Origin of the sequence: Pseudomonas sp. GZD-209, assembly GCF_049310485.1 — a bacterium.
Classification (GTDB): Bacteria; Pseudomonadota; Gammaproteobacteria; order Pseudomonadales; family Pseudomonadaceae; genus Aquipseudomonas; species Aquipseudomonas sichuanensis.
Genome location: NZ_JBMOWQ010000230.1, coordinates 1 through 42,929 on the forward strand (window position 1 = coordinate 1; position 42,929 = coordinate 42,929).

The 42,929-nt window shown below is 64.7% G+C and carries 33 protein-coding genes and 4 tRNA genes; 30 read left to right on the top strand and 7 right to left on the bottom strand.

Going from position 1 to position 42,929, the window contains the following annotated elements; translation table 11 throughout:
- Nucleotides 1-80 precede the first annotated feature (80 nt).
- Nucleotides 81-3,377, bottom strand: a complete 3,297-nt coding sequence (locus tag ACO6VM_RS22935) for a PAS domain S-box protein (RefSeq protein WP_401057881.1) — start codon at nucleotides 3,375-3,377, stop codon at nucleotides 81-83.
- A gap of 62 nt (nucleotides 3,378-3,439) precedes the next feature.
- Complete coding sequence (locus tag ACO6VM_RS22940) at nucleotides 3,440-4,318, bottom strand: LysR family transcriptional regulator (RefSeq protein ID WP_153789263.1); 879 nt, start codon at nucleotides 4,316-4,318, stop codon at nucleotides 3,440-3,442.
- Between the two features lie 130 nt (nucleotides 4,319-4,448).
- On the opposite strand from ACO6VM_RS22940, the gene leuC reads away from it, so the two are divergent.
- From leuC to ACO6VM_RS23040, 20 genes are all read left to right on the top strand, one after another.
- A complete protein-coding gene (gene leuC / locus ACO6VM_RS22945) occupies nucleotides 4,449-5,882 on the top strand; it encodes a 3-isopropylmalate dehydratase large subunit (RefSeq protein WP_401057883.1) in 1,434 nt (477 codons plus the stop codon).
- Nucleotides 5,879-6,523, top strand: coding sequence for a 3-isopropylmalate dehydratase small subunit (gene leuD, locus ACO6VM_RS22950; RefSeq protein ID WP_401057885.1), 645 nt, complete (start codon nucleotides 5,879-5,881; stop codon nucleotides 6,521-6,523). The genes leuC and leuD overlap by 4 nt, the downstream gene beginning before the upstream one ends.
- Before the next feature lie 130 nt (nucleotides 6,524-6,653).
- Nucleotides 6,654-7,418, top strand: coding sequence for a class I SAM-dependent methyltransferase (locus ACO6VM_RS22955; protein WP_401057886.1), 765 nt, complete (start codon nucleotides 6,654-6,656; stop codon nucleotides 7,416-7,418).
- Nucleotides 7,419-7,471: 53 nt separating this feature from the next.
- Entirely contained in the window at nucleotides 7,472-8,554 is a 1,083-nt protein-coding gene (gene leuB / locus ACO6VM_RS22960; RefSeq protein ID WP_110996458.1) for a 3-isopropylmalate dehydrogenase, read from the top strand.
- A 60-nt stretch (nucleotides 8,555-8,614) separates the two neighbouring features.
- The gene (gene asd / locus ACO6VM_RS22965; RefSeq protein ID WP_110996459.1) at nucleotides 8,615-9,727 is read left to right on the top strand and encodes an aspartate-semialdehyde dehydrogenase; all 1,113 of its coding nucleotides are present in this window, start codon (nucleotides 8,615-8,617) and stop codon (nucleotides 9,725-9,727) included.
- A gap of 1,053 nt (nucleotides 9,728-10,780) precedes the next feature.
- Entirely contained in the window at nucleotides 10,781-11,785 is a 1,005-nt protein-coding gene (locus tag ACO6VM_RS22970) for an aspartate-semialdehyde dehydrogenase (RefSeq protein WP_422403855.1), read from the top strand.
- Nucleotides 11,786-11,857: 72 nt separating this feature from the next.
- A complete protein-coding gene (locus ACO6VM_RS22975; protein ID WP_401056786.1) occupies nucleotides 11,858-14,500 on the top strand; it encodes a FimV/HubP family polar landmark protein in 2,643 nt (880 codons plus the stop codon).
- A 205-nt stretch (nucleotides 14,501-14,705) separates the two neighbouring features.
- Nucleotides 14,706-15,560 carry a tRNA pseudouridine(38-40) synthase TruA gene (gene truA / locus ACO6VM_RS22980; protein WP_401056787.1) on the top strand — a complete coding sequence of 285 codons (855 nt, stop codon included), beginning with the start codon at nucleotides 14,706-14,708 and terminating at the stop codon, nucleotides 15,558-15,560.
- 60 nt (nucleotides 15,561-15,620) lie between these two features.
- Nucleotides 15,621-16,241 carry a phosphoribosylanthranilate isomerase gene (locus ACO6VM_RS22985; RefSeq protein WP_401056788.1) on the top strand — a complete coding sequence of 207 codons (621 nt, stop codon included), beginning with the start codon at nucleotides 15,621-15,623 and terminating at the stop codon, nucleotides 16,239-16,241.
- A gap of 229 nt (nucleotides 16,242-16,470) precedes the next feature.
- Complete coding sequence (gene accD / locus ACO6VM_RS22990) at nucleotides 16,471-17,364, top strand: acetyl-CoA carboxylase, carboxyltransferase subunit beta (protein WP_110995840.1); 894 nt, start codon at nucleotides 16,471-16,473, stop codon at nucleotides 17,362-17,364.
- On the top strand, nucleotides 17,364-18,671 hold the full coding sequence (gene folC, locus ACO6VM_RS22995; protein WP_422403856.1) for a bifunctional tetrahydrofolate synthase/dihydrofolate synthase: 1,308 nt from the start codon (nucleotides 17,364-17,366) through the stop codon (nucleotides 18,669-18,671). Before accD ends, folC begins: the two co-directional genes overlap by 1 nt.
- Nucleotides 18,655-19,335: an SPOR domain-containing protein gene (locus ACO6VM_RS23000; protein WP_401056790.1), complete on the top strand. Its 681-nt coding sequence runs from the start codon at nucleotides 18,655-18,657 to the stop codon at nucleotides 19,333-19,335. Before folC ends, ACO6VM_RS23000 begins: the two co-directional genes overlap by 17 nt.
- A 336-nt stretch (nucleotides 19,336-19,671) precedes the next feature.
- A complete protein-coding gene (locus ACO6VM_RS23005) occupies nucleotides 19,672-20,226 on the top strand; it encodes a CvpA family protein (RefSeq protein ID WP_125463266.1) in 555 nt (184 codons plus the stop codon).
- A gap of 42 nt (nucleotides 20,227-20,268) precedes the next feature.
- Entirely contained in the window at nucleotides 20,269-21,774 is a 1,506-nt protein-coding gene (gene purF / locus ACO6VM_RS23010; protein ID WP_401056791.1) for an amidophosphoribosyltransferase, read from the top strand.
- A 16-nt stretch (nucleotides 21,775-21,790) separates the two neighbouring features.
- Nucleotides 21,791-23,002: an O-succinylhomoserine sulfhydrylase gene (locus tag ACO6VM_RS23015; RefSeq protein ID WP_422403857.1), complete on the top strand. Its 1,212-nt coding sequence runs from the start codon at nucleotides 21,791-21,793 to the stop codon at nucleotides 23,000-23,002.
- Complete coding sequence (locus ACO6VM_RS23020) at nucleotides 22,999-23,772, top strand: SDR family oxidoreductase (protein ID WP_125857920.1); 774 nt, start codon at nucleotides 22,999-23,001, stop codon at nucleotides 23,770-23,772. Before ACO6VM_RS23015 ends, ACO6VM_RS23020 begins: the two co-directional genes overlap by 4 nt.
- A 238-nt stretch (nucleotides 23,773-24,010) precedes the next feature.
- Nucleotides 24,011-24,086: transfer RNA gene (locus ACO6VM_RS23025), tRNA-Val, on the top strand.
- 80 nt (nucleotides 24,087-24,166) lie between these two features.
- Nucleotides 24,167-24,243 (top strand) — tRNA-Asp (locus ACO6VM_RS23030).
- 100 nt (nucleotides 24,244-24,343) lie between these two features.
- Nucleotides 24,344-24,420 (top strand) — tRNA-Asp (locus tag ACO6VM_RS23035).
- Nucleotides 24,421-24,562: 142 nt separating this feature from the next.
- Nucleotides 24,563-24,639, top strand: a tRNA-Asp gene (locus tag ACO6VM_RS23040).
- 94 nt (nucleotides 24,640-24,733) lie between these two features.
- Here the strand turns inward: ACO6VM_RS23040 and ACO6VM_RS23045 are convergent.
- Nucleotides 24,734-26,284 carry a methyl-accepting chemotaxis protein gene (locus tag ACO6VM_RS23045; protein ID WP_422403858.1) on the bottom strand — a complete coding sequence of 517 codons (1,551 nt, stop codon included), beginning with the start codon at nucleotides 26,282-26,284 and terminating at the stop codon, nucleotides 24,734-24,736.
- 244 nt (nucleotides 26,285-26,528) lie between these two features.
- Between ACO6VM_RS23045 and ACO6VM_RS23050 the strand changes: the two genes are divergently transcribed.
- Entirely contained in the window at nucleotides 26,529-27,398 is an 870-nt protein-coding gene (locus ACO6VM_RS23050; protein WP_401056793.1) for a DUF2242 domain-containing protein, read from the top strand.
- A gap of 204 nt (nucleotides 27,399-27,602) precedes the next feature.
- On the opposite strand, the gene ACO6VM_RS23055 is transcribed toward ACO6VM_RS23050, so the two are convergent.
- The gene (locus ACO6VM_RS23055) at nucleotides 27,603-28,643 is read right to left on the bottom strand and encodes an AraC family transcriptional regulator (protein ID WP_422403859.1); all 1,041 of its coding nucleotides are present in this window, start codon (nucleotides 28,641-28,643) and stop codon (nucleotides 27,603-27,605) included.
- A gap of 4 nt (nucleotides 28,644-28,647) precedes the next feature.
- Entirely contained in the window at nucleotides 28,648-29,766 is a 1,119-nt protein-coding gene (locus ACO6VM_RS23060) for a nitrilase-related carbon-nitrogen hydrolase (protein WP_401056795.1), read from the bottom strand.
- A gap of 187 nt (nucleotides 29,767-29,953) precedes the next feature.
- Between ACO6VM_RS23060 and ACO6VM_RS23065 the strand changes: the two genes are divergently transcribed.
- Complete coding sequence (locus ACO6VM_RS23065) at nucleotides 29,954-31,990, top strand: FAD-dependent oxidoreductase (RefSeq protein WP_422403860.1); 2,037 nt, start codon at nucleotides 29,954-29,956, stop codon at nucleotides 31,988-31,990.
- Between the two features lie 97 nt (nucleotides 31,991-32,087).
- On the top strand, nucleotides 32,088-32,981 hold the full coding sequence (locus ACO6VM_RS23070; protein WP_422403861.1) for a 1-aminocyclopropane-1-carboxylate deaminase/D-cysteine desulfhydrase: 894 nt from the start codon (nucleotides 32,088-32,090) through the stop codon (nucleotides 32,979-32,981).
- On the opposite strand, the gene ACO6VM_RS23075 is transcribed toward ACO6VM_RS23070, so the two are convergent.
- Nucleotides 32,972-33,517 carry a cytochrome b gene (locus ACO6VM_RS23075; RefSeq protein WP_110995853.1) on the bottom strand — a complete coding sequence of 182 codons (546 nt, stop codon included), beginning with the start codon at nucleotides 33,515-33,517 and terminating at the stop codon, nucleotides 32,972-32,974. The two genes, ACO6VM_RS23070 and ACO6VM_RS23075, sit on opposite strands and share 10 nt — an antisense overlap.
- 176 nt (nucleotides 33,518-33,693) lie before the next feature.
- On the opposite strand from ACO6VM_RS23075, the gene ACO6VM_RS23080 reads away from it, so the two are divergent.
- Nucleotides 33,694-35,313: a WG repeat-containing protein gene (locus ACO6VM_RS23080; RefSeq protein ID WP_422403862.1), complete on the top strand. Its 1,620-nt coding sequence runs from the start codon at nucleotides 33,694-33,696 to the stop codon at nucleotides 35,311-35,313.
- A 59-nt stretch (nucleotides 35,314-35,372) separates the two neighbouring features.
- Here ACO6VM_RS23080 and ACO6VM_RS23085 read toward each other — a convergent pair whose 3' ends face one another.
- Nucleotides 35,373-36,353 (bottom strand): DUF1853 family protein, encoded by a 981-nt coding sequence (locus ACO6VM_RS23085; RefSeq protein WP_422403863.1) that lies wholly within the window; start codon nucleotides 36,351-36,353, stop codon nucleotides 35,373-35,375.
- 44 nt (nucleotides 36,354-36,397) lie between these two features.
- Here ACO6VM_RS23085 and ACO6VM_RS23090 point away from each other — a divergent pair, with 44 nt between their 5' ends.
- The 6 genes from ACO6VM_RS23090 to pepN are packed head-to-tail and all read left to right on the top strand — an operon-like array spanning nucleotide 36,398 to nucleotide 42,905.
- Entirely contained in the window at nucleotides 36,398-37,288 is an 891-nt protein-coding gene (locus tag ACO6VM_RS23090) for an NAD(+) kinase (protein ID WP_110995856.1), read from the top strand.
- Entirely contained in the window at nucleotides 37,288-38,259 is a 972-nt protein-coding gene (locus tag ACO6VM_RS23095; RefSeq protein ID WP_125463276.1) for a metallophosphoesterase, read from the top strand. Before ACO6VM_RS23090 ends, ACO6VM_RS23095 begins: the two co-directional genes overlap by 1 nt.
- The gene (locus ACO6VM_RS23100; RefSeq protein WP_322359291.1) at nucleotides 38,256-39,134 is read left to right on the top strand and encodes a rhomboid family intramembrane serine protease; all 879 of its coding nucleotides are present in this window, start codon (nucleotides 38,256-38,258) and stop codon (nucleotides 39,132-39,134) included. Before ACO6VM_RS23095 ends, ACO6VM_RS23100 begins: the two co-directional genes overlap by 4 nt.
- A 13-nt stretch (nucleotides 39,135-39,147) precedes the next feature.
- Complete coding sequence (locus ACO6VM_RS23105) at nucleotides 39,148-39,408, top strand: YeaC family protein (RefSeq protein WP_110995859.1); 261 nt, start codon at nucleotides 39,148-39,150, stop codon at nucleotides 39,406-39,408.
- Nucleotides 39,405-40,235: a DUF2797 domain-containing protein gene (locus tag ACO6VM_RS23110; RefSeq protein WP_110995860.1), complete on the top strand. Its 831-nt coding sequence runs from the start codon at nucleotides 39,405-39,407 to the stop codon at nucleotides 40,233-40,235. The genes ACO6VM_RS23105 and ACO6VM_RS23110 overlap by 4 nt, the downstream gene beginning before the upstream one ends.
- 12 nt (nucleotides 40,236-40,247) lie before the next feature.
- A complete protein-coding gene (pepN, locus tag ACO6VM_RS23115) occupies nucleotides 40,248-42,905 on the top strand; it encodes an aminopeptidase N (protein WP_422403864.1) in 2,658 nt (885 codons plus the stop codon).
- Nucleotides 42,906-42,929 lie beyond the last annotated feature (24 nt).

Here is a 42,929-nt window from a genome sequence, read left to right on the forward strand (position 1 = left end):
CGATTGCGATGTTGGATCTCATACCGCAATCGCGGGGCAAGCCCGCTCCCACGGCGTTAGATGAACCTCGGGAGCACCACTCAATAATCCGCCGGCGCCTCCAGCAGCATCTGCCGGAATTCCGGCAGCGGCAGCGGCCGGCTGTGCAGGTAGCCTTGGTAAAGATGGCAACCGAGCCGTTCCAGAAACTCCAGTTGCTCGGTCAACTCGACACCTTCGGCGATAACCGCCAAGCCCAGGCTGCGCGCCATGGCGACGATGGCGCGTACGATCTCGGCGTCATTCGGGTCAACCGGCGCGTCGCGCACGAAGGTCTGGTCGATCTTCAATGCATCCACCGGCAGGCGCTTGAGGTAGGTGAGTGACGAGTAGCCCGTGCCGAAGTCGTCCATGGCGAAGCTGACGCCAAAGCGTTTGAGCTCGCGCATCTTGCTGATGGTGTCTTCCAGGTTCTGGATGACGATGCCTTCGGTGATCTCCAGCTTGAGCATGTGCCGCGGCAGGCGGTAGTCGTCGAGGCTGCGCAGCACCCGGGCGACAAAGTCGTTCTGGCGGAACTGCCGTGGGCTGATGTTGACGCACAGGCTGAAGTCGTCGGCGTCGATCAGCCCGTCCTCGAGCATGCGCGCGCAGGCGTCGCAGGCCTCGTCGAGGATCCAGCTGCCCACTTCCAGGATCAGCCCGCTTTCCTCAAGCACCTGGATGAACTGTGCCGGCGGTTGCTGGCCCAGTTGCGGATGGTGCCAGCGCAACAGCACTTCAGCGCCGACGATGTGGTTGTCACGGGCATCGACCTGGGGCTGGAAATGCAGTGCCAGCTCGCCGCGGGCCAGCGCCAGGCGCAGGTCGTTCTCCATGCGCAGGCGCTCGCTGGCGGCCTTCTGCATGGTGGTGTGGAACAGCTGGGTGGTATTGCGCCCGGAATCCTTGGCCCGGTACAGGGCGATGTCGGCGCGCTTGAGCAGGTCGGCGGGGGTGGCGCCGTGGTCCGGGATCAGCGCCACGCCGATGCTGGGTGTCACCTGCAGGCGCTGGCCATCCAGCGACATGGGTTCGGCCAGCAGTTCGCGCAGGGTGTCGGCCAGCTCGCGGACCTTGCTTTCCACCAGTTCGCGGCTGCCTTCCAGGCCGCTGATCAATACCACGAACTCATCGCCGCCCAGGCGTGCCACGGTGTCCTCGAGGCGCACACTGGCTTCCAGGCGGGCCGTAATGATCTTCAGCACGGCGTCGCCCACCGGGTGGCCGAGCGAATCGTTGATGTGCTTGAAATGGTCGAGGTCGAGGAACAGCAATGCGCCGCGCAGGTTGTGGCGCTTGAGCAGCGCAATCTGCTGGCTCAGGCGGTCCATCAGCAGGGCGCGGTTGGGCAGGTTGGTCAGCGGGTCGTGGTAGGCCAGGTGGCGAATCTGCGCCTGGGCGTTTTTCAGCAGGCTGACATCCCGTGCAGTGAGCAACAGGCAGTCGACTTCGTTGAGGCTGATCGGCTCCACCGACACTTCCACGGTGAGAATGTCGCCGCGCTTGTTGCGCCCGAGCATCTCGCGGTGATGGACCCGGCCGCGTGCCTTGAGCTCGTTGAGCAAGGCGCTGCGTTGCTTGTCGTCGGCCCAGATGCCCAGCTCATAGACCGTGCGGCCGACCACCTCGCTGGCGCTGTAGCCGGTCAGCCGGCAGAACCCATCGTTTACTTCCAGGTAGCGGCCGCTGCGCCGCTCGGTGATGGTGATGGCGTCGGGGCTGGAATGGAACGCCTTGGCGAATTTCTCCTCGCTGGCCTTGAGCGCCGCCTCGGCGCGCTGCTGCTGGGTGATGTCGCGCAAAGTGGTGACGCTGCAGGCCTGGCCGTCGACGCTGATCAGGCGGCTTGATATGACGCAGGTCAGTGGCCCGCCGTTGCGGTGGTTGACCCCGATCGCCACATTGCTCAGGGCCTGGTCGCGGATCACCCGTTCGATGCGCTGGGCGCGCTCGGCCGACTCGGCCCACAGGCCCAGCTGCTCGGCGGTACGGCCCAGCACCTGCTCGGCGCTCCAGCCGAAGGTCTGGCTGAAGGCCGGGTTGATCTCGATGAACTGGCCGGTGTCCTGGCGGGTCACGCAGATCGGGTCCGGGCTGACCTGGAACAGGCTGGCGAATTTTTCTTCCGAAGCCGTGAGGCGTTGTTCGCGCTCTACCTGGTCGGTGATGTCCAGCAGGGTGCCGGCCATGCGCAGCGGTTTGCCCTGCTCGTCACGGTACAGCCGCGCGCGGCTTTCGATAAAGCGCGTGGCGCCGTTATCCAGCTGCACCTGGTAGGTGATCTGGTAGTTGCCGGCCGGCCCCTCGCGCAGGCTGCGGTAAGCCTGGCGCATGGAGTTGCGTTCGTGTTCGGGCACCCCTTCGAAGAACGCATCGAAGGACTCGTGGAACGGCACCGGGTCGAGCCCGTGCAGTTGGGCGGCGCGGGCCGAGCCATAGAGCATGCCGCTGGGAATGTGCCAGTCCCAGGTGCCCAGCTGGGCCGAGTCCAGCGCCAGGTCGAGGCGCTCCTGGCTGTCCTTGAGCGCCTGCTCGGCGCGTTTGCGCTCGGTGGTGTCGACAAAGGTACTGATTAGGTAGGTGGTGCCTTCCAGTTCGATGCCCTGGGTGCAGAGGATGCCGTCGTGGACCTTGCCGCTGGTGGCGCGGAACTGCACCTCCATGGTCAGTGGGCCGCTGCCGGCGCGGGTGGCCTCCAGCACCTGGTGGCGCTGCTCGGGGTTGACCCACAGGCCCAGCTCGACACTGGTCTTGCCGACCACGTGGGCGCCGGGCCAGCCGAACATGTCTTCGAAGTGCTGGTTGACCTCGATGATCAGGCCGTCATGGCGGCGGGTGAGCAGGATGGCGTTGGGGCTGAGGTGGAAGAGGGTGGCGAAGCGCTTTTCCGAGTTGATCAGTGCGGTTTCCCGCTCGCGCTGGCGGGTGATTTCGCGGATCACCCCGATCATCTGCCGTCGGCCGTGGACGTCGTGGGTCAGGCTGCCGTTGATCTCCAGCCAGTGCACGCTGCCGTCCGGCCAGCGGATGCGGTGGCGCATGGCCTGCTCGATGGGTTCGCCATTGACCACGGCCTGGAACGCCTGGCGCGTGCGGGCACGGTCTTCATCGGGCAGCAGGTCGAGGTAGTCGACATCGTTGGGCAGTGGGCGCAGGGGGTCGAAACCGAACAGCGCCTGGGTGCCCCGTGACCAGCTGACCCGGCCGCTCTCGATATCCCATAGCCAGGCGCCCAGGTTCGCGCCGTTGAGTGCGGCCAGCAGTTGCGGGGCATTCTGCCAGGCCTGCTCCGATTCCTGAGGATCGACCGCAGGGATGCGCGGCAGGCGCGGAAAGCGGTTTGCTGATTTGGGCATCGGTACCAGACCTTTGGCGGATGTCGCGTCCTTGAGAAGTGTACTGCCGTACTGACGACCGGTCAGGCGGGCCCCGCGTGGCTGTCGAGCAGGGCCATGAAGGCCCTGGCCGCGTTCGATAGCGTGCGTTCTGTGTGCAAAATGTAGCCTAGCTGGCGCGACAGCTGTATGCCGGGCAGGGCGATGGACGCCACCTGCTCATCCAGCATAGTACGCGGCAGCACACTCCACGCCAGGCCGATGGAAACCATCATCTTGATGGTTTCCAGGTAGTTGGTGCTCATGGCGATATTCGGCGTCAGGCCCTGGCTTTCGAACAGGCGCTGGACGATGTGATGGGTGAAGGTGTTGCCGCCGGGGAAGACCGCCGGGTGCCGGGCCACGTCGGCCAGGCTGACCTGGCCGCTGCTGGCCAGCGGGTGTTCGGGCGCGGCGACGAAGTCGAGGGCGTCCTCCCAGACCGGGGTTGCCCTGACCAGGTGATGCGGCTCGGGAGCCAAGGTGATCACGGCAATTTCCGCGCGGCCATGGAGGATTTCATCGTAGGCGGCTTCTGAATCCATGAACTGGATATCCAGCGCCACTGCCGGGTGTTGCCGGGTGAACGCCCGCAGCACCGGTGGCAAGCGGTGCAGACCAATATGGTGGCTGGTGGCCAGGGTCAGGCGACCGCTCACCTCCCCGGTCAGGTTGGTCAGCGCGCGGCGAGTATCATCGAGCACGTTGAGGATCTGATAGGCACGGGGCAACAGGGCCCGCCCGGCTTCGGTCAGGCTCACTTCCCGCCCCAGCCGGTCGAACAGGCGTACGTCCAGTTGCTGCTCGAGCCCGGCGATGCGTTTGCTGATGGCCGGCTGGGTCAGGAACAGGCGTTCACCCGCGCCAGAGAAGCTGCCGGTTTCGGCAATCGCGATAAATGCGCTGAGGTTGGCCAGGTCCATGATTCAGATTCCTGATGGTTATGCAAAGCATGAAAATTATGAATTTGAGTTATTCAATCTATCGCCATAGCATCGTCCGTACAAGCCAAGGGGTCTTTGGCATAGAAAGACGCTGATGAGGAACAGTCTGATGGCTGGCAAAACGCTCTACGACAAACTCTGGGAAGCCCATGAGGTCAAGCGCCGCGATGACGGCTCATCCTTGATCTACATCGATCGCCACATCATCCACGAAGTGACGTCGCCCCAGGCCTTCGAAGGCCTGCGCCTGGCCAAGCGCAAGCCGTGGCGCATCGATGCCAACATCGCCACGCCCGACCACAACGTGCCGACCACGCCAGAGCGCAAGGGCGGTATCGAGGCCATCGTCGACCAGGTGTCGCGCCTGCAGGTGCAGACCCTCGATGAGAACTGTGACGAATATGGCATCGTCGAATTCAAGATGAACGACGAGCGCCAGGGCATCGTCCACGTCATCAGCCCCGAGCAGGGCGCGACCTTGCCGGGCATGACCGTGGTCTGCGGCGACTCGCACACCTCCACCCACGGCGCCTTTGGTGCCCTGGCCCACGGCATTGGTACCTCCGAGGTCGAGCACGTGCTCGCCACCCAGTGCCTGGTTGCCAAGAAAATGAAGAACATGCTGGTGCGCGTCGAGGGCCAATTGCCTGCCGGCGTCACCGCCAAGGACATCGTCCTCGCCGTGATCGGCAAGATCGGCACCGCCGGCGGCAACGGCCATGCCATGGAGTTCGCCGGCAGCGCCATCCGCGAGCTGTCGATGGAAGGCCGCATGACCATCTGCAACATGTCCATCGAAGCCGGCGCCCGTGTGGGCCTGGTGGCCACCGATGCGACCACCGTCGCCTATGTCGAAGGCCGCCCGTACGCACCGAAAGGCGAGCAGTGGGAGCGCGCGGTGGAATCGTGGAAGGACCTGGTGTCCGACGCCGACGCCGTGTTCGACACCGTGGTCGAGCTGGATGCCGCGCAGATCAAGCCGCAAGTCAGCTGGGGCACCTCGCCCGAGATGGTCCTGGCCGTCGATCAGCGTGTGCCGGACCCAGCCGCCGAGGCCGACCTGATCAAGCGTGGCTCGATCGAGCGTGCCTTGAAGTACATGGGGCTCAGTGCCAACCAGGCGATCACCGATATCCAGCTGGATCGCGTGTTCATCGGCTCGTGCACCAACTCGCGCATCGAAGACCTGCGCGCCGCGGCCGAAATCGCCAAGGGGCGCAAGGTTGCCTCCAGCGTCAAGCAGGCCATCGTCGTGCCGGGCTCGGGCCTGGTCAAGGCCCAGGCCGAGCGTGAAGGCCTGGACAAGATCTTCCTCGAAGCCGGCTTTGAATGGCGTGAGCCTGGCTGCTCGATGTGCCTGGCGATGAACCCGGACCGCCTGGAGAGCGGCGAGCACTGCGCGTCCACTTCCAACCGCAACTTCGAAGGCCGCCAGGGCGCCGGTGGTCGTACCCACCTGGTCAGCCCGGCCATGGCCGCCGCCGCCGCGGTGACCGGCCACTTCATCGATGTCCGCGAGTTGATCCAAGGGAGCGCAGCATGAAAGCCTTTACCCAGCACACTGGCCTCGTCGCGCCGTTGGACCGTGCCAACGTCGACACCGACCAGATCATCCCCAAGCAGTTCCTGAAGTCGATCAAGCGTACCGGCTTTGGCCCCAACCTGTTCGACGAGTGGCGCTACCTGGACGTGGGCCAGCCCTACCAGGACAACAGCAAGCGCCCGGTCAACCAAGAGTTTGTGCTCAACCACAAGCGCTACCAAGGTGCCAGCGTGCTGCTGGCGCGTGAGAACTTCGGTTGCGGTTCCAGCCGCGAGCACGCGCCATGGGCGCTGGACGAGTACGGCTTCCGCAGCGTGATCGCGCCGAGCTTTGCCGACATCTTCTTCAACAACAGCTTCAAGAACGGCCTGCTGCCGATCATTCTCGATGCCGCTGAAGTCGACGAGCTGTTCAAGCAGGTCGAAGCCAACCCGGGCTACCAGCTGACCATCGACCTCGATCCCCAGGCCGTGACCCGCCCGGATGGCAAGGTGCTGAAGTTCGAGATCGACGCGTTCCGCAAGCACTGCCTGCTCAACGGCCTGGATGACATCGGCCTGACCCTGCAGGACAGCGACGCGATCAAGGCCTTCGAAGGCAAGCACCGCGCCAGCCAGCCTTGGCTGTTCCGTGATGCCTGAAGTTTGTAGCTAGCAGTACTGGCCCTTTCGCGGGTCAAGCCCGCTCCTACAGGGAGAGGTGTCTCCTGTAGGAGCGGGCTTGACCCGCGAAAAGGCCGGAACAAGCAACAAAAAACAAAAGGATTTCGATATGACCAGCACCACCCACACCGACGTAGTCCAGCGCCAGTTCGGCGAACAGGCCAGCGCCTACCTCAGCAGCGCCGTGCACGCCCAGGGCAGTGAATTCGCCCTGCTGCAGGCTGAGCTGGCGGGGCAGGGGAATGCTCGAGTACTGGACCTGGGCTGTGGTGCCGGCCATGTCAGTTTCCACGTCGCACCGCTGGTCGGTGAGGTGGTCGCCTACGACCTCTCGCAGTCGATGCTCGACGTGGTGGCCGCTGCGGCAGCCGAACGCGGCCTGGGCAACATCACCACCGCGCGTGGCGCCGCCGAACGCCTGCCGTTCGCCGATGCCAGCTTCGACCATGTGTTCAGCCGTTATTCGGCGCACCACTGGAGCGACCTTGGCCTGGCCCTGCGCGAAGTGCGTCGGGTGCTGAAACCGGGCGGGGTGGCGGCCTTCATCGATGTCATGTCGCCAGGCAGCCCGCTGCTCGATACCTACCTGCAGACGGTCGAAGTGCTGCGCGACACCAGCCACGTACGCGACTACAGCGCCGCCGAATGGCAGCGCCAGGTCAGCGAGGCCGGCCTGCATGTGCGCAGCCACACTCGCCAGCGCCTGCGCCTGGAATGGCACTCCTGGGTCGAGCGCATGCGCACCCCCGACCCACTGCGCGTGGCTATCCGCCAGTTGCAGCAAGCCATGGGCGAGGAAGTGCGGCAGTATTACCAGATTGAGGCCGATGGCTCGTTCAGCACCGATGTGCTGGTACTCTGGGCCGAACGCTGATTATTCACGACGGGGCCGAGGCGGCCGCGTCGCTTTGATGGATAGAGGAAAGCATGAGCAAGCAGATTCTGATTCTCCCAGGTGATGGCATCGGCCCGGAAATCATGGCCGAGGCGGTCAAGGTGCTGGAGCTGGCCAACGACAAGTTCCAGCTCGGCTTCAGCCTCGCCCACGACGTGATCGGCGGCGCCGCCATCGACAAGCACGGTGTGCCGCTGGCCGACGAGACCCTGGAGCGTGCACGCCAGGCTGACGCCGTGCTGCTGGGCGCCGTGGGTGGCCCGAAGTGGGACAAGATCGAGCGTGACATCCGCCCTGAGCGCGGCTTGCTGAAGATCCGTTCGCAACTGGGCCTGTTCGCCAACCTGCGCCCGGCCATCCTCTACCCACAACTGGCCGATGCCTCGTCGCTCAAGCCGGAAATCGTCTCCGGCCTGGACATCCTCATCGTCCGCGAGCTGACCGGCGGCATCTACTTCGGTGCTCCGCGCGGCCAGCGCGAACTGGAGGGCGGCGAGCGCCAGGCCTACGACACCCTGCCATACAGCGAAAGCGAAGTGCGCCGCATCGCCCGCGTCGGTTTCGACATGGCCCGTGTGCGTGGCAAGAAGCTGTGCTCGGTGGACAAGGCCAACGTCCTGGCTTCCAGCCAGCTGTGGCGTGAAGTGGTCGAGGACGTGGCAAAGGGTTACCCGGACGTCGAACTGAGCCACATGTATGTCGACAACGCCGCCATGCAGCTGGTGCGCGCGCCCAAGCAGTTCGACGTGATGGTCACCGACAACATGTTCGGCGACATCCTGTCGGATGAAGCTTCCATGCTCACCGGTTCTATCGGCATGCTGCCTTCGGCATCGCTGGATGCCAATAACAAGGGCATGTACGAGCCGTGTCACGGTTCGGCGCCGGACATCGCCGGCCAGGGCATCGCCAACCCGCTGGCGACCATCCTCTCGGTGTCGATGATGCTGCGCTACAGCTTCAACCAGCAGGCGGCGGCCGAGGCCATCGAGCAGGCGGTCAGCCTGGTCCTGGACCAAGGCCTGCGCACCGGTGACATCTGGTCTGCCGGTTGCACCAAAGTCGGTACGCAGGAAATGGGCGACGCAGTAGTCGCAGCGCTGCGGAATCTGTAATCTCTCTGGCCCGCCACCAAAACCTGGTGGCGGCCCACTTTTAGCAAAGGTGTAGTTGCGATGAAACGTGTAGGTCTGATCGGTTGGCGTGGAATGGTCGGTTCCGTGCTCATGCAGCGGATGCTCGAAGAGCAGGACTTCGACCTGATCGAGCCAGTGTTCTTCACCACCTCCAATGTGGGTGGCCAGGGTCCTAACGTGGGCAAGGAAACTGCCCCGCTGAAGGACGCCTACAACATTGAAGAGCTCAAGACCCTCGATGTCATCCTGACCTGCCAGGGCGGCGACTACACCAACGAAGTCTTCCCCAAGCTGCGTGAAGCGGGCTGGCAGGGTTACTGGATCGATGCCGCCTCGTCGCTGCGCATGCAGGACGACGCCGTGATCATCCTCGATCCGGTCAACCGCAAGGTCATCGACCAGCAGTTGGATGCCGGTACCAAGAACTACATCGGCGGCAACTGCACCGTCAGCCTGATGCTGATGGGGCTGGGCGGCTTGTTCGAAGCCGGCCTGGTCGAGTGGATGAGCGCCATGACCTACCAGGCGGCCTCGGGTGCCGGCGCGCAGAACATGCGTGAGCTGATCAAGCAGATGGGCGCCACCCATGCGGCCGTGGCCGATGACCTGGCCAACCCGGCCAGCGCCATCCTCGACATCGACCGCAAGGTTGCCGAAGCCATGCGTGGCGAAGGCTACCCGACCGAGAACTTCGGCGTGCCGCTGGCCGGCAGCCTGATCCCGTGGATCGACAAGGAACTGCCGAACGGTCAGAGCCGCGAAGAGTGGAAGGCCCAGGCCGAGACCAACAAGATCCTCGGGCGCTTCAAGAGCCCGATTCCGGTCGACGGTATCTGCGTGCGCATTGGTGCCATGCGTTGCCACAGCCAGGCGCTGACCATCAAGCTGAACAAGGATGTGCCGCTGGCCGATATCGAAGGCATGATCAGCCAGCACAACCCTTGGGTGAAGCTGGTGCCGAACCAGCGTGAGATCAGCATGCAGGAGCTGAGCCCTACCAAGGTGACTGGCACGCTGAATATTCCGGTTGGGCGTCTGCGCAAGCTGAATATGGGGTCGCAGTATCTGGGGGCCTTCACTGTGGGTGACCAGCTGCTGTGGGGCGCGGCCGAGCCGCTGCGTCGCATGCTGCGGATTTTGCTGGAGCGTTGATCGTTCTGGGGTGATTTGTGGTTTGAGAGAACCCGTGCCATGAGAGTGGTGCGGGTTTTTTCATGGGGGCGGGGTTAGTTGTTGGTAAGTTTGTTGGTTTGTTGGTTTGTTGGTTTGTTGGTTTGTTTTGGAAGTTTTATGCGCATTCATTTGTGATGTCGACGCTTAGTCACCTTTCCGCCCTTACGGCGGCCTACTTTGGTCTTGGCCAAAGTAGGCAAAGCCGCTCGCTCCCATCATACGGCCCCTACGCTGCGCTTCGGGGTCCCTTCGCTCCGGCGTCCTCCGGGCCCGCGCGGCCTCCGACTTGCTGCGCAAGTCTACATCTCGCGCCTTCGGCTGCGCCGAAGGGTGCTGCGCACCAGGGCCCTCCAGACGCCTACGCTCAGCCTCCTGAAGTCGCGAAGTTAGGGGCGGCGCCTGGGCTGGCGTTAGCTGTCGCTAGTTGGATTGGGTGGGAACTCAGGATTGCAATCGCTGGCAAGCCAGCTCTCACAGGTTAGTGCGAACTTTCAGCCTTGCGCTGTACCTGTGGGAGCCGGCTTGCCGGCGATAGGGCCCGAACAAACAACACAGAAACAACAGCCAAACCTAGATAGCCGCATTACTGCTCTTGATCTGCTCTTGATCTGTTTTTGCTTTTGCTTCTAAGCGCGCAATAGTTCAGGCAACACAAATTGCGACTTCAGGAGGCCGAGTGGAGGTGACTGTAGGGCCCTGGTGCGCAGCACCCTTCGGCGTAAGCCGAAGGCGCGAGATGTAGACTTGCGCAGCGAGTCGTAGGCCGCGCGGGCCCGGAAGGCACCGGAGCGAGGGGACCCCGAAGCGCAGCGTAGGGGCCGTATGATGGGAGCAAGCGGTTTTGCCTACTTTTTCCAAGAAAAAAGTAGGCCGCCGTAAGGGCGGAAAGGTGACTAAGCGTCGCCATCGCCAACGAATGCGCATACATCTATCAAAACCCACACTCTCAAAGCCAAACCTATCTCCCACCCCACAATCCAAGTAAAGTGCCGCTCCCCGCCGTACCCGCTGAACAAAGAAGGAACCCGAGCCATGACCACCCCTGTAGATATCGCCGTAGTAGGCGCCACCGGCGCAGTCGGTGAAACCCTCGTGCAGATCCTCGAGGAACTGTCCTTCCCGGTGGCCACCCTGCACCTGCTGGCCAGCATGGAATCGGCGGGCAGCAGCGTCATGTTCGCCGGCAAGAAGCTCAAAGTCCGTGAAGTGGACAGCTTCGACTTCAAGCAAGTGAAACTGGTGTTCTTCGCCGCCAGCCCCGCCGTCAGCCGTAGCTTCGCACCTAAAGCCCAGCAAGCCGGCTGCACCGTGATCGACCTGTCTGGCGTGCTGGACGGGGCCGTTGCGCTGGTGCCGGAAGCCAACGCCGAGCGCATCGCCGACTTGCCGCAGCCAGCCCTCATCACCAGCCCCTGCGCAGGCGCGGTGGCACTGGCCGTGGCGCTGGCGCCCCTCAAGGGCTTGCTCGACATCGAGCGCGTTCAGGTCAACGCTTGCCTGGCCGTTTCGGCCCAAGGCAAGGAGGCGGTCAGCGAGCTGGCCCGGCAAACCGCCGAGCTGCTCAACGCCCGCCCGCTGGAGCCGCGCTTCTTCGACCGCCAGGTGGCCTTCAACCTGTTGCCGCAGGTCGGCGCACCCGACGAGCAGGGCCACACCGCCGTGGAGCGGCGCCTGGTCAGCGAGCTGCGCCAACTGCTGGGCCTGCCGCAATTGAAGATTTCCGTGTCCTGCATTCAAGTCCCGGTGTTTTTCGGCGATAGCTTCAGTGTGGCGGTGCAGAGCCGTCGCCCGGTCGATCTGGGCGCTGTGAACACCGCACTCGAAGCGGCCGAGAGCATCGAACTGGTCGAACCAGGCGATTATCCGACGCCGGTAGGTGACGCAGTGGGCCAGGACGTGGTCTATGTTGGTCGTGTACGTCACGGGATAGATGAGGATGAACAGCTCAACCTCTGGCTGACCACCGACAATGTGCGCAAAGGCGCGGCACTCAACGCCGTGCAGGTGGCGCAATTGTTGATTAAACACATGGCGTAAAAGATACTGACCAGCAATTTTGTCCTGCACCACAACAGGGTTTTTGGGACGGTTCTTACAAGGGAAGAGTTCATGCTTCGAATTCGCAAACTGGTACTGGCCATCGCGGCAGCCTCGGCGCTGTCGTCCGGCGTGGCGAATGCCTTGGGGTTGGGGGAGCTGACCCTGAAGTCGGCACAGAACCAGCCACTGGATGCCGAGATCGAGCTGCTCGACGTGCGCGACCTCACCGCAACCGAGATGGCGCCAAGCCTGGCGTCGCCGGAGGAGTTCGCCAAGGCCGGGGTGGCATACCCGACCTACCTCGAAGACCTGACCTTCACCCCCGTGATCAACCCCAATGGCCGCAGCGTGCTGCGCGTCACCTCCAGCAAGGCCTTGCCGGAGCCGGTGGTCAAGTTCCTGGTCCAGGTGATGTGGCCGCAGGGGCGTCTGCTGCGCGACTACAACGTGCTGCTCGACCAGGCCAAGGCCCAGGGCAGCCAGCCGTCCCAGGCCAACATCAACCCAGCGCAAAGCTCCGGCAGCTACACCACCAAACGCCGTGACACGCTGTGGCAGATTGCCGCGCGCAATACCCAGGGCGGCTCGGTCCAGCAGACCATGCTGGCGATCCAGGCGTTGAACCCGGATGCGTTCATCGGCAACAACATCAACCAGCTCAAGACCGGGCAGGTGCTGCGCCTGCCTGATCAGCAGCAGGTACAGAGCATTGCCCAGGGCGAAGCCAACCGTGAAGTGGCCGAGCAGTACGCCGCCTGGCGTGAAGGCCGACGCCTGGGGCCGCGCGCCCGCCAGCTGGACGCCACCCGCCGTGGCCAGGCCGGCGAGGCTCCGGCGCGTATCGCCCAGGGCGACAACCTGCGCCTGGTGGCCCCCGGCGGCAAGGGCGCCGCTGGCCAGGCCAAGGCGCTGAACGACAAGCTTGCCGTGGCCCAGGAAAGCCTGGATACCAGCCGTCGTGACAACGACGAGCTCAAAAGCCGCATGGCCGATCTGCAGAGCCAGCTGGACAAGCTGCAGCGGCTGATCGAACTGAAAAACGACCAGTTGGCGCGCCTTGAAGCTCAAGGCGCGGCACCGCAGGCACAGCCAAGTGAACCTGCACCGGCGCAGCCAGCCCTCAACGCCCAGTTGACGCCCGCTGAACCTGTGGTGGCGCCAGCGCCTGCTGCGGTCGATACCGCGCCGCCAACCACGCCGGCCACCAGCGAAGCACCTGCTGCCCAAGAGCAGGGCGCGCTCGATGAACTGATGGGCAACCCGCTGCTGCTGGGGCTGATCGCCGGCTCGGCGTTCCTCGCCCTGTTGCTGTTGCTGCTGCTTTTGGCGCGCAAGCGCAAAGCCCAGCAGGAAGCTGAAAAACACCTGCGCATGGCTCGCGCCCTGTCTGAAGAGGGTGAGCGTGCCCCGGACCTGGACCTGCCGCCGGACAGCTTCGCCGGCCTGGACGTCTCGGCGCCCAGCGTCACCCTGTCGCCTGCAGTAGTCGCCGCCTCGGCGGCGGCGGCAACGGCTGCCGAGATACCTGCGCCTGCGCCAGCGCCTGCCGCCCCCGCAGTGGACCCGCGCGCCGCGCTGTTCGCCGAGGTTGATGAGAGCCTGGCCCGTGGTCGCCTGAACCATGCCGCCGACCTGCTCGAAGCCGCCGTCGCTTCCGAGCCGCAGCGCAGTGACCTGCGCCTGAAGCTGATGGAAGTGTATGCCCGTCAGGGTGACCAGGATGCCTTTGCTGGCCAGGAGCGCAAGCTGGCGCCAGGCGAGCAGAATCAGGCCGAAGTCGCCTCGCTCAAGGAGCGCTTCCCGGCGATGCTCGGCGTCGCGGCGGTGGCGGCTGGTGCCGCAGCCCTGGCTGCCGAGCTGGACGAACAATACGTCCAGGAGCTGTTGCAGGACCCGGCGCCGGCTGCCGTCGAAGCCGAGCCTGAGCCGGCAGTGGAGCCCGAAGCCGTTGCCGAGGCCTTCCCGGAGCCTGAGCCTGAACCGGCCCCGGTTGCTGAAGACGATCTGGACAGTGCCTTCGACTTGAGCCTGGGTGATGACCTGCCGGAAGAAGACCCTCTCGATCTGACTGCACTGGAAGAGGCGGTGTCGGCTGCTGCGCTGCCACAGGCCGATGCTGCGCCTGCCGTCAGCGAAACCGATGCCGACGATGATTTTGAAGCCCTGTTGGCCCAAGCCCAGGCTCAGGCCCCGGAGCAGCCGCAGGCCCTCGATGATCTCGCCGATTTCGACCTTGATGTGGGTGAGCCAGAGACCTCGGCCAGCAGCGAGGAGCCGGCAGTGGATGTGGCGGCCGAGTTGGCGGCCTTCGAAGCCATGCCCGAGTTCGACCCGATTTCCGAGCTGGAGCTGCCGGACGACTTCGACCTGTCGCTGTCGCTGGATGACGACTCGCCGGCGGCGCAGAAATTTGCTTCCGAACTGGACGACGTCAACGCCGAGCTCGACAAACTGTCGCAAAGCCTCGATGCGCCAGACAATGCGCCAAGCTTCACCGCCGAAGACGCCGCCCAGGAGCCGGAACCGCTGGATGACCTGGACTTCGACTTCTTCTCCGGTACCGACGAAGTGGCCACCAAGCTGGACCTGGCGCGTGCCTACATCGACATGGGTGACCATGACGGCGCTCGCGACATCCTCGACGAAGTGGCCAAGGATGGCGATGAGAACCAGCGCCAGGAAGCCAACGAGATGCTCTCGCGCCTGGTCTGATCGCTGAAACGATCGCGGGGGGGGAGAAGGGGACAAAACAAAAAACAAAAAAAGAAAAAGGGAGGGGGGGGTGGCAAGCCCGCTCCCACGACAGCCCTGCAATGAGGGGCGCGTGGGGGCGGGCTTGCCCCGCGATCGTTTCGGCCATCATGCGGTTTGCCGCTATACTGCCCGCCTTTTCGTTTCATCATCAGGTTTCACGTTCTTGGACATCATCGACAACGCCGCCGCCGAATCAGCGGCCGAAGGTTTCACCCGCATCGCCCTGGGCGTGGAATACAAAGGTTCGCGCTACCGCGGCTGGCAGCGCCAGGCCAGTGGTGTGCCCAGCGTCCAGCAAGCACTCGAGCAGGCGCTGTCGAAGGTGGCCAACGAACCGATCAGCGTGATCTGTGCCGGGCGCACCGACGCCGGGGTGCATGGCTGCGGGCAGATCGTGCATTTCGATACCCAGGCCGTGCGCGATGAGCGCGCCTGGACCCTGGGCACCAACTTCAACCTGCCCCACGACATCAGCGTGGTCTGGTCCAGGCCGATGCCTGCGGATTTCCATGCCCGCTTCAAAGCCAATGCGCGGCGCTACCGCTATGTCATCTACAACGACCCGATCCGTCCGGCCCACCTCGCCGAGGAAGTGACCTGGAACCATCGGCCGCTGGATGTCACGCGCATGGCCGAAGCCGCGCAGTACCTGCTCGGCACCCATGACTTCAGCGCCTTCCGCGCCAGCCAGTGCCAGGCCAAGTCGCCGGTCAAGCACATCCATCACCTGCGCGTTACCCGCCATGGCCAGATGATCGTGATCGATGTGCGTGCCACCGCCTTCCTCCATCACATGGTGCGCAACATCGCCGGCATGCTGATGGCCATCGGAACCGGCGAGCGCCCGGTGGAATGGGCCCGCGAGGTGCTCGAGGGGCGTGATCGCCGCGCGGCGGGGGTGACCGCGCACCCTTATGGGTTGTACCTGGTGAAGGTCGAGTACCCGCCCGAGTACGAGCTGCCGCAGCGTTACATCGGCCCACACTTTCTCACCGGTTTCGAGGCGTTGTCGGACTGACGGAGCAAAGGTCATTTGCTACCATCGGCGCTTTCATCGATCACTCAAGGTTCGCTGTCCATGAGCAAGGTTCGCAGCAAGATCTGCGGGATTACCCGCATCGAGGACGCCCTCGCCGCTGTCGAGGCCGGCGCCGATGCCATCGGCCTGGTGTTCTATGAAAAAAGCCCGCGGGCCGTGGACGTGCGCAAGGCCCGGGCGATCGTCGAGGCCTTGCCGCCCTTCGTGACGACCGTGGGCCTGTTCGTCAATGCCTCGCGTTGCGAGCTGAACGAGATCCTCGAAGTCGTTCAACTGGACCTGCTACAGTTCCACGGCGATGAAAGCCCGGCTGACTGCGAGGGTTACCATCGCCCCTGGATCAAAGCCCTGCGTGTACGCCCCGGCGATGACCTCGAGGCGGCCTGCAAGCTCTACGCCGGCGCCCGCGGCATCCTGCTGGACGCTTATGTGCCCGGCATCCCGGGGGGAACCGGCGAAGCGTTCGACTGGTCTTTGATACCGCAACACCTGAGCAAACCGATCATCCTGGCTGGCGGCCTGTCGGCCGACAATGTCGCCCAGGCCATCCGCCAGGTGCGCCCGTACGCGGTGGATGTCAGTGGTGGCGTGGAGCAGGCCAAGGGCATCAAGGATGCCGTGAAGATCGAGGCCTTCATGCAGGCAGTGCGCCAGGCGTGATGGCGGATGTGACGGCTGGCCGCGCGCCATCGTCCATAGGTTTCGCAGCCCGATGCTGCCAGGCCGCGCCTGCAAGGCAGCGGCTCAGGCCATCGGCGTAATTATTGGAGGTGGGGCGGTACATGGCGCAGTCATGGCCGGCCCATCGTCGTTTCAAAGCAGAATTTGAGCTCAAGGGCAGGGTGGGGCAGGCAACGCCTCCCGCCCGCCATTACTGGAGAAAGAAAGCATGAGCAACTGGTTGGTAGACAAACTGATCCCTTCGATCATGCGTTCCGAGGTGAAGAAGAGCTCGGTGCCCGAAGGGCTGTGGCACAAGTGCCCGTCCTGCGAGGCCGTGCTTTACCGTCCGGAGCTGGAAAAGACCCTCGATGTCTGCCCCAAGTGCAACCACCACATGCGCATCGGCGCACGTGCGCGCATCGACATCTTCCTCGACCAGGACGGCCGTGCCGAACTGGGTGCCGACCTGGAGCCGGTCGACCGTCTGAAGTTCCGTGACGGCAAGAAGTACAAGGACCGCCTGACCGCTGCCCAGAAGCAGACCGGCGAGAAAGACGCACTGATCTCCATGAGCGGCACCCTGATGGGCATGCCGATCGTGGTCAGCGCCTTCGAATTCTCCTTCATGGGTGGTTCGATGGGTGCCATCGTCGGCGAACGCTTCGTGCGCGCTGCCAACTACGCCCTGGAGAACCGCTGCCCGATGGTGTGCTTCTCCGCCTCCGGTGGTGCGCGCATGCAGGAAGCGCTGATCTCGCTGATGCAGATGGCCAAAACCTCGGCGGTGCTGGCGCGCCTGCGTGAAGAAGGCATCCCGTTCATCTCGGTGCTGACCGACCCGGTCTATGGCGGCGTTTCCGCCAGCCTGGCAATGCTCGGTGACGTGATCGTCGGCGAGCCCAAGGCACTGATCGGCTTCGCCGGCCCGCGGGTCATCGAGCAGACCGTGCGCGAGAAACTGCCAGAAGGCTTCCAGCGCAGCGAGTTCCTGCTGGAGCACGGCGCCATCGACCTGATCATCTCCCGTGACGAGCTGCGTCCGCGCCTGGCCCGCCTGCTGGCCCAGATGACCGGCCAGGCTACCCCGGCAGAAGCCCGTGAGGCGGCTGCGGTAGCGTGATGAGCCAGCGCAACCTGGGCGAGTGGCTCGCCTACCTCGAACAGTTGCACCCTACGGCCATCGACATGGGCCTGGAGCGTTCCCGGCAGGTGCTGGCGCGCCTGCAGTTGGGCAAGCTGGCGCCTCGCGTGGTGACGGTCACCGGCACCAACGGCAAAGGCTCCACCTGTGCTTTCGTGGCCTCGCTGCTGCGCGCCCAGGGGCTCAAGGTCGGGGTCTACAGCTCGCCGCACCTGTTGCGTTACAACGAGCGCGTGCTCATCGATGGCGTCGAAGCCAGCGATGAGCAGCTGTGCGAAGCCTTTGTCGCCGTCGAGGCGGCGCGCGGCGCTACCTCGCTGACCTATTTCGAGATGGGTACCCTGGCGGCGTTCTGGCTGTTCAGCCAGTCGCAACTGGATGCCGTGGTGCTCGAGGTGGGCCTGGGCGGCCGGCTGGATACGGTCAATGTGGTGGATGCCGACATTTCGCTGGTCACCAGCATCGGTGTCGATCATGTCGACTACCTGGGGGACACCCGCGAATTGGTGGCCTTCGAGAAGGCCGGGATCTTCCGCCAGGGCAAACCGGCCCTGTGCGGTGACCTGGACCCGCCGCAACCCTTGTTGGACAAGGCGAGCGAGCTGGCTTGCCCGTTGTTCCTGCGCGGGCGCGACTTCGACCTGGCCAGTACCGACAACCACTGGCATTGGCGCGGCAGCAAGGCCGACGGAACGCAGCTTGAATTGCGCGACCTGCCGTTGCTCGACCTGCCCATGGAGAACGCAGCGCTAGCCCTGCAGGCTTTTGCGCTGATGGACCTGCCGTGGGATGAGGCACTGGTGAAGCAGGCGCTGCTGGACACCCGTATCACCGGTCGGCTGGATCGGCGCTCGCTGGTATTCAAGGGCAAGCGCGTTGAGTTGCTGCTGGATGTGGGGCACAACCCGCATGCGGCCGAGTATTTGGCGCGTCGCCTGGCGGCCCGTCCGCCGAAAGGTCGACGCCTGGCTGTTTTCGGGCTGTTGGCCGACAAGGATCTGCAGGGTGTGATCGAGCCTTTGCAGGGGCTGGTCGGGCATTGGGCAGTGGCGCCGCTGGATACGCCGCGCAGCCGCCCGGCTGAGGAACTGGCCAAGGCCTTGACGAACCTCGGTGCGACAGTGAAGTCTCACCCCAGCGTCGATGCTGCCCTGGAAGGGCAGTGCGCCCAGGCGACGGCGGATGACCAGATCCTGCTGTTCGGTTCGTTTTTCTGCGTCGGCGAGGCCCTGGCCTGGCTTGAACGGCAGGCCCCAGAGGATGGAGTAGATGGCAGTGCTGGATAAAGGGATGAAGCAGCGCATGGTCGGTGCGCTGGTACTGGTGGCGCTGGCGGTGATCTTCTTGCCGATGCTGTTCACCCGCGAGGACGAGATGCGCCAGGTGCGCGTCGAGGCGCCCCAGGCGCCTGCCATGCCGAGCCTGCCTCAGGTGCAGGTCGAGCCGGTAGCGGTGCCGGAGCCGCAACCATTGCCGGAGCAGGTTGATCCAGCGCCGGTGGTGATCGATGAATCGACGGCGCCAGTAACCACGCCAAGCCAGCCCATCGCGCCAGTGCCTCAGGCCCAGGTGGCTGTTGCGCCCAAGCCGCAGACGCCGGTGCCGACGCCAAAGGTTGAAGCCCGCCCAGCACCAGCGCCCGCACCTGCCCCGGCAGTCACTGCGGCGGCGAGCAAGCCGGCCGTGCCAGGCAAGATCGACGTCAACGGTCTGCCGGTAAGCTGGTCGATCCAGCTGGCCAGCCTGTCCAACCGCGCCGGTGCCGAAAAACTGCAAAACACCCTGCGTAGCCAGGGCTACAACGCCTACATCCGTTCGGCCGGTGGCATGAACCGGGTGTATGTGGGGCCGTTGATCGAGCGCGCCGAGGCCGAGCGCGTGCGTGACGTGATCAATCGCCAGCAGAATCTCAAGGGGATTCTGGTGCGCTTCCAGCCCGAGCGCGGCTGAAGTCATCGCAGGGCAGGTCGCAGCGGCGCACCGCCGCTCCCACGGGTTTTGAGGGTTGTGCAATCCCTGTGGGAGCAACTGTCTGCTGTTGCCTGTGCTGGCCTTATCGCTGGCAAGCCAGCTCCCACAGGTATGGCATTAGTCCTGAAGGTCATGTGATCCCTGTGGGAGCCGGCTTGCCGGCGATAGGGCCTCGGCAGGCGCTACGGCCCGAACTGCAAGGTGCAAAGCTGTCCCTGGAGTCAGCCTGCAGCCCTTCAAACACCTGACATTCCGCTTACCCCAAGCCCTCCGCTCTGGTAAAATGCGCCGCCTCAAACGTCGGCAGGCAGCACCGTGGCATTTACCTGGGTTGATTGGGCGATCATCGCGATCATCGCCGTTTCCTCACTGATCAGTCTCAAGCGCGGCTTCGTCAAGGAAGCCTTGTCTCTGGTCATCTGGATTGTCGCCGGGGCGCTGGCCTGGATGTTCGGTGGCTCGCTCTCGGTCTATCTCGAAAGCTACATCCAGACGCCCTCGATGCGCACCATCGCCGGCTGCGCCATTCTTTTCGTCGCCACCTTGCTGGTGGGGGCAATGCTCAACTTCCTCATCGGCGAGCTGATCCGCGTGACCGGGCTGTCCGGTACCGATCGCTTCCTCGGCACGGCGTTCGGCGCCGCGCGCGGGGCCTTGCTGGTGGTGGTGGCTGTCGGGCTGCTCAGCCTGGGGCCGGTACAACAGGATCCGTGGTGGCAGGAATCTCGCCTGATACCACAATTTCTATTGGTAGCCGACTGGTCGAAAAACCTGATTCTCGGGTTCACCGGCCAGTGGATGTCCAGTGGGGTCAGCGCACCCGTTGACCTTCCGTTCAAGGAACAGCTGCTCGGGCCTGCAAAGCCCTGAGCGCTATTCACTCAAGTTTCATCAAAGTAGGGGTTGCGTCGCATGTGTGGCATCGTCGGTATCGTCGGTAAGTCGAACGTCAATCAGGCGCTGTATGACGCGCTTACGGTCCTCCAGCACCGCGGCCAGGACGCTGCCGGTATCGTGACCAGCCATGACGGCCGGTTGTTCCTGCGCAAGGATAATGGCCTGGTGCGCGACGTCTTCCAGCAGCGCCACATGCAGCGCCTGGTTGGCACCATCGGTATCGGCCACGTGCGTTACCCGACCGCCGGCAGCTCCACCTCGGCCGAGGCCCAGCCGTTCTATGTCAACTCGCCGTACGGCATCACCCTGGCGCACAACGGCAACCTGACCAACGTCGAGCAGCTGGCCAAGGAGATCTACGAGTCCGACCTGCGCCACGTCAACACCAACTCCGACTCCGAAGTGCTGCTGAACGTGTTCGCCCATGAACTGGCGGTGCGCGGCAAGCTGCAGCCTACCCAGGAAGACGTGTTCGCCGCGGTCTCCCACGTGCACAGCCGCTGCGTCGGCGGTTACGCGGTGGTGGCGATGATCACCGGCTACGGCATCGTCGGCTTCCGTGACCCCAACGGCATCCGTCCGGTGGTGTTCGGCCAGCGTCACACCGACGAAGGCGTCGAGTACATGATCGCCTCGGAAAGCGTCGCGCTCGACGTGCTCGGCTTTACCCTGATCCGTGACCTGGCACCAGGCGAAGCGGTGTACATCACCGAAGAAGGCCAGCTGTTCACCCAGCAGTGCGCGAACAACCCCAAGCTGCAGCCGTGCATCTTCGAGCACGTCTACCTGGCCCGCCCGGACTCGATCATCGACGGCGTCTCGGTGTACAAGGCGCGCCTGCGCATGGGCGAGAAACTGGCCGAGAAGATCCAGCGCGAGCGCCCGGACCATGACATCGACGTAGTCATCCCGATCCCGGACACCAGCCGCACCGCCGCGCTGGAGCTGGCCAACCACCTGGGCGTGAAGTTCCGCGAAGGCTTCGTCAAGAACCGCTACATCGGCCGTACCTTCATCATGCCCGGCCAGGCTGCGCGCAAGAAATCGGTGCGCCAGAAGCTCAACGCCATCGAGCTGGAATTCCGCGGCAAGAACGTGATGCTGGTGGACGACTCGATCGTGCGCGGCACCACCTGCAAGCAGATCATCCAGATGGCCCGTGAAGCCGGCGCCAAGAACGTCTACTTCTGCTCCGCGGCCCCCGCGGTGCGCTACCCCAACGTCTACGGCATCGACATGCCGAGCGCTCACGAACTGATCGCCCACAACCGCACCACCGAACAGGTGGCCGAGTTGATCGGCGCCGACTGGCTGATTTACCAGGACCTGCCGGACCTGATCGAATCGGTCGGTGGCGGCAAGATCAAGATCGAGCACTTCGATTGCGCGGTGTTCAACGGTGAGTATGTCACCGGCGACATCGACGATGCCTACCTCGAGCGCATCGAGCAGGCCCGTAACGACCTGGCCAAGGTGAAGACCCAGGCAGTCAGCGCGATCATCGACCTGTACAACAACTGACTTTGGGAGCGACGGCATGACGGATCAATGGGATGCCGGGCGACTGGACAGTGACCTCGAGGGTGTCGGTTTCGACACCCTGGCGGTCCGCGCCGGTCAGCACCGCACACCGGAGGGCGAGCACAGCGAAGCGCTGTTCCTGACCTCCAGCTATGTCTTCCGCACGGCCGCCGACGCCGCCGCGCGTTTCGCCGGCGAGACGCCGGGCAACGTCTATTCGCGCTACACCAACCCGTCCGTGCGCGCCTTCGAAGAGCGCCTGGCGGCAATGGAAGGTGCCGAGCAGGCCGTGGGTACTTCCACCGGCATGGCGGCGATCCTCGCCGTGGTGATGTCGCTGTGCAGTGCCGGCGACCACGTGCTGGTGTCGCAGAGCGTGTTCGGCTCGACCATCAGCCTGTTCGAAAAGTACTTCAAGCGCTTCGGCGTGCAGGTGGACTATGTGCCGCTGGTCGATCTGAACGGTTGGGAGCAGGCCATCAAGGCCAACACCAAGCTGTTGATCGTCGAGTCGCCGTCCAACCCGCTGGCCGAGCTGGTGGACATCACCGCGCTGGCCGAGATTGCCCATGCCCGTGGTGCCATGCTGGTGGTGGACAACTGCTTCAGCACCCCGGCCTTGCAGCAGCCGCTCAAGCTTGGCGCCGACATCGTGTTCCATTCGGCCACCAAGTTCATCGACGGCCAGGGCCGTTGCATGGGTGGCGTGGTCGCTGGGCGCAGCGAACAGATGAAAGAAGTGGTGGGCTTCCTGCGCACCGCCGGCCCGACCCTCAGCCCGTTCAATGCCTGGATCTTCACCAAGGGCCTGGAGACGCTCAAGCTGCGCATGCGTGCCCATTGCGAGAGCGCCCAGCGCCTGGCCGAGTGGCTCGAACAGCAGGACGGTGTGGAGAAGGTGCACTACGCCGGGCTGCCGAGCCATCCGCAGCATGAGCTGGCCAAGCGCCAGATGAGCGGTTTCGGCGCGGTGGTCAGCTTCGAGGTCAAAGGTGGCAAAGAGGGCGCCTGGCGCTTCATCGATGCTACTCGGGTGATCTCGATCACCACCAACCTGGGCGACAGCAAGACCACCATCGCCCACCCGGCCACCACCTCCCACGGCCGCTTGTCGGCGCAGGAGCGTGAAGCGGCGGGCATCCGTGACAGCCTGATCCGCGTCGCCGTCGGCCTGGAAGATGTGGCTGACCTGCAAGCCGATCTTGCCCGCGGTCTGGCGGCGCTGTGATCGACTGGAAGGGTGGCGAGCCTGGCCATAACGGCCGGGTGGCCCTGGTTACCGGTGCCGCGCGCGGCATCGGCCTGGGCATCGCCGCCTGGCTGATCTGCGAAGGTTGGCAAGTCGTCCTCAGTGACCTGGACCGCCAGCGTGGCGCCCGGGTGGCCAAGGCGCTGGGCGACAATGCCTGGTTCGTCAGCATGGATGTTGCCGACGAAGCCCAGGTCAGTGCCGGGGTGTCCGAAGTGCTCGGGCAGTTCGGCCGGCTGGATGCGCTGGTGAGCAATGCGGCCATCGCCAATCCGCACAACCAGACGCTGGAAAGCCTGTCGCTCAGCCAGTGGAACCGTGTGCTGGCGGTCAACCTCAATGGTCCGATGCTGCTGGCCAAGCATTGCGCACCGTACCTGCGCGCCCATGGCGGTGCCATCGTCAACCTGACCTCTACCCGTGCCCGGCAGTCCGAGCCGGATACGGAAGCCTATGCGGCAAGTAAAGGCGGGCTGATGGCACTGACCCACGCCCTGGCGATGAGCCTGGGGCCGGAGATCCGTGTCAATGCCGTCAGCCCCGGCTGGATCGATGCCCGTGACCCGTCGCAGCGTCGAGCCGAGCCCCTGACTGAGGCCGACCATGCCCAGCATCCGGCGGGCAGGGTAGGGACGGTGGAGGACGTGGCGGCCTTGGTGGCATGGTTGCTGTCGCGCCAGGCAGGGTTCGTCACCGGCCAGGAATTCGTGGTCGATGGCGGCATGACCCGCAAGATGATCTACACCTGAGCTGTAAGTTATTGAGAAACAAGAGAAAGGGCCGTAAGGCCCTTTTTTGTTGCCTATGTCCCGTGGGAGCGGGCTTGCCCCGCGATGGGCCCGGCAGTCCCAGCCTGGACGACCACCTGGCCACCTTCTGCTTTTTTGCCCTTTTTTAAAAAAAATTCAATGGGGCTATTGACTTAGCATCGGTACCTGCGTAAATTTCGCGGCCTCAGCGAAGCAAACGCAACAAGCAACATCGCGGGGGTGATTAGCTCAGCCGGGAGAGCATCTGCCTTACAAGCAGAGGGTCGGCGGTTCGATCCCGTCATCACCCACCACTTCCTGAGAATGTTCCTGGTACAGGGTGCTTCTAACGAAGCTGAATGTCAGAGAGGAACAGGACGCAAGTCCACACTGCGCGGCGGTAGTTCAGTCGGTTAGAATACCGGCCTGTCACGCCGGGGGTCGCGGGTTCGAGTCCCGTCCGCCGCGCCATTTTTCAGTATCAGATGGGTGCCTGGCACCGGTCTGAAGTCGAAGGCAAATATGCCTGAGGCTGATCCCAGTTTCAATCAGGTGCAAACCTGAACGATACGCAGCGGTAGTTCAGTCGGTTAGAATACCGGCCTGTCACGCCGGGGGTCGCGGGTTCGAGTCCCGTCCGCTGCGCCATCTTGTGTTTTGAACTCCTTGAACAGTTCGAAGCAAAACAAAAAAGGCGATCTCGCATCGCTTTTTTTGTGCCTGGCTTTCGCGTCCTAGATGCTTGAAAGCCTGGATCCCAGTTTCAATCGGGTGCAAGCCCGAGCGATACGCAGCGGTAGTTCAGTCGGTTAGAATACCGGCCTGTCACGCCGGGGGTCGCGGGTTCGAGTCCCGTCCGCTGCGCCATCTTCAGTTCTGAGCCCCTTGAACAGCTCGGAACAACAAAAAAGCGACCTTAGGGTCGCTTTTTTCATTTCTGGCGGTCGGCAGGTTGCCTGTTTCAGAGCCTGAAATTACCGATCAACCCTTTCAGCTCAGCGCCCACCCGCTCAAGTTCCATAGACGCCTCCTCGATTTGCCGGCTGGCATAGAGTGAGTGGCCGGCGACATCGCGCACCCGCTCCACATTACGGCGAATGGTCACTACGACCGTACTTTGCTGCTCGGTACTGGCGGCAATCTGCTGGTTCATGCCTTGGATATCATCAACGCTGGTCGTGATGACCTGCAGGGCCTCGCTCGCCTGATTGGCAAGCTCAACGGTGCTGCTGGCCACGCGGCGGTTGCCTTGCAGGCATTCCACCGCCTGGCGGGCACCGTCCTGCAGGCGGGTAACCAGTGTTTCGATTTCGGCAGTGGAGCGCTGGGTACGCAGGGCGAGACCGCGCACTTCGTCGGCCACCACCGCGAAGCCGTGCCCGGCTTCGCCAGCGCGGGCGGCCTCGATGGCTGCGTTCAGGGCCAGCAGGTTGGTCTGCTCGGCCACCGAGCGGATAACCGCCATGATGCAGCTGATCTGCTCGGCAGAGGTGCACAGCTGTTGCACGGCCTCGGTGCTGCTGCTGATGTCACTGGCCAGCTGGGCAACCTGGCGCTGGGTATCGCAGACCACCTGCTGGCTGAGTTCGGCCTTGTCAGTGGCCTGGCGGGTTGCCTCGCTGGCCAGCGAACTGTTGTGCGCCACCTCCTGCACGGCGCAGGCCATCTGGCTCATCGCCGCCGCCACCTGACGGGTTTCGCTCTGCTGGCTGGCGGCGCCGCTGCTGGTGCGTTCGATCACGCAAGCCAGGGCCGTCGAGGCCTGAGAAAGCTGCCCGCAGGCCTGGCCGATCCGGCGCAATATACCGCGCAGATTGGCGCTGCTGCGCTCAAGGGCCTGGAGCAGTTGGCCGAACTCATCGCGGCGTGGGCCAAGGTCACTGGCGCTCAGGTCGCCTTCGCCAATGCGCCGGGCCATGTCCAGGGCCTGTTGCAGGGGGGAGCAGATCTGCCGGATCAGCAACCAGGCTACCAGGCAGGCCAGCAGCAGGGTGCCGCAGAACACGGCGAGCATGAGGCGCCGGCGCTGGCTGAGCTCGGCGGCACTGACCTGGTTCTGCTGGGTGATCAGCTGGTTGATGTGTTCGATGGCCGCAAGCACTTGCGTGGTGAGCTGTTTGCCCGTGGGGCCGGACAGTGTCTCGGTACCTGCCTCGAGGCTGTGCTGCAGATTGCTCATGTAGTTGCCCATGATCTTGCGTGTGGCGCCAAGATGGGCCTGCGCCTGGGGGGCGGGCATCTGCGTCAGATTTTCGTCGATCAGCCCGTTCACTTTTCGGTAGGCCTGGTGCAGGTTTTCCAGCTCTGCATGTTCACCGTTCAGCGCATAGGCCATCTGTGTCGCGCGGATGTCGTTGAGGTTGTCGAGAATGTAGTTGACCGAGACCAGGCGTTCAGCCCGATGGGTCAGGGTGCCGAGGGTGAAGATCGCGGTCAGCACGAGGAGGGCCGCCAGCAAGACCAGTGGGGAGAGGCTAAGCAAGAGTTTCAGGCGGACCGGCAGATTCTTCATCAGCGATTTCCTTGGGCATTCGAACGGGCGAATGAGTCTAGCGAGGGAATTTCCTTGTCTGGTTAGGAGGTTCTTGCGACTGGTGTACGAAAAATCGCTAATGATCGCGAGAAGGTTCCCGGTGCTTTGGCCGGCGTTCTCCAGGCCTTTACATGAACCTTGCACAATGTTGGCCCTTTCAAGGTTTCGGTGACTTGTGGATGTGTTGCACAATAGGCACCGTTCGATTTACCCGGAATTCACGATGTCCAGATCATCCGTCTACGGTGCGCTCGGGCTGGCCCTTGTGCTGGCGGGCGTATCCGGTTGCTCCTCGAAGAAGGCTACCGTGTACGAGCACGAGAACTTCGACGACTCGGGCACCTTCTCACGCAGTTTCCCGGTCAGCGAAGCGGGCTCCTGCGAAGCTGCCCGGCGTGCGCTGCTCAGCCAGGGCTACATCATCACCAGCAGCGATGCCAACCAGGTGGCCGGCAACAAGAGTTTTCAGCAGAGCGCCGAAAACCACATGCAGATCAGCTTCAACATCACCTGCGTGCCGGACATGAGCGACAAGCAGCGTTCGACCATGTTCGCCAACGCCCTGCAGGACCGCTACACCCTGAAAAAATCCAACACCTCTGCCAGCCTGGGCGTCGGGGTGCTGGGCTCGGTGTCGATGCCGATCGGCTCCAGCGACGACTCGATGGTCAAGGTCGCCAGCGAGACAGTGGCCGCGCCACAGTTCTACGAGCGGTATTTCGCCTTGGTGGAGGGCTACCTGCCGAAGCCGAAAAAGGTGAAGAAGGCCGATACTCCTGCTGAGCCGCCGAAAGTGGAGCAACCAGCGCCGGCCTTGGGGCTGCCCGAGCCTGCGCCAACCCCGCTGACACCTGCCCAGCCAGATGCGGCGCCGCTGGCGGCAAGCGCCCCGGTGGCCGTGCCTGCCGCAGCCCAGGCCAGCGCGCCTGTCGCGCCTGAGCCGGCCCCCGCCGTGCCCGTTCACGAAGCGCCGGCAGCCCCGGTGGTGGATGACAGCCACGGTTCGCAACCGGTTGCACCGCCCGTCGAGGCGGCCCCGATCCAGGCCCAGCAACAGCCTGCGCAGAGCGAAGCGGCACCGGCTTCGCCGTGAGCTGTCGCTAACTTCCCACAGGCCTGCTACGTTTACCGTTCATGGGGCTGTAATGGTTCCGTCATCCGAAGCGCTTAGGGTGGCGGTGGAACCCATGAATGAAGAACGAGGAAGCAGGCAGATGGACGACTACCAGGAAGAATTGCTCGAATTCCAGGCTTATGAACTGGATGTGCCAGAGCCGGCGGACGACGCCACCGAGCTCTAACCCACCTGCCGCTGATGGCGGCGAAACTCCCCCGGCGTTACGCCCGTCCAGCGCTTGAATGCGCGCTGGAAGGCCTCGGCCGATGCAAACCCCAGCAGATAGGCGATTTCGCCGAAGGCCAGCTCCGTGTCGCGGATGTAGGTCTCGGCCAGGTCGCGGCGTGTGTCGTTGAGCAGGTTGCGATAGCGCGTGCCTTCTTCAGCGAGTTTGCGCCGCAGGGTCCAGGTGGGCATCTGCAGGTGCTGCGCCACTTCCTCCAGATCCGGTTCGCGGCCGCCATTGAGTAGCGGCCCCAGCAAGTGGGTGATGCGTTCGCCCAGGCTGCGTACCCGGGTGCGCTGGGCCAGCTCCGTTTCGCACAGCTGCAACAAGTGCTGCCAGGTGCTCGGGCAGTGTTGCGGGTTGGCCAGGGCCAGGGTGGCCTGGCCCAGGCGCAACTGGTTGGCCGCGGCGCCAAACTGCACGGTGGTGCTGCACAGGCGCTGGTATTGATCGGCATAAGCCGGCGCTTCGAACTCGATCTCCAGCCGCTCGGCCTGGATCGGCCTGCCGGCCAGGCTTGACAGCTGCGCCAGCCAGCCGCCGAGCAGCGAGTCGACCACGAAGCGGTTGTAGGCGTTGTACGGGCTGATGGAGTAGAAGCGCAGCCAGGCGCCTTGCGGGTCTTGGTGAAAGCTCGACTGGCCACGGTAGTTGGCGGCATACAGCGGTTCGAAGCGCAGCAGCGTGCGTGCGGCCTCGCCGAGGGTCGGTGCCTGGGCAGCGGTGACGCCGGCCAACCCGGCCTGGGCCAGGCGGCTGAGCTGGCCCATGTGCAAACCCAGGGCAGGCTCAGCGCTCAAGGCGATGGCGGCGTGGCCCAGGTGCATGTAGCGCGGGATCGACAGGCGCGCCCCGGGTTCGGCCAGGCGCCGATTATCCAGCCCATAACGCAGCAGCAGGGGCTGCGGATCGTGGCCGAGCTGGCCGAGCGCTTCGGCCAGGGGCTGGACGAAGCCTACCGACAACTCACCCAGGCGCACGCGCTGACGGGGCATGGCGTTACAGCCACAGGTTCAGCAGGCGGGCGCCCTGGCTGGCGCTGCCCGCCCACAAGGTGCCGGCCTCGCTGGCAAAGCCCTGGCCGCCACCGCTCTGCTCCCAGAACTGCCCGCGCATGAACACGCTCATGCTGGCGGCGCCGTCGCTGGCCGTCTGGGTCAGCCGTTGCCAGGCCTCCTGCTCGCTGACCTCGCCACGCTGCAACGGCAATTCGGCCGCCGCGGCCTGGTGGCGGTTGCCGCGCCAGGGCAGTTGCCAGCGCTGCTTGCCACTGAGAAACACCGGGTTGGCGATCAACTGTACCGACTGCCCGGCCAGCAGCCGGTAGTTGTCCGGGTACCAGCTGTCACTGCCGACCAGCACGCCCAGGCGCCCGGCGGGCGTCTGCAGCACTTGCAGCGGCTGCTGGCGGCCATGGTGGATGTAACGGCGGGTTTCGCTGTCCGGGTAGCGCTGGTATTGCGGTTGCCCCAGCACGCTGCCGTCAGCGGCGAACACCAGGCTGCTGTTGAACAGCGGGCCGCTGCCGGCATGCAGCACGCCGTTCTTCACATAAGGGGCGGGCAAGACGATCGAACCGGCCACCAGGGTGACCCCGAACTCCCGCGCCAGGCCGCCGAACAGCTGCTGGTAGTCGGCGGCCATCTGCGCGGCCTTCATGCGCAGGCGCGCATCGCTGCGCCGGTCGTCGCCGCTGGCCGACAGCATCGCCAGGCCGTAGCGCAGCGGGTTGCTCAACTCCAGCCATTGCCAGGCCTCGCGGTCGCGGGTGGCCTGGTACAGCTCGTTCTTCTCGCCGCGGGCCCACAGCCAGGTGCCGATATGTTCGGGCAGCACCACCACGGTACGGGCATTCACTAGGCCCTGGTCGCGGGCCTGTTGCAGGTACGCCGACAGCTTGCGGTGCAGGCGCGCAAGGTTCTGGTAATCGCCTGGGTACAGCAGCGGCTCCACACCCAGGAGGTTGCCGTGCTCGCCCGGCACCCCCTGGTTGAGCGCCAGCTCGATACGCAGGTCGGACAGGTAGTGGCCTTCCGGTCGTTGCAGGGTCCAGAAGCCATAGCCGCAAAGGCCGGCGATGATGACCAGCGCCAGGGCGCCGGCTAGCAGTTTTCGCATGGAGCGGTTCAGCGCAGTGGGGAAAGAGGAGGTTAGGGTAAGCCTGCTGTGCAGCAGGATCAATAAGTTGTCAGTTTCGATCATTGAGCGCATTCAAACGCCTGTTTAATGTCGGCCACAGACAAACGACGGGGCCCGCCTTCGAGGTTCCCGCATTCCGTGATCACGCCACCTGTGGAGCTTATCCATGGCCAACACCCCTTATCCGCACCTGCTGGCCCCGCTCGACCTGGGCTTCACCACCTTGCGCAACCGTACGCTGATGGGCTCGATGCACACCGGCCTCGAAGAGCGCCCAGGCGGCTTCGAGCGCATGGCGGCCTACTTCGCCGAGCGTGCCCGCGGTGGCGTCGGCCTGATGGTCACCGGCGGCATCGCCCCCAACGACGAGGGCGGGGTGTATTCCGGCGCGGCCAAGCTGAGCACCGAAGCCGAGGCCGACAAGCACCGGATCGTCACCGAGGCCGTGCATGCAGCCGGTGGCAAGATCTGCCTGCAGATCCTTCACGCCGGCCGCTATGCCTACAGCCCCAAGCAGGTGGCGCCCAGTGCCATCCAGGCGCCGATCAACCCGTTCAAGCCCAAGGAGCTGGACGAGGAGGGCATCGAGAAGCAGATCGCCGACTTCGTCACCTGTGCAAGCCTGGCCCAGCGCGCCGGCTATGACGGCGTCGAAATCATGGGTTCGGAAGGCTACTTCATCAACCAGTTCCTGGCGGCCCACACCAACCACCGCAGCGACCGCTGGGGCGGCAGCTACGAGAACCGCATGCGCCTGGCGGTGGAGATCGTGCGCCGGGTCCGCGAGGCGGTAGGGCCGAACTTCATCATCATCTTCCGCCTGTCGATGCTCGACCTGATCGAGGGCGGCAGCAACTGGGAAGAGATCGTGCTGCTGGCCAAGGCCATCGAGCAGGCCGGCGCCACCCTGATCAACACCGGCATCGGCTGGCACGAGGCGCGCATCCCGACCATCGCCACCAAAGTGCCGCGCGCGGCATTCAGCAAGGTCACCGCCAAGCTGCGCGGCGCGGTGAGCATTCCGCTGATCACCACCAACCGCATCAACACCCCTGAGGTTGCCGAGGCCGTGCTGGCCGAAGGCGATGCCGACATGGTGTCGATGGCCCGGCCGTTCCTGGCCGACCCGGACTTCGTCAACAAGGCCGCCCAAGGCCGCGGCGACGAGATCAACACCTGCATCGGCTGCAACCAGGCCTGCCTGGACCACACCTTCGGCGGCAAACTGACCAGTTGCCTGGTCAACCCGCGTGCGTGCCACGAGACCGAACTCAACTACCTGCCAGTGCTCAACGTCAAGCGCATCGCCGTGGTCGGCGCCGGCCCTGCGGGCCTGGCTGCCGCCACCGTGGCTGCCGAGCGTGGCCACCAGGTGACCCTGTTCGATGCCGCCAGTGAAATCGGCGGGCAGTTCAATGTGGCCAAGCGTGTGCCGGGCAAGGAGGAGTTCTTCGAGACCCTGCGCTACTTCCGTAACAAGGTGAAGAGCACCGGCGTCGACCTGCGGCTCGATACGCGGGTCGATGTGGCGGCGCTGGTCGAGGGCGGTTTCGACGAAATCATCCTGGCCACCGGCATCGCACCGCGCACCCCGGCCATCCCTGGCATCGACAACGCCAAGGTGCTCAGTTACCTGGACGTGCTGCTGGAGCGCAAGCCGGTGGGCGAGCGGGTGGCGGTGATCGGCGCCGGCGGCATTGGTTTCGATGTGTCCGAGTACCTGGTGCACAAGGGCGTGGCCACCAGCCAGGACCGCGAGGCGTTCTGGAAGGAGTGGGGCATCGACGGCCAGTTGCAGGCCCGTGGCGGCGTGGCCGGTATCAAGGCCGAACCGCATGCCCCGGCGCGTCAGGTGTACCTGCTGCAGCGCAAGAAAACCAAGGTCGGTGACGGCCTGGGCAAGACCACCGGCTGGATCCACCGCACGGGGCTGAAGAACAAGCAGGTGCAGATGCTCAACAGCGTCGAGTACCTGAGCGTGGACGATGCCGGCTTGCATGTGCGCGTCGGTGAAGGCGAGCCGCAGTTGCTGGCGGTGGACAATATCGTCGTCTGCGCAGGGCAAGACCCGCTGCGCGAGTTGCATGAAGGGTTGTTGGCAGCGGGGCAGTCGGTGCACCTGATCGGTGGCGCGGACGTGGCTGCCGAGCTGGATGCCAAGCGCGCGATCAACCAGGGGTCGAGGTTGGCCGCCGAGCTCTGATCCATCGCAATCGCGGGGCCAGCCCGCTCCCGCGGGCTATCGTGGGAGCGGGCTTGCCCCGCGATGCGTTTGTCCGGGCTACTGATAAACTCGCGCCATGCCCGAATTCTCCCTGCCCCAAGCCCCCCTGCAACGCCTCGACCTGCCCTGGCTCCAGCATGCAGGTCTGGAGGCCGCCGTCCTGCGCCTTGACCTGATCGACCCCCTGATCAGCGGCAACAAATGGTTCAAGCTGCGCCACCACCTGCTCGAAGCCCGGCAAGCCGGATCACCGGGCCTGATCAGCCTGGGCGGCAACCACTCCAACCACCTGCATGCCCTGGCCGCTGCCGGCAAACGCTTCGGCTTCGCCACCGCCGGGCTGCTGCGTGGCCATGAGCAGGACACGCCGACCGTGCGCGACCTTCGGGCGCTGGGCATGCAGTTGCACTGGCTGGGTTACGCAGGTTACCGAGACCGGCACCAGGCGGGTTTCTGGCAGCCCTGGCAGGCCCGTTATCCAGGCTGGCACTGCATCCCCGAAGGCGGCGGCGGCCCCGCCGGTGCCCAGGGCTGCGCGCTGATCGTCGAGCAGTGCCGGGCACAACTGGCCGCGCTGGGTTGGCAGGATTACGACGCCTGGTGGCTGGCCGCCGGTACCGGCACCACCCTGGCGGGGCTGGTGCTGGCGGAGCAGGGCAGGCATGCGGTGCATGGCGCCCTGGCCGTGCCCCTGGATCATGGCGTGCCGCAAACCGTGGCGGCCCTGGCGGGTCCGTACGGATACACGCTGCATGAAGCCAGCCGTGGCGGCTTTGCCCGGATCGACGACGAGCTGCTGGCGTTCGTCGCCGATAGCGAACGGCAGGCGGGCATACCGCTGGAAGCCTTGTACACCGGCAAGGCGCTGCTGGCCCTGCGTGACCAGGTGGCGGCCGGGCGCTTCAGGCCCGGCACCCGCCTGGTATTCCTGCACAGCGGTGGCCTGCAGGGGCGACGCGGTTACTTGTAGGGCAGCATGCGCAGCAGGGTGTTGTCGCGGCGCACGTAGTGGTGATACAGCCCGGCCAGCGCGTGCAGGCCGATCAGCCAGTAGCCCCAGCTGCCGATGCGTTCATGCCAGCCTTTGATGAACTTGGCCAGGTCCGGGTCCGGCGCGACGATGGCCGGCAGCTCCAGGCCATAGAAGGGGATCGGCTTGTCGGCGGCGCTGAGGATCGCCCAGCCGGCCAGCGGCAGGCCGATCATCATCAGGTACAGCAGCAGGTGCACCAGGTGCGACAACCCGGTCTGCCAGGCCGGTGGCTTGGGCACGATCGCTGGGGTGGGGCGCGACAGGCGCAGGGCCAGGCGCAGCCACACCAGCACGAACACACTCAGGCCAAGCATGAAGTGCAGGTCCTTCATCACATCGCGTTCGGCGCTGCCCTTGGGGAACAGGCCGCGCAGCTCGATGCAGGCGTAGACGGCGGCCAGCAGTACCAGCATCAGCCAGTGCAGGGTGATCGACAGCCGCGAGTAATGGGCTGCGGGGGTGGATGAAACCATGGTGGATCCTCGTCATCAGGTCTGGAGGGGCGCTCTTGATTGGCGCCTGCCCTCAACTTTAATCGCTGGCGTGAAAAACGGCTTGCTTCAGATCTATCAAGCGCAGCCGACATAGCGAACCAGGCGGTGGCCATGGGCCTGCGCCTGTTTTCTATCGCACAAGGATGATGTGTTCAATGAAACCCCTGATTACCGCCCCTCGGGCGGCGCTGTTCGCTTCCCTTTCCCTGCTGCTTGCCGGTTGTGAGCAAGCCCCGCCCGTCAAGACGCCGCCGGTTGCTCAGATGACCATTCCGCTGTGCGTCAACGACCAGTGCGCGGTACTGGATCAAAATGGCGCCTTCCGCGTTGGCCCCGACAACGACTACGACCTGATCTACACCCAGCCCTTCACCAATGCCTTCATCTTCGGCAAAGGCGACTACTGGAACCTGGCCAGTGGCGACGGCAAGCAGGTGCTGCGCGCCGAGCTCACCGATGAGGTCTTCCCCTTGACGCCGGGCCTGTTCGGCTTCGTGCGCGATGGCAAGTCCGGGGTGATGGACGAGCAGGGCAAGGAAGTCCTGCCGGCCGCGTTCGATAGCATCTATGTCGGTGGCGAGAATGACTTCATCGTCGTTGAGCTGGATGAGCGGCGCGGCATCCTTACGCCAAAGGGCGAGAAGGTCAGCGAAGCGGTGTTCGACTCGATGTACGTGCGCGACGATTTCGCCAAACGCGGCAACTGGGTGCTCGCCCAGAAAGGCAGTGAAAACTGGGGCTACAACCTGCAGACCAAGGTGCTGCGCAAGCTTGATTTCGACACCATTACCAGCGCGGCGGATGGTTTCCTGGTGGTCTCCCGCGAAGGGCAAACCGGTGTCGGCCTGGCCAATGCCGCAGGCGATCTGGTGATCCCGCTCGGTAAATACTGGATGGGCACCCCGGGCGCTGGCCTGGTGGGTTATCGCGATGGTTACGACAAACCCTGTGGTTACCTCGACTACCAAGGCAAGGTGATCATCGAGGCGCAATACCAGAGCTGCGAAACCTTCGGCAAGACCGGCGCCATGGTGCAGGTGCCACGCACCGAGGAAGATCGTGGCAAGGCCGGCATGATCGGCCACGACGGCAAGTGGCTGATCCAGCCCGAATACGATTCGGTCGGTGACGCAGGCCTGGGCCTGATGGGCATGAGCGGCCATCGCCCGGGCTTCAACCATATCGGCAAGCTGCAGAATGCCTTCCTGGCGACCTACGGCACCATCGACCTGGACCAGGGCAAAGTGCTGGTCCAGCCCACCTACCAGCAGATCGGCGTGATCACCCCCAAGCGCTTTGCCTTCACCGAACTGAAGTCGCCGCGCAAGACCGTGACGTTCCTCGGCATGCCGAGCGAGACCGCCACCGTGGGCCTGATGGACGAGCAGGGCAAGGTGCTGATCAAGCCTGAGCAGTTCGTGATGCTCAAGCTGTCGGCGGGCGGGCATTACCTGGTGGCTTCCGAGGGCAGCACTTCGGACGCTTCGCGGGCGCTGTACGACCTCGACGGCAAGCTGCTGGTGCCGGCCAAATGGCAAGACCTGCAGGTTGACGAAGCAAAGGGTGCGATCTTCGGCTACCGGGTCGAGGGCAATGGCGACGACGCCGTGCGAACCCTGCGTGCCCTGTACCGCCTGGACGGCACCGTGGTGTTCGACACCAACCGTCTGCCGTGCGGTGCGGAGCAGGTAGTGGATGGCAAAGGCAAGGTGCTGTGGCCGCAGGATGCCCAGGCACATTGCCCGGCGCCTGAGCCTGTGGCCGAGGCTTCCTGATCTTCCCTCGCGCCTGCCGGGCCTCTTCACGGGTTAGCCGCTGAAGGGGCCTGGGCTCATCACCCAGGCAGGTGTGGCCAGCTATCGGCCACCAGGAATACCCGCTCGACCTCTTCCCAGGCCCCGTCTGCCTGCTGCGCCATTCTGGCCAGCAGTTGCGCGGGTGCGTGGGCATCCAGCTCCCCCAGCCACGCCTGGAATTGCGCTGCACTCAAACAGTCACCTGGCGCCAGGCGTGCCGGTGCCAGCCAGGCATTGCGGGGCAGGGGCTGCCAGCGCTGCGCCGGGTCGTTGGCCCAGTCTCGCCGATGCAGCCAGCCGCCGCGCAGGTGTTCGGGGTTGCTGCCGGTGGGCGGTCGGGCTGCCGGGCCTGCCAAGGGATAGAACAGATAACCGCCCAGCCACAGGTGTGCCTGCAGCTTGTCCACGCCCAGCGCGTCGAGCACCTGACGACTGTGCGGGCCACTCGACATGGGCAACTGGTGGTGCGCCAGGTGCGCCAGTTTCTGTCCCAGCCGGTCATGACAGCCAGGCCCAAGCCAGTCGGCCGGATCGCTGCCCTCACCCGTACTGGGCCCCAGGTAAAGCTTGATTGCCAGCTCCAGGTGATGATCGCCTTCGCGGTCGCGCAGCAGGATGTCCAGCTCGCCGAGGGTGTGCCCGCCATCGCGGATCGCCAGGTTGGCCGCCAGCAGCTCGATGCCCGGCGCCTGGCGCAAGGCGAACTGCCACAGCGCTTCGTAGTACAGCCCCAGCCGACGGCTGCTCAGGCGTGCCAGCCCTTCGAGCAACGGCGCCGGGGCCTGGTCGAGTGCGCGCAGACAGTCGGCCAGGCGCGCCGGGTCGTCGGCCCAGGCGCTGGCGTGGAGCGGGTGGCGCTGTGGCTGCGGGGTGTCTTGCAGCAGGGGCGGCGACAGGATCGTCCAGGCCAGGTCGCGCACCGCGGGGTGGCGCAACTGGCGGGGCAGGGGGGCGAGGTCGGCGAAGGGCATCATCCCGCGAGCATAGCCGGTTTGCCGCTGCCCGGTGCTTTCGCCCATAATCCCGGCATAGTCACCCCGCCGCAGAGCCTTGCAGGAGCACCATGGAGCAATTTCGCAATATCGGTATCATCGGACGCCTTGGCAGCTCCCAGGTGCTCGACACCATTCGCCGACTGAAAAAATTCCTCCTCGAGCGCCACCTGCACGTGATCCTCGAGGACACCATCGCCGAAGTGCTGCCCGGCCACGGCCTGCAAACCTCCACCCGCAAGCTGCTGGGCGAGGTGTGCGACCTGGTCATCGTGGTCGGTGGCGACGGCAGCCTGCTTGGTGCCGCCCGCGCCCTGGCCCGGCACAACATCCCGGTGCTGGGCATCAACCGCGGCAACCTGGGTTTCCTCACCGATATCCGCCCAGATGAGCTGGAGCAGAAAGTCGCCGAAGTGCTCGACGGCCACTACCTGGTAGAGAACCGCTTCCTGCTGCAGGCCGAGGTACGCCGCCACCACGAGGCCATCGGCCAGGGCGATGCGCTCAACGACGTGGTGCTGCACCCGGGCAAATCGACGCGGATGATCGAGTTCGAGATCTACATCGACGGCCAGTTCGTCTGCAGCCAGAAGGCCGACGGCCTAATCGTCGCCACCCCCACCGGTTCCACGGCCTATGCGCTGTCCGCCGGCGGGCCGATCATGCACCCCAAGCTCGACGCCATCGTCATCGTGCCGATGTACCCGCACACGCTGTCGGGCCGGCCGATCGTGGTGGATGGCAACAGCGAGCTGAAGATCGTGGTGTCCAACGACCTGCAGATCTACCCGCAGGTCTCCTGTGATGGCCAGAACCACTTCACCTGCGCCCCCGGCGACACCATCACGGTGAGCAAGAAGCCGCAGAAGCTGCGCCTGATCCATCCGCTCGACCACAACTACTACGAGGTCTGCCGCACCAAGCTTGGCTGGGGCAGCCGCCTGGGGGGCAGGGACGACTGATGCTCGATCCGGCGCGCAGTTTCGACATCATCGGTGACGTGCACGGTTGTGCGCTCACCCTCGAGCGCCTGCTCGACGCCCTCGGTTACAAACGCATCGGCGGTGTCTGGCGGCACCCACGGCGCCAGGCGCTGTTCCTCGGCGATATCGTCGACCGCGGCCCGCGCATTCGCGAAGCGCTGCACATCGTCCACGACATGGTCGAGGCCGGCCAGGCCTTCTGCATCATGGGCAACCACGAATACAACGCCCTGGGCTGGGTCACGCCGGCCCTGCCGGGCAGTGGCAAGGCCTACGTGCGCGAGCACACGCCACGGCATGCCCGGCTGATCGACGAAACCCTCACCCAGTTCGCCCAGCACCCCGGCGACTGGCATGACTTCATCCAGTGGTTCTACGAGCTGCCGCTGTTCGTCGACGCCGGGCGTTTCCGCCTGGTGCACGCCTGCTGGGACCCGCAGTTGATCGAACCGCTGCGTAAGCAGTACCCCAACGGCTGCATCGACGAGCACTTCGTGCAGGCCTCGGCAGTGTCCGGCAGCTTCGCCGCTACCGTGTGCAATCGCCTGCTGCGCGGCACCGACATGCGCCTGCCGGACGGCCTGACGCTGACTGGCGGCGATGGCCTGACCCGCGCCTTCTTCCGCACCAAGTTCTGGGAAGAGGACCCGCAGACCTACGGCGATATCGTCTTCCAGCCCGACGCGTTGCCCGATGAGGTGGCGCGTGCGCCGCTCAGCCATCACCAGAAGAACGCCCTGTTGCGCTACACCGAGGATGAACCGCTGCTGTTCGTTGGCCACTACTGGCGCAGCGGCCGCCCGGCGCCGATCCGCGGCAACCTGGCCTGCCTGGACTACAGTGCCGTGCTGTACGGCAAGCTGGCCGCGTACCGGCTGGATGACGAAACCCGCATCGACCCGCACAAGTTCGTCTGGGTCGACGTCGAACGCCCACAGGCCAATCAATGAACGTGATCGAAGTGCTGCGCCTGCCGCTGGCGGTCGACCTCAGCGGTTTCGTCGCCCTGCTGCGGCGCCTGCAGGTGCCGCACCGGGTGGTCGAGGAGGGCGGGGAGCAGGTGCTGTGGGTGCCGCCGGCCATTGCCGAGGATGTTCGCGAGCTGTACACGCGCTACCCCGACGGCAATGCCGACCTGCAAGCCATCCCGGAGCCTGCGCAAGGCAGCTTGCCTGCGCCTGCGCCCTCCTTGAAAGAACAGGCCATCGCCTGCAAGGTCACCGCCAGCGTGCTGTTCCTGTGCCTGGTGGTCGCCGGCCTGACCGGCCTGGGCGACAACCTGACCACCATCGCCTGGTTCACCTTCCTGCCGTTCCAGGTGCAGGGCGAATACCTGTATTTCACCCCGCTGCTGCAGGCACTCGGCGAAGGCCAGTGGTGGCGCCTGGTATCGCCCATGCTGCTGCACTTCGGCGTACTGCACCTGGCGATGAACGGGATGTGGTACTGGGAGCTGGGTAAACGCATCGAACTGCGCCAGGGCCCGTGGATGCTGCTGTCTTTGACCCTGTTGTTCAGCCTGGTGTCCAACCTGGCCCAGCACTTCACCAGCGGGCCGAGCCTGTTCGGTGGCTTGTCCGGCGTGCTGTACGGCTTGCTCGGGCATGTCTGGCTGTACCAGAAGCTGGCGCCCAACCCGCAGTTCAGCCTGCCCCGGGGCGTGCTGGCGATGATGCTGATCTGGCTGCTGGTGTGCCTGAGCGGTGTGGTCGGCCAGCTCGGCTTCGGCCAGATCGCCAATGCCGCCCATGTCGGCGGGTTGCTCATCGGTTGCCTGACCGGCCTCTTGGGTGGATGGCTCGCCCGGCGTAAACTGTCCGCCTGACTGAGGAGACACCATGTCCACGTTCGCGCAAATGATCGAAAACATCACCCCCGAGATCTACGAAAGCCTGAAAACGGCCGTCGAAATCGGCAAATGGTCCGATGGCCGCAAGCTCACCGCCGAGCAGAAAGAACTGTCGCTGCAGGCCGTGATCGCCTGGGAAATCCAGAACCTGCCCGAAGACCAGCGCACCGGCTACATGGGCCCGCAAGAGTGCGCATCGAAGTCCGCGCCGATCGCCAACATCCTGTTCAAGTCGGACTCGGTACATTGATCGAACTCGCTCGTGGCTCTTTGAGCAAGATGGCGGTGCGTCTGGAAGCACCGGTCGTTCAATACAGTTTCCGCCTGGACGACACCCAGGTGCCGGTGAACCCGCTGATCGGTCAGTCGATCCGCCTGGAGTACCTCGGCGCCATCCACTGCACCCACTGCGGCAAGCGCACCAAGACCAGCTTCAGCCAGGGTTACTGCTACCCCTGCATGACCAAGCTGGCTCAGTGCGACGTGTGCATCATGGCCCCGGAACGCTGCCACTACGACGCCGGCACCTGCCGTGAGCCGTCGTGGGGCGAGCAGTTCTGCATGACCGACCACGTGGTGTACCTGGCCAACTCGTCGGGCATCAAGGTCGGCATCACCCGTGCCACCCAGCTGCCCACCCGCTGGCTCGACCAGGGCGCCAGCCAGGCGCTGCCGATCATGCGCGTGGCCACCCGGCAACAGTCCGGGCTGGTCGAAGATATCCTGCGCAGCCAGGTGCCGGACCGCACCAACTGGCGTGCATTGCTCAAGGGCGATGCCGAGGTGCTCGACCTGGTGGCCATCCGCGAACAGATTTTCGACGCCTGCGCCGACGGTATCCGTGGGCTGCAGGAGCGCTTTGGCCTGCAGGCCATCCAGCCGCTGCCCGACGCCGAGGTGGTGCAGATGCGCTACCCGGTCGAGGCTTACCCGAAAAAGATCGTCAGCTTCAACCTCGACAAGGACCCGGTCGTGGAAGGCACGCTGCTGGGCATCAAGGGCCAGTACCTGATCTTCGACACCGGCGTGATCAACATTCGCAAGTACACGGCCTATCAACTGGCCGTGCTCCAGTAAAGGATCGTCACCATGCGTACCGAACAACCGCAAGTGATCTACCTCAAGGACTATCAGGCCCCCGAGTACCTGATCGACGAGACGCACCTGACCTTCGAGCTGTTCGAGGACCACACGCTGGTGCACGCGCAACTGGTCATGCACCGCAACCCCGCGCGTGGCGCGGGCTTGCCGCCACTGGTGCTCGACGGCCAGCAGCTGGAGTTGCTGCGCGCCTCGCTGGATGACCAGGAACTGCAAGCGGGCGACTACCAAGTCGACGACAGCAGCCTGACCCTGCAGCCGAAAACCGAGCGCTTCACCCTCGACACCAGCGTGAAGATCCACCCGGAAAGCAACACCGCGCTGGAAGGCCTGTACAAGTCCGGCAAGATGTTCTGCACCCAGTGCGAGGCCGAGGGCTTCCGCAAGATCACCTACTACCTCGACCGCCCGGACGTGATGAGCGTCTTCACCACCACGGTGATCGCCGAGCAGCATCGCTACCCGGTGCTGCTGTCCAACGGCAACCCGGTCGGCAGCGGACCGGCCGAAGACGGCCGCCACTGGGCCACCTGGGAAGACCCGTTCAAGAAGCCGGCGTACCTGTTCGCCCTGGTGGCGGGTGACTTGTGGTGTGTCGAGAGTGAATTCACCCGTCAGTCCGGCCGTGACGTGACCCTGCGTATCTATGTCGAGGAAGAGAACCTCGACAAGTGCGACCACGCCATGGTCAGCCTGAAGAAGTCCATGCGCTGGGACGAAGAGGTCTACGGCCGTGAATACGACCTGGACATCTTCATGATCGTCGCGGTCAACGACTTCAACATGGGCGCCATGGAAAACAAGGGCCTGAACATCTTCAACTCCAGCTGTGTGCTGGCCCGTGCCGAGACCGCCACCGACGCCGCCCACCAGCGCGTCGAAGGCGTGGTCGCCCACGAGTACTTCCACAACTGGTCGGGCAACCGCGTGACCTGCCGCGACTGGTTCCAGCTGTCGCTCAAGGAAGGCTTCACGGTGTACCGTGATGCCGAGTTCAGCGCCGACATGAACTCGCGCACGGTCAAGCGCATCGAGGACGTCGCCTACCTGCGCACCCATCAGTTCGCCGAAGACGCCGGCCCCATGGCCCACCCGATCCGCCCGGACAGCTTCATCGAGATCTCCAACTTCTACACCCTGACGGTGTACGAGAAGGGCGCCGAGGTGGTCGGCATGGTCCACACCCTGCTGGGGGCCGAGGGCTTCCGCAAAGGCAGCGACCTGTATTTCGAGCGCCATGACGGCCAGGCGGTGACCACCGACGACTTCATCAAGGCCATGGAAGACGCCAACGGCGTCGACCTGAGCCAGTTCAAGCGCTGGTACAGCCAGGCCGGCACCCCGCGCCTGGAAGTCAGCGAGGCTTACGATGCCGCTGCGCAGCGCTACAGCCTGACCTTCCGCCAGAGCTGCCCGCCGACCCCGGACAAGGTCGAGAAGTTGCCGTTCGTGATCCCGGTGGCACTGGGCCTGCTGGACGCCGAAGGCAATGACCTGCCGCTGCGCCTGGCCGGCGAAAGCGCCGCCAGCGGCACCAGCCGCGTGCTGTCGGTGACCGAAGCCGAGCAGACCTTCACCTTCGAAGGTATCGCCAGCCAGCCGCTGCCCTCGTTGCTGCGTGGCTTCAGCGCCCCGGTCAAGCTGAGCTTCCCCTACGACCGCGACCAGCTGATGTTCCTCATGCAGCACGACAGCGACGGCTTCAACCGCTGGGAAGCGGGGCAGCAGTTGGCGGTACAGGTGCTGCAGGAACTGATCGGCCAGCACCAGCGTGGCGAAGCGCTCACGCTTGATCAGCGCTTGATCAGCGCGCTGGGCACTGTGGTCGGCAATGAGTCGCTGGACCCTGCCATGGTCGCCGAGATGCTCTCGCTGCCGGGCGAGGCCTACCTCACCGAGATCAGCCAGGTGGCCGATGTGGACGCCATCCACGCTGCCCGCGAGTTTGCCCGCCAGCAGATCGCCGCGCAGTTGTTCGACGCCCTGTGGGCCCGTTACCAGGCCAACCGCGAAGTGTCGCGCAAGACCCCTTACGTCGCCTCTGCCGAGCACTTCGCGCGCCGCAGCCTGCAGAACATTGCGTTGTCGTACCTGATGTTGAGCGGCAAGCCGCAGGTTGTGGAAGCGACCCTGGAGCAGTTCGAACAGTGCGACAACATGACCGAGCGCCTCACCGCCCTGGCAGTGCTGGTCAACTCGCCGTTCGAGGCTGAGCGGGCCAAGGCCCTGGAAACCTTCGCCGAGCACTTCAAGGACAACCCGCTGGTCATGGACCAGTGGTTCAGCGTGCAGGCGGCAAGTGCCTTGCCGGGCGGGCTGGCGCGGGTCAAGGCGCTGATGCAGCACCCGGCCTTCACCCTGAAGAACCCGAACAAGGTGCGGGCACTGGTCGGTGCTTTCGCCGGGCAGAACCTGGTCAACTTCCATGCCGCTGACGGTTCGGGCTATCGCTTCCTGGCGGACCTGGTGATCGAACTCAATGCACTGAACCCGCAGATCGCTTCGCGCCAATTGGCGCCGCTGACCCGCTGGCGCAAGTATGACGATAAACGTCAGGCGTTGATGAAGGGTGAGCTGGAGCGGATTCTGGCTTCGGGCGCGCTGTCCAGTGATGTGTATGAGGTGGTGAGCAAGAGCCTGGCGTAATCCTGGTTCTGCTCTATCGGGGGG

What these genes read in the sequence shown, in the direction of transcription:
- ACO6VM_RS22935 (WP_401057881.1), bottom strand. Translation starts at nt 3,377, where the DNA reads ATGCCCAAATCAGCAAACCGCTTTCCGCGCCTGCCGCGCATCCCTGCG.
- ACO6VM_RS22940 (WP_153789263.1), bottom strand. Translation starts at nt 4,318, where the DNA reads ATGGACCTGGCCAACCTCAGCGCATTTATCGCGATTGCCGAAACCGGC.
- leuC (WP_401057883.1), top strand. Translation starts at nt 4,449, where the DNA reads ATGGCTGGCAAAACGCTCTACGACAAACTCTGGGAAGCCCATGAGGTC.
- leuD (WP_401057885.1), top strand. Translation starts at nt 5,879, where the DNA reads ATGAAAGCCTTTACCCAGCACACTGGCCTCGTCGCGCCGTTGGACCGT.
- ACO6VM_RS22955 (WP_401057886.1), top strand. Translation starts at nt 6,654, where the DNA reads ATGACCAGCACCACCCACACCGACGTAGTCCAGCGCCAGTTCGGCGAA.
- leuB (WP_110996458.1), top strand. Translation starts at nt 7,472, where the DNA reads ATGAGCAAGCAGATTCTGATTCTCCCAGGTGATGGCATCGGCCCGGAA.
- asd (WP_110996459.1), top strand. Translation starts at nt 8,615, where the DNA reads ATGAAACGTGTAGGTCTGATCGGTTGGCGTGGAATGGTCGGTTCCGTG.
- ACO6VM_RS22970 (WP_422403855.1), top strand. Translation starts at nt 10,781, where the DNA reads ATGACCACCCCTGTAGATATCGCCGTAGTAGGCGCCACCGGCGCAGTC.
- ACO6VM_RS22975 (WP_401056786.1), top strand. Translation starts at nt 11,858, where the DNA reads ATGCTTCGAATTCGCAAACTGGTACTGGCCATCGCGGCAGCCTCGGCG.
- ACO6VM_RS22985 (WP_401056788.1), top strand. Translation starts at nt 15,621, where the DNA reads ATGAGCAAGGTTCGCAGCAAGATCTGCGGGATTACCCGCATCGAGGAC.
- accD (WP_110995840.1), top strand. Translation starts at nt 16,471, where the DNA reads ATGAGCAACTGGTTGGTAGACAAACTGATCCCTTCGATCATGCGTTCC.
- folC (WP_422403856.1), top strand. Translation starts at nt 17,364, where the DNA reads ATGAGCCAGCGCAACCTGGGCGAGTGGCTCGCCTACCTCGAACAGTTG.
- ACO6VM_RS23000 (WP_401056790.1), top strand. Translation starts at nt 18,655, where the DNA reads ATGGCAGTGCTGGATAAAGGGATGAAGCAGCGCATGGTCGGTGCGCTG.
- purF (WP_401056791.1), top strand. Translation starts at nt 20,269, where the DNA reads ATGTGTGGCATCGTCGGTATCGTCGGTAAGTCGAACGTCAATCAGGCG.
- ACO6VM_RS23015 (WP_422403857.1), top strand. Translation starts at nt 21,791, where the DNA reads ATGACGGATCAATGGGATGCCGGGCGACTGGACAGTGACCTCGAGGGT.
- ACO6VM_RS23045 (WP_422403858.1), bottom strand. Translation starts at nt 26,284, where the DNA reads ATGAAGAATCTGCCGGTCCGCCTGAAACTCTTGCTTAGCCTCTCCCCA.
- ACO6VM_RS23050 (WP_401056793.1), top strand. Translation starts at nt 26,529, where the DNA reads ATGTCCAGATCATCCGTCTACGGTGCGCTCGGGCTGGCCCTTGTGCTG.
- ACO6VM_RS23055 (WP_422403859.1), bottom strand. Translation starts at nt 28,643, where the DNA reads ATGCCCCGTCAGCGCGTGCGCCTGGGTGAGTTGTCGGTAGGCTTCGTC.
- ACO6VM_RS23060 (WP_401056795.1), bottom strand. Translation starts at nt 29,766, where the DNA reads ATGCGAAAACTGCTAGCCGGCGCCCTGGCGCTGGTCATCATCGCCGGC.
- ACO6VM_RS23065 (WP_422403860.1), top strand. Translation starts at nt 29,954, where the DNA reads ATGGCCAACACCCCTTATCCGCACCTGCTGGCCCCGCTCGACCTGGGC.
- ACO6VM_RS23070 (WP_422403861.1), top strand. Translation starts at nt 32,088, where the DNA reads ATGCCCGAATTCTCCCTGCCCCAAGCCCCCCTGCAACGCCTCGACCTG.
- ACO6VM_RS23075 (WP_110995853.1), bottom strand. Translation starts at nt 33,517, where the DNA reads ATGGTTTCATCCACCCCCGCAGCCCATTACTCGCGGCTGTCGATCACC.
- ACO6VM_RS23080 (WP_422403862.1), top strand. Translation starts at nt 33,694, where the DNA reads ATGAAACCCCTGATTACCGCCCCTCGGGCGGCGCTGTTCGCTTCCCTT.
- ACO6VM_RS23085 (WP_422403863.1), bottom strand. Translation starts at nt 36,353, where the DNA reads ATGGGCGAAAGCACCGGGCAGCGGCAAACCGGCTATGCTCGCGGGATG.
- ACO6VM_RS23090 (WP_110995856.1), top strand. Translation starts at nt 36,398, where the DNA reads ATGGAGCAATTTCGCAATATCGGTATCATCGGACGCCTTGGCAGCTCC.
- ACO6VM_RS23095 (WP_125463276.1), top strand. Translation starts at nt 37,288, where the DNA reads ATGCTCGATCCGGCGCGCAGTTTCGACATCATCGGTGACGTGCACGGT.
- ACO6VM_RS23100 (WP_322359291.1), top strand. Translation starts at nt 38,256, where the DNA reads ATGAACGTGATCGAAGTGCTGCGCCTGCCGCTGGCGGTCGACCTCAGC.
- ACO6VM_RS23105 (WP_110995859.1), top strand. Translation starts at nt 39,148, where the DNA reads ATGTCCACGTTCGCGCAAATGATCGAAAACATCACCCCCGAGATCTAC.
- pepN (WP_422403864.1), top strand. Translation starts at nt 40,248, where the DNA reads ATGCGTACCGAACAACCGCAAGTGATCTACCTCAAGGACTATCAGGCC.